The sequence below is a fragment of the Nocardioides ginsengisoli genome (genome assembly GCF_039537225.1).
Lineage (GTDB): Bacteria > Actinomycetota > Actinomycetes > Propionibacteriales > Nocardioidaceae > Nocardioides > Nocardioides ginsengisoli.
Genome location: NZ_BAABAC010000020.1, coordinates 1 through 53,704 on the forward strand (window position 1 = coordinate 1; position 53,704 = coordinate 53,704).

Here is a 53,704-nt window from a genome sequence, read left to right on the forward strand (position 1 = left end):
TGCCTGGACCAGCCCCAACGGCTTCCGATTCCGGGTCGACCACCGAGGCACCCACCCACTCCGAACATGAGCCGCTAAGCCGAGCATCAACTCACTCACCGCGGGACAGGGGTGTACCGGCAGCCACCGCAAAGCAACAGGCGACCGCAACCCACCACCTCAACCACCGCGGCGCGCCACCACGCCATCGATAAAAGGACCTGGCGCCCCGCCCACCGCGAGAAGCCTCAGAGCAGGACGATGGAGAGCGAGCCAGCCCCGTACCCACCGACCTCCACCCGCAGATCCTCCCGCCGCCCGAGCGTGAGCGTGCTGATCCGCAGCTGCGGGTCGAGCGGCGGTCCGGCGGGGTGCAGCGCGTGCAGGCGCAGGTGGTCCGCGCCGGCGACGTTGAACATCGAGGCGGCGATGTTGAGGACCTCGTAGAGGTTCTCCGAGAGCGTGTCGGTGAGCTTGCCGTCGTCGACGGCCGCCTGGGCGCCGCCCGGGGGCACGAGGCCGAGGGCCGCGCCGGCGTACGCCGAGAAGGCGAGGTCGCAGGCGATGAGGGCCGAGATCCGCAGGCTGTCGTCGACGTAGACGGCGACCGAGGCGGGCGTGTCCGGGCCGGGGGCGTACGGCGGGGCGGGCTCGAGCGAGACCTCGCGGCCGAGGAGGTCGGCGAGGAGGTCGCGCAGCTGCTTGGGCAGGGGAAGGTGGACGGGCATGGTTCCGGGCCCCTCAGAGGACGCCGCGGAGCGCGTCGTCGAACGCCTCCGGGGTGAACGGCTTGGCGATGAGGAAGGCGGCGCCGGCGGCGTCCGCGCGCTGGCGCATCTCGTCGGAGCCCTCGGAGGTGACGAAGCCGAAGGCGACGGTGGAGCCGGAGGCGCGCAGGGCGGTGAGGCAGTCGATGCCGTTCATCTCGGGCATGTTCCAGTCCGAGAGGACCAGGTCGGGCGCCTCGGTCTGGACCATCTCGAGCGCCTGGCGGCCGTTCTCGGCCTCGACGATGTCGTGGCCGCCGTGGCCGGCCTGGCGCAGGGTGCGGATCACGATCTGCCGCATGACCCGGCTGTCGTCGGCGATCAGGATCTTCATGGGGGCTCCTCAGGAAACAGGGACGTGAACGGAGACGCGGACGGGAGAGCCGCGCCAGGCGAGGTCGAGGCGGGAGGCTTCGCGGACGTCGCTCGCGAAGGCGGCGCGACCGGCGGCGACCGAGGGCAGCGACAGCACGCTGGGGCCGGGCATCAGGCTCTTGATGTTGCCGCCGACCATGTTGACCAGCTCGCCGACGGCGTCCGCGATGTCGCCGTCGACGGCGTCCAGGCCGGGCGGCAGGTCGAGCATCCGGGCGGTGAGCGAGCGGGCGGCGGTGTCGTCGAGCTCGACGGTGACGACGCCCTGCCAGCCGCCGCTGACGGTGGTGGCGGCCGACCAGGGGCCGGTGGCGTCGAAGGCGGCGCCGTCCGGGGCGACGCGGGGGAGTAGTGGATCGTCGTCGCCGAGCAGGGCGACCCAGACGTCCTCGGTGACGGCGAGGACGTCGTCCGGCGCGGGGGTCTCGACGGCGGCGGCGCTCATGCGTTCACCCCGTGTCCCTCGGGCAGGAGGCCGAGCAGGGCGAGCTTGTCGACGATGGCGTCGGGTGTGAACGGCTTGATGACGTACTCGTGGGCGCCGGCGGCGAGGGCACGCACGATCTGGCGCTGCTCGCTCTCGGTGGTGACCATCATCAGCGTGATGTCGCGCCACTCGGGGTTCGCGCGCACCTCGGTGATGAAGGTGTAGCCGTCCATGACGGGCATGTTCCAGTCGACCAGGCACACGTCCGGTACGACGCCGGCCCGCATCTGGTCCAGCGCGGCCTGGCCGTGCTCGGCCTCGGCCGTCTCGAAGTCCAGGTCCGTGACGATGCGGCGCAGGATGCTCCGCATGGCCCGGGAGTCGTCGATGATCATCGCGCGCACGGTCAGGCTCCTGTGCTGGTGAGGACGGACGGGGTGGTGGAGAGCGCCGAGGCGCGGCGGTACGCCGGCACGCGGCCGATCTGCTCGCGCTGCCAGGCGGCGGCGAGGTCGGTGGGCAGGTCGAGCGTGGTCTCGGACGAGCCGAGCAGCAGGTAGCCGTCGGGGGCGAGCATCGGCAGCATCCGCCGCAGGATGTCGGCCTTGGTGGCGGCGTCGAAGTAGATGAGCACGTTGCGGAGCCAGATCACGTCGAACGTCCCGAGCCCCAGGTACGGCGCCGCGAGGTTGAGGTGCTTGACGGTGACCCGCTCGCGCAGCCGCTCGGCGATCTCCCAGTCGCGGCCGGCGCGGGTGAAGTAGCGGACCAGGCTGGTGGCGGGCAGGCCGCGGTTGACCTCGACCTGGCTGTACCGCCCGGCACGCACCCGCTCGAGCATCTGGGTGGAGATGTCGGTGGCGACGATCTCGTAGTCCCAGCCGGCCGGCAGGTGCTGGTCGAGCAGCATCGCGATCGAGTAGGCCTCCTGGCCGCTGGAGCAGGCGGCGCTCCAGATCCGCAGCCGGCGCTGCGGGGCGCGGGCGTTGAGGAGCGGGGGCAGCATCGCGTCGGTGAAGGCCTGGTACGGCGTGTGGTCGCGGAACCAGCTGGTCTCGTTGATGGTCAGCGCGTCGATGACCTTGCGCCGCTCCTCGGCGTCGAAGGCCAGGCGCGCGACGTACTCCTCGAGCCCGAGGCCGCGCGCGGCGGCGAGCGGGTTGAGCCGGGCCTCGACCAGATACTCCTTGCCCTCGTCGTAGATCATCGACGTCTCGCGGCGGACCAATGCCGATACGGACGCGAAGGCGGTGGAGCCGGTCATGCCGCTTCCATCGGCGGCCCACGGGCGGTCCTGAGCCCTCAGGCCGCAGCGGGTCGGGCCGATGGGGGACCCGTGACGAAGATCAAGGTGCTCGTCGTCGACGACTCGGCATTGGTACGACGGCTGGTCACGGCGGCGCTCGTCCAGGCCCCTGACATCGAGGTGGCGGGCGTGGCCCGCGACGGTCTCGAGGCGGTCCGGATGGTCGGCGAGCTGCGGCCCGACGTGGTCACGCTCGACATCGAGATGCCCCACCTGGACGGGCTCGGCGCGCTGACCCAGATCCGGGAGATGCAGCCGCGGCTGCCGGTCATCATGTTCTCGACGCTGACCGAGCGGGGCGCGAGCGCGACGCTCGACGCGCTCTCGCGCGGCGCGTCCGACTACGTCACGAAGCCGTCGAACACCGGGCAGATCGCCGACGGGATCGCCGCGATCCGCGACCAGCTGGTGCCCCGGATCCGCGCCCTCGCGGGGATCCGCAAGCTCACGCCCGGCAGTACGGCGAGCGCGACCCCGCGCCCCGCGGCCGTCCCGCGCCGGGAGCGCCCGAAGACCGCGGTCTCGCGGGTCGACGCGCTGCTCATCGGCTGCTCGACCGGTGGCCCCGACGCGCTCGCCCGGCTGCTGCCGCGGCTGCCCAGCGACCTCGGCGTCCCGGTGCTGGTCGTCCAGCACATGCCGCCGGTGTTCACGGCGATGCTGGCGCAGCGGCTCGACAAGCTGTCGGGTCTCCACGTCCGCGAGGCCGCGGACGGCGACACCGTCGTGCCCGGTGAGGTGCTCATCGCCCCGGGCGACCACCACCTGCGGGTACGGCGCTCGGCCGGCGTGGTCCGGGTCGCGCTCGACCAGGGCCCGCAGGAGAACTTCTGTCGGCCGGCGGTCGACGTCCTCTTCCGCTCCGCCCGCGAGGTGTACGGCGGCGGCACGCTCGCCGCCGTCCTCACCGGCATGGGCCAGGACGGTCTCGCCGGCGCGCGTCTGCTCGCCGACGCGGGCGGCCGGATCCTGGTCCAGGACGAGGAGAGCTCGGTGGTGTGGGGGATGCCCGGCGCCGTCGCCGGAGCGGGTCTCGCCGACGACATCCTGCCGCTGGACCGACTGGCCGACCGGCTGGTGACCGCGGTGCGCGGGTCGCGCGCGGCCTGAGCGGCTACGCCGTGACGTCGAGATAGACCGGCGTCACCGCGGCCGCGGCGGCGTCGACGACGCGGTCGGCGACCCGCTGCTGACGGCGGTTCTCGGAGAGCGCTCCGGGGATCGCCGCCATCAACCGCTGCTGGCGGGCGAGGAGCATCCGGGCGCGGGGGACCAGCTCGTTCGGCAGCGGGCCGAGATCGGCCGGCGGCTGCCACGGCGGGGGAGCGGGGGCGGCGGAGGCGCCGCGCAGCATCTGCTCGGCGCGGTCGGCGTGCGCCTCGAGCCGGTCCAGGGCCTCGGTCCAGGAGGCCGGCCGCTCCGGGCTCTCCGGGCTGGTCATGAGACCGCCGCCGCCATCGCGGCCTGGCGCCAGGTGTCGCACAGCTGGCGCGCGATGGTGAGCGCCTCGTGGGTGACGTGGGCGTCGCGGCGGACGTTGCCGAGCACCAGGTGGCCGCGCAGGAACTCGTACAGCGACGCGAGCTGGCGTCCGGCCGGCATCTTGTCGACGTCCAGGCTGGACTCGAGCTCGACGACGACGTCCTGGGCGTGGAGCAGGTGCTGGTGGGCCTGGGGCCAGTCCTCGGCCTGCTGGGCGACGAGCCCGCGCTCGATGTCGAGGACGAGCCGCTCCACCAGCATCACGAGGAGGCGGGCGGGGGACGCCGTGGCGACCGCGTTGTCGCGGTAGGCGGACTGCGCGCTGCGTACGGAGTGACTGGCGTACATGAGGGTCCTCACGAGCTGGTCTGGTTGGAGAGGGCGGTGAGCTGGCTGGACAGCCACGAGGACTGGCCCTGCAGCTGGGAGAGGGCGGTCTCGAGCGCCGTGTACTGCCGTTCGAGCGCGGCACGCCGCAGCTCGAGCCGGTCGTCCCAGCGGGCGATGCCGTCGTTGAGTCGGTCCACGTTCGCGGTGCGGCTGGTGATCGCCTGCGAGACGACGCCCTCGTACTTGTCGCTCGCCGCCTCGGCGGCCTTCTGCATCCGGGAGGCGAAGCCGTGGGGCCCGGTGATCGCGGCCATCGTGGCGGCCGGGTCGGCGGCGTACGCCGTGGCGAACTTGGTGGCGTCGAAGGTGAGCTTGCCGTAGCGGTCGGTCTGGATGCCGTACGTCGCGAGCGTGGTGTTGTCGGTCGGGTAGACCGCGTTCTGCAGGCTGCTCGCGACCTGGCGCAGCGTCCCGTCGCCGGCGAGCACGCCCTTGCCGGTCGTGCTGGTCGAGGTGAGTCCGCCGATCGTGACGATGAGTGCGTTGACGTCGTCGACCATCGACTTCACCGAGGCGGAGCGGGTCGCGGCGTCGCGGCTGATCGAGATCTCCGCGGTGCCGGTGGCTGCCGCGCCGAGCGTGATCGTCACGCCGGGGACGACGCCCGTGAAGGTGTTGGACGTCGAGGTGGCGGTGATGCCGCCGATCTCGATGCTCGCGTCACGTCCGGCGCGGACGGCGGAGCCGCCGAGCAGGGAGGCACCGGCGGAGTCGGTGAGATCGAAGGTCTGGGCGTCGCCGGTGGCGGTCGACTCGACGAGGAGGCGGTACTGGTCGGTGCCGCCCGCGGCGCCGGTGCGCACGAGCGTCGCCCGGACGCCGGCGCCGGCCGCGTTGATCGCCGTGGCGAGCTCGTCGAGGGTGCCGTGGGCGGTGTCGATCTGGACGTCGGCCTGTCCGGCGCGCTTGAGCAGCACGTTGGTGGAGGCGCCGGTGACGACGTCGGTGCGGGCGTGCGCATCGGCGAAGGACAGCCGGTGGGTGAGCGCGGTCTGCCCGATCGTGATCGAGAGGTCAGCGGGCGTCGCGGCGCTGGTGGCGGTGACGGCGACGGCGGCGTTGCTGGAGGTGGCGGCGAGCGTGGCCCAGGCGCCGGACGTCGTGGACTGCAGGCCCTTCGTCGACGCGGCCAGGGTCTGCAGCGTGTTGTTCAGCTTCTGCAGGGCACTGAGCCGGCTCTGCTCGGTGCTGACCTGGGTCTTCAGCTTCGTCTGGGGCAGCGCCTCCAGCTGCATGAGCTGGTTGATGATGTCGGCCGTGTTCAGGCCGCTGGCCAGACCGCCGATGCTGCTGGTCGCTGCCATGGTCGTCCTCCTGAAAGTGCACGAGCGCCGACGGACCGACTGGTCCGCCGGCGCTCATGAGGTGCAGAGTGCTGGTACGAGCGATCAGCCGCGGAGCAGCTGGAGCACGCCGTTCGGGGCCGAGTTGGCCTGGGCGAGCATCGCGGTACCGGCCTGGGAGAGGATCTGCGAGCGGGTGAGGCTCATCATCTCCTGGGCCATGTCGGTGTCGCGGATCCGCGACTCGGAGGCCGACAGGTTCTCGATCGCGACGTTGACGTTGTTGATGGTGTGCTCGAAGCGGTTCTGCACGGCACCGAGCTCGGCACGCTGGGTCGAGACGGCGGTGATCGCGGTCTGGACGGCGTTGCTGCCGCCGGCGGCGGTCAGGGTGCCGACGGAGGTGGTGAAGTCCGCGAGAGCCGTGGCGGAGATCGTGATCTTGTCCGCGGTGTCGTAGCCGACCTGGAAGTCCAGCGCGGTGCCGCCGAAGAGGTCGACGCCGTTGAACTTGGTGTTGGTCTTGATCCGGGTGATCTCGTTGCCCAGCTCGGTGACCTCGGCCTCGATGGCGGCCTGCGAGTCGGTGTTCTGGGTGCCGTTGGCGTACTGGACGGCGAGGTCGTTGATGCGCTGCAGCATCGAGTGGACCTCGGTGAGCGCACCTTCAGCCGTCTGCGCGACCGAGATGCCGTCCTGAGCGTTGCGGACGGCGACCTTGAGGCCACCGACCTGGGAGCGCAGGCCCTCGGAGATGGCGAGGCCGGCGGCGTCGTCGGCGGCACGGTTGATCCGGAAGCCCGAGGACAGCTTCTCCATGGACTTCGAGAGCTGGTTCTGCGTGACCGACAGGTTGCGGTACGCGTTGGTCGCCTCGATGTTCTGGTTGATGCGAAGACCCATGATATTTCCCTCCTGGAACTAAAGGTCGCTGTTCGGGTGACCATCCGTGGTCGCCCGTCGGGGTGGTGATCGGTACGCGATCACCAAGCCTGAGAGGTTTTTCTCAACCCACCGCGAGCGGCACCGGCGCCGGCCGCTGCACGCCGTGCGCGTGCCGGGCGGCGACGGCCGCGAAGTACGACTCGCGGCGGCGCTGCGCGACACCGCCGCTCTTGCCGGTCTGCTTGACCAGGGCCGGCTCGAGCGCGTGGTTGAGCGCGTCCCGGAGCAGGGCGAGCGCCTCGGCGCGCATCTGCGAGATCCGGGAGTCGGTGACGCCGAGGTCGGCGGCGATGTCGGCCATCGGCCGCTCGCTGAAGAAATAGTCCTGGACGACGACCCGCAGTCGCTCGGGCAGTTCCTCGATCGCCTCGCGCAGGTAGGTGAGCCGCTCGGTGTGCTCGACCAGCTCCTCCGGGGACGGCGCCCGGGTCGCGATCAGCTCCTCGATCGGGGTCGCGCTGGTGCCCTGCAGGGACAGCACCTGGGCGCGGGAGACGTCGTCGTCGTTGGCGGCGACCTCGTCCTCGCTGATGCCGGCGGCGTTGGCCACCTCGGCCGCCGTGGGGGTGCGGCCGAGGAGGTTGGCGAGACGGCTGCGGGTCTCGGCGAGGTCGCGGGCCCGGCGGCGGACCGAGCGGGACGCCCAGTCGACCGAGCGGAGCTCGTCGAGCAGCGCGCCGCGGATCCGCTGGGCGGCGTACCGGTCGAACGGGACGCCGCGCTCCTCGTCGTACGCCCGAGCGGCGAGCACGAGGGCGGTGAGCCCGGCGGAGGTCAGGTCGTCGCGGCTGACATGCGAGGGAACCCGACCCATCGTCTCGCGCACGATGTGGCCGACCAGAGGCATGTGGGTCGTGATCAGCTCGTCCGTCTCGGTGTTCACGTGCACGAGACTCGTGGTCCGGCGACCGGAATAGCAGTGGTTTGGCTCCGAACGGGCCTAACGGTCCGCCAATACGGGACCCAGGTCCCGGTTTCCGGTGGTCCGTCCGTGCACACCTCGGTTGACCGAACGTCCGAACCCCTCAAGTTCTCTTGACTCCGGGCGATGGGCAGAGGTGAACGGACGAACGACGAGGAACGACGAGAGGTCGGGGGAGCACGTCGCCATGATCGGGATGGACAGGCTGTCGCAGATTCTGTGGCGCGAGCGCGAGATGCTGGAGGCGCTGGCGTACAAGCTCGAGGTGGAGCGGCTGGTTCTCGCCAGCGGCCGCACCCGCTGGCTCGTCAACGCGACGAACGAGCTCGAGGCGCTGTTGGAGGACCTCCGCGCCACCGAGGTGCTCCGGGCGACCGCCGCCGACGAGGCGGCCGAGGAGGTCGGCCTGACGCCGAACCCGTCCCTCACCGCGCTCGCCGAGGCCGCCGAGGACCCGTGGCGCGCGATCCTGCTCGACCACCGCGACAGCCTGATCGCGATCGCCCGCGAGATCGCGGAGACCTCCGAGGACGCCAAGGGCCTGATCACCGCCGGCTACCGCTCGGCGCGCGAGACCCTGCTCGCCATCGGCGGCACGACGACGGCGAGCTACACCCCGGCCGGCACCGCCGTCGTCGACGCCCCCCGCGCCCACCTGCTCGACCGGAGCCTGTGATGGCAGGGACCTTCGGCTCGATCAGCACCGCGCTCTCCGGCCTGCGCTACAACCAGGTCGCGCTCGACGTCGCGGGCAACAACATCTCCAACGCCAGCACCGACGGCTACGTGCGCCGCCGCGTCGTCGGCCAGTCCGTGAGCAGCGCGGCGCCCGCCCTGTGGTCGCGGTACGACGGCCACGGCGAGGGCGTCGCGGTCGGCGAGGTGCGCCGCATGGTCGACCCGCTGCTCGACGCCCGCGTCCGTCGCGAGCACGCCACGCTGACCAACCTGCAGACCACCCAGACCGTCCTGGGCCGCGTCGAGGAGGGCATCGGCGAGCCCGGCGAGAACGGCGTCTACGCCGCGATGCTGCAGTTCCGCAGCGCGTGGCAGGACCTGGCCAACAACCCGGGCAGCGAGGCCGCCCGCCAGCAGGTGCTCGGCCGCGCGGAGACGCTCGCCCAGGCGCTGCGGGTGCAGGTCTCGAACGTCTCGAACGAGGAGGCCGACCAGCAGGTCCACCTCGACAGCCTGGTCAGCGAGGTCAACACCGCTGCCGCCGATCTCGCCTCGCTCAACCACAGCATCCTGGTCACCGAGCAGAACGGCACCGACGCGGGCACCCTGCGCGACCGCCGCGACCAGCTCGCGCTGCGCCTGTCCGAGCTGACCGGCGCGACCACCACGGTCCGCGCCGACGGCCAGTTCGACGTCAGCGTCGCGGGCAGCAGCCTGGTCAACGGCAACAGCGCGACCACCTTCGCGATCGACCCCGCCGCGACGTACGGCGGCGCGGTGGGCGCGGTCACGACACTGCTCACGACCACGCTGCCGGCGTACCGGGCCGGGCTCGACACGGTCGCGACCGACCTGGTCAACGCCGTCAACGGCCAGCACGCACTCGGCTTCGACGCCGCGGGCGCCCCCGGCGGTCCGTTCTTCAGCTTCGACCCGGCCCTGGGCGCCAAGAGCCTGCAGGTCGCCATCACCGACCCCGCCCTGGTGGCGGCCTCGTCGGTCACCGGTGGCGCCCGCGACGGCGCCAACGCCGACGCGCTCAGCGTCGTCGGCACGTTCACCGAGTCCTACCAGCGCCTGGTCAACGGCTTCGGCACGCAGGTCGCCGCGGTGCAGCGGCAGACCGCCAACCAGGCCTCGCTCACCGGGTCGCTCGACGACGCGTGGGAGCAGCTGGCCGGCGTCAACCTCGACGAGGAGACGGTCAACATGGTCACCGCCCAGCGGTCCTACCAGGCCGCCGCGCGACTGATGACCACGCTCGACGAGGTCCTGGACACACTGATCAACCGCACCGGCGTCGTCGGGCGATAGGGGGAAACCAGAGCATGAGCATCGGCCGCGTCACCCAGCGGATGATGACCGAGGGGTCGCTGAGCAACCTCCAGCAGGGCCTGAGCCGGATGGCGCGCCTGCAGGAGCAGCTCTCGACCGGACGGGTCATCAACCGGCCCTCCGACAACCCGACCGGGACGACGTCCGCGATGCGCCTGCGCAGCTCGCTGTCGGACCAGGTGCAGTTCTCGCGCAACGCGCAGGACGGTCTCGGCTGGCTGACCCGGATCGACGCCTCGCTCGACTCGGTCACCTCGACCGTGCGGCGTGCCCGCGACCTCGCGCTCCAGGGCGCCAACGCGTCGTCGTCCGGCCAGGTGGCTCGTGACGCGATCGCGGTCGAGATCGACGGCCTGCGCAAGGAGCTCATCTCGCAGGCGAACACCAAGTACCTCGACAGCCCGGTCTTCGGCGGCGTCACCGCCGGCGCCGCGGCCTACGACGCCGGCGGCAACTACATCGGCATCGTCGGCGACGTGAACCGCCGGGTCGCCGACGGCGTCGTGGTCAAGGTCGACGTCGACGGCCCGACCGTCTTCGGCGACGGCGCGACGTCGGTGTTCGCCGAGCTCGACGCGCTCTCCACCGCGCTGCGGGCCGGCAACCAGGCGGGCATCAGCGCCGCCGTCGACGTCCTCAACAAGCGGATGGACACGGTCACCGCGGCCCGCACGGCCGCCGGCACCCGCTACCAACGCCTCGACCAGGCCGACCAGGCCGCCACCGACACCAAGATGTCGCTGCAGAACCAGCTGGGCAACGTCGAGAACGCCGACCTGGCCGAGACCACGGTGTCGCTGAAGATGCAGGAGGTCGCCTACCAGGCGGCGCTCGCGTCGACCTCGCGCGTCATCCAGCCGAGCCTGCTCGACTTCCTGCGATGATCGACACCATGGACATCCCCGTCATCGAGCTCGCACACCCGATGCCCGGATTCCCGGCCGACGCCCGGTTCGCGCTGGTCCGGCTCGACGACGACGGCGTGCTGCACGGCTTCCGCTCGCTCGACAGCGAGGACCTGCAGTTCGTGGTCGTCCCGCCCGCTCCGTTCTACCCGGACTACGCCCCGGAGATCGGCGACGAGGTCGCCGCCGAGCTGGGCATCTCCGGCGACAGCGACGTGCTCGTGCTGCTCGTCGTCCGCGCTGGCGCGTCCCTGGCCGACACCACCGTCAACCTCCGTGCGCCCCTCGTCGTCAACCCGACCACCCGCCGGGCGAGCCAGGTCATCCTCGAGGACGCCGACCTGCCACTCGCCGCGCCGCTGGTGGCGTGACGCGATAGATTCCGCACGTGCTGGTTCTCTCCCGCCGGGTCGGCGAAAGCGTCGTCATCGGCGACGGCTCTCCTGACGCCGTGACCGTGACGGTGCTCGAGGTCCGCGGCGACGTCGTCCGGATCGGCATCGACGCCCCGCGCTCGGTCGCCGTCCACCGTGCCGAGCTGCTGGCCGAGCTCGCCGACGCCAACGCCGACGCCGCGTCGCCGTCCCCGACCGCCCTCGCCTCGCTCAGCGAGGCGCTGCGCACCGCGCGCGACTAGACCCGATCCTGGGGCGTCGGGACCGGGTCCCGACTCCGTCCCCGCCTCTCATCCCCCTCCGCCCGCCGCCGATAGGACGGCGGAGCGGAAGGAGGGCGCGTGGACGACGACGCCGAGATCATCGCCGAGTTCCTCGTGGAGTCCCACGAGAACCTCGACCAGCTGGACCGCGACCTGGTCGAGCTGGAGCGGCAGCCGGACTCGCGGGAGCGGCTCTCGAGCATCTTCCGCACGATTCACACGATCAAGGGGACCAGCGGGTTCCTCGCGTTCGGGCGGCTCGAGCAGCTGACCCACGTGGGGGAGACCCTGCTGTCCCGGCTGCGCGACGGCGAGGCGGTCATGACGCCGCCGATCGCCGAGGGCCTGCTCACCATGGTCGACACCGTGCGCGCGCTGCTCGAGGCCATCGAGCGCAGCGGCTCCGACGCCGACCCGGCCGTCGACGTCGCACCCGTCGTCGCGGTCATCGAGGCACTGCTGGCGGGCGAGTCTCCGGTCGTACCGGACGAAACGGTCGCCGCAGCGCCGCAGAGCGACGCAGACGTCCGGTACGACGCCGAGCCCGCCGCCGTCGAGCCCGCCGCCGTCGAGCCCGCGGCCGTCGAGCCCGAGCCCGAGGCCCCCAAGGAGTGGGACGGCGTCGAGCGCCGGGCCGTCGTGGACGCCTCGGTGCGCGTCGACGTCGACCTCCTCGACGACCTCGTCGACCTGGTCGGCGAGCTGGTGCTCACCCGCAACCAGCTGCTGCAGCGCAGCTCGCTGTCGAGCGACATCGAGCTGCAGCGCGCCAGCCAGCGTCTCGACCTGGTGGCCAGCGAGCTGCAGGAGTCGGTCATGAAGACCCGCATGCAGCCGATCGGCCAGGTCTGGTCGAAGCTGCCGCGCGTCGTCCGCGACCTGTCCCACCAGCTCGGCCGCGAGGTCGACCTGGTGATGGACGGTCACGAGACCGAGCTCGACCGCAGCCTGCTGGAGGCGGTCAAGGACCCGCTCACCCACCTGGTGCGCAACTCCCTCGACCACGGCATCGAGCCGCCCGACGTACGACGTGCGGCCGGCAAGCCCGCGAAGGGCACGCTCAGCCTGCGCGCCTACCACGAGTCCGGCCAGGTGGTCGTCGAGATCGCCGACGACGGCAAGGGCATCGACCCGGACCGGATCGCCGCCGTGGCGATCGAGCGTGGTGTCGTCACCCGCGACCAGGTCGCGCGGATGGACACCCGCGACGTGCTCGGCCTGATCTTCCGGCCCGGCTTCTCGACCGCCGCGACGGTGTCGAACATCTCCGGCCGCGGCGTCGGCATGGACGTCGTCCGCACCAACATCGAGCGGATCGGCGGCAGCGTCGACGTCTCGTCCGAGCCCGGCGTCGGTACGACGACCCGGGTCCGGATCCCGCTGACCCTGGCCATCATCCCCGCGCTGGTCGTGGGCGAGGGCGGCGAGCGGTACGCGATCCCGCAGGCCAACCTGGTCGAGCTGGTCCGGATCGAGGGCGACGACCTGCGCCGCCAGGTCCAGAACCTCGCCGGCGCCCCGGTCCTGCGGCTGCGCGGCAAGCTGCTGCCGCTGGTCTCGCTCGCCGAGGCGCTCGGCGGCACGGCGGAGCAGACCGAGGCGCTCACCGTCGTGGTGCTGCAGTCGGACGACGTCCGGTTCGGGCTGTGCGTCTCCGACGTCCACGACACCCAGGAGATCGTGGTGAAGCCGATCGGCCGCCAGCTCAAGGGGCTCGAGACCTACGCCGGCGCCACGATCATGGGCGACGGCCGGGTCGCGCTGATCCTCGACGTGGCCGGCATCGCGACCACCGCGGGCGTGGGCGCCGTACCGGACGAGGCCGCCGACACCCGTGCCGGCGCCGACGACGACCGGACCGCGCTGCTCGTCTTCGAGGTCGCCGACGGACGGCGCGCGGCGCTGCCGCTGGCGTCCGTGGCCCGGCTCGAGGAGTTCGACCGGGCGCGCGTGGAGCGCAGCGGCGCGGCGGAGGTCGTGCAGTACCGCGACGGCCTGCTGCCGCTGGTCCGGCTCGCGACCGCGATCGGGCTGCCCGACACCAGCGACCAGGGCGACCAGATCAGCGTCGTCGTCCACGAGAGCGAGGGCGCCGCGTCCGGCGCCGTGGGCATCGTGATCGACCGGGTCCTCGACGTCGTCGAGGTCGCGATCACCGCCAGCCAGGTGGGCAGCCGGGTCGGCGTCACCGGCAGCGCCATCGTCCAGGACCGGGTCACCGACCTGGTCGACCTGGCGGCCGTCGTCGCCCGATCGGGGGTTCCCGCATGACCGCGACGACCGAGCAGCTGTGCACCTTCTGGGTCGACGACCTGTTCTTCGGGGTGGCCGTCGACGAGGTGCAGGAGGTGCTGCGGCACCAGCCGATGACGCCCGTCCCGTGTGCGGACGAGGCGGTCACCGGCCTGATCAACCTGCGTGGGCAGATCGTCACGGCGGTCGACCTGCGCGTCCGGCTCGGCCTTCCCGCGAGGGACGCCGAGCAGCTCCCGATGAACGTCATCGTCCGCAGCCGCGGCGAGGTGGTCAGCCTCCTCGTCGACGACATCGGCGACGTCATCGACACGGCAGGCGTGGAGCCGCAGCCCGCGCCCTCCACCATGCCCCGCGAGGTGCAGGACGTCGTCCGCGGCGTCCGGCCCCTCCCCGAATCGATCCTGCTCGTCCTCGACGCAGATCGCGCGGTCGATGTGGTGACCGCACCCGACAACCCCGGAGGAAACCCGTGACCGAGACCCTCGACGCGGCCGCCACGACCGCACGCAAGGCGCCGCGCCCCGCGGCGACCGTCGACTACTCGCTGTACGACTCGATGTCGGTCGGCGCCTTCGTCGTCGACCCGCAGTACCGCGTGGTCCACATCAACAGCACCGCGCGGCGCGAGCTGGCCGCGGGTGGGCCGGACATCCCGGAGATCGACCCGGACACGCTGCTGGGTGCCTCCTTCGAGGTGATCTACAGCCACGAGGAGCTCGGTGCGAGCGTCGTCGCGACGCCGACGAACCTGCCCCTGACCGACCGGGTGACGTCCGAGTTCACCGTCTACGACACCCACCTCACCGCGATCCACGACGCGTCCGGCGCCTACCTCGGCGCGCTGGTTGTGTTCGAGAACGTCACCGAGCGGGTGCGCCTCGAGCGCGAGATGGCGATCACCGCCTCGATGATGGAGAACAGCCCGACGAACATGATGTTCGCCGACCGCGACTTCGTCATCCAGTACATGAACCCGGCGTCGCTCGAGACGCTGCGCGGGCTGGAGAGCCACCTGCCGGTGAAGGCCGACGACGTCGTCGGCTCCAGCCTCGACGTCTTCCACAAGAACCCCGCCTACCAGCGCGGTCTGCTGGAGACCGCCTCGCACCTGCCGCGTCGCGCGGACATCCAGGTCGGCGACCAGACGCTCGACCTGCTGGTCAGCGCGATCACCGACACCAACGGCGAGTACGTCGGCGCGATGGCCACCTGGGAGGTCATCACCGACCGGATCCGCAGCGAGCGCGAGCGGGCCGAGGCCGCCGCCGACACCACCGCCGTCAACAAGATCCTGTCGTCGCTGGCCGCCGCCCAGAACGCCGACGCCGCCGTGCAGTCGACGCTCGACACGGTGCGCAACGAGTTCGGGTGGGCCTACGGCTCGTACTGGACCGTCGACCCGTCCGACCGGCTGCTCAAGTTCGACCGCGAGTCCGGCGACGCCGGCCCGGAGTTCCGCCGGGTCACCCTGGAGGCCTCCTTCGCCGAGGGCGTCGGCCTCTCCGGCCGCGCCTGGGCCCGTCGCGACCTCTTCTTCACCCCCGACATCGGGGAGATGACCGACTGCTCGCGGGCGCCCGTCGCCCAGCAGGTCGGCGTGAAGTCGGGCATCTGCTTCCCGGTCCTCGTCGACGGCGAGGTCGTCGGCACCATGGACTTCTTCGCGACCGAGACGCTCGACCCGAGCCCGCAGCGGCTCGAGGCGCTGCGCAACATCGGCCGGCTGCTGTCGCAGGCGCTGACCCGGATCCACCAGGAGACCGCGGAGCGCGAGGCGGCCGCCGTCCTGGCCGCCAAGGTGGAGCAGATCCTCGACCTGGTGTCCGCCGCCGCCGAGGGCGACCTGACCCGCACGCTCGACATCGACGGCGACGACGCCGTCGGGCGGGTGGCCACCGGGCTGCGCGCGCTGATGGGCACGCTGCGGGGGAGCATGGGCAATATCGGCGGTACGGCGGAGACGCTCGCCGCCGCGGCCGACCAGCTCACCTCGCTGGCCGAGGGCATGGGCGAGGGCGCCTCGATGACGTCCGACCGTGCGGCGTCCGCGTCGAGCGCGTCGGTCCAGGTCTCGGCCTCGATCCAGACGGTAGCGACGGCCGCCGAGGAGATGACCGCGTCGATCCGCGAGATCGCGAAGAACGCCACCGAGGCCGCGACCGTCGCCACCGACGCCGTCTCCGTCGCCTCCGAGGCGCAGGGCACCGTCGCCTCGCTCGGCGAGTCCTCCGCCGAGATCGGCCAGGTCATCAAGGTGATCACCTCGATCGCCCAGCAGACCAACCTGCTCGCCCTCAACGCGACCATCGAGGCCGCCCGCGCCGGCGACGCCGGCAAGGGCTTCGCGGTCGTCGCGAACGAGGTCAAGGAGCTGGCCAAGGAGACCGCCAAGGCGACCGAGGAGATCGGCCAGAAGATCGAGGCGATCCAGAGCGACACCCAGGGCGCGGTGTCCGCGATCAGCCGGATCGCCGAGGTGATCGCGAAGATCAACGACATCCAGTCGACGATCGCCTCCGCGGTGGAGGAGCAGACCGCCACCACCAACGAGATCGCCCGCTCGGTCACCGAGGCCGCGGCCGGCGCCAACGGCATCGCCGAGGACGTCACCCAGGTCGCGACCGCGGCGGCGGACACCCGCGAGGGCGCGCAGAACACGCTGACCTCGGCGACCGAGCTGACCGGCATCGCCGGTGAGCTGCGCGAGCTGGTCGGGCGCTTCACGCTCTGAGCCGCACGACGAGAACGCCCCACCGGCCGAGCCGGTGGGGCGTTCGTCGTACGCGGGGGAGGGAACTCAGCCCGCGGCGGTGTACTGCTGGCGCATCGAGCCCGGCACGGAGCCCTGCATCGGCGCGGGCATCGGGGCCGGCTCGGCGCCGCCGTCGGCGCCCCGCAGCCGTACGGCGAGCAGCGCCGCCTGCGTGCGGTGCTGGAGGCCGAGGCGGGAGAGCAGCCCGGTGACGTGGTTCTTGACGGTCTTCTCGGCGAGGTAGAGCTTCTCCGCGATCTGGCGGTTGGTCATGCCCTCGGCGATGAGGAAGAAGATCTTGCGCTGCTGCGGCGTGAGCTCGCAGACGACGTCGAGCGACTTGCGCTGCATCTCCATCTGCTCCACGACGCGGCTGGCGACGGCGGGGTCGATGAGCGAGTGGCCGCCGGCGACGAGCTTGATGCCGTTGAGGAGCGAGTTGCCCTCGATCTTCTTCAGCACGTAGCCGGACGCGCCGGCCAGGATGGCGGCGGAGATCGCGTCCGGGTCGTCGTAGGTGGTGAGGATCAGGCCCTTGATGTTGGGGTCGACCGACCGCATCTCGCGGCAGATGTCGACCCCGGTGCCGTCGGCGAGGTTCGCGTCGAGGACGGCGATGTCGGGGCGCAGCTCGAGGATCTCCCGCAGGGCCACCTGCGCGCTGCCGGACTGACCGACGACCTCGAGCTCGGGGTCGGTCTCGAGGAGGCTCGCTACGCCTCGGCGGACGACCTCGTGGTCGTCGACGATGTAGACGCGGATCGGGTTCTGGGCTGCCACCCGATGATTGTCACCCGGGACCTCACCCGGGACCAGCAGGGACGCCAACGTCGGTCCGGTGGTTTGTAACCCGTAGCCCGAAAGGACTAGTCCGTCGTGGTCGATCGGACGATTTCGAGGCCCTCGCGCGGCCCCGGATCAGTGGGCGCGGAGCTCGGCGAGAGCCGCCGAGACGTCGCGCTCGGAGCGCCGCAGCTGCTCCAGCAGGGCCACGATGTCCTGGGTGGTGAGGCGGCCGTCGTCGATCGGCGGCTCGAGCCACTCGTCGGCCTCGGTCTCGGTGATCCGGGTGCCGAGCTCGAGCCGGTACGTCGTGTCGGCGAGCTCGAAGTCGAGGTCGGCGACCACCGCGGTGAAGTGCTCGTCCGCCTCAGGATCGTGCACCACGACGTGCTCGCCGGGCTCGAGGCCGCGGAGCAGGCCCTGCTCGACGTGGCTCACGAGGAGCGATCGACAGCGCCGGGTGAAGGGGCTCAACGCCACCACGATCTGCTCCACCACGACCTCCACCGATCCCCCGGGCGCCGGTTGCGCCCTCCCCAAGTACAACCCACCTTGTCCGTTTGCGTTATGGCGAAACACGGTCCCCTCGTGGGTGACCCGTCGTGACCAGAGGGGCGTAGTTCATACGGGTGGCCTTGCTACCGCAAAAGAGGTAGGTTCGGGATCACGATCTCGTGGCCAAGCCCACCGCCACACACTTCCGATCATCGGGAGTTCTTCGTGTCAACTCAACAGGCAAGTCAGAATGTCCCCTCCGCCGAGCGCAAGGCGCGCACGGCGGCTCTTCTCGCCCAGGCACGTGAGTGCCCGCGATCCGAGCGCGACCGTCTGCTCGACGAGGTCATCGTGCTCAACATCCCCGTCGCCCGCTCCCTCGCCGCGCGCTACCGCAACCGCGGTCAGAGCCTCGAGGAGCTCGAGCAGGTGGCCTGCCTCGCCCTCACCAAGGCGGTGCAGGCGTTCGACCCCGAGCGCGGCGACGACCTGCTGGTGTTCGCCGTCCCGAGCATCCTGGGTGAGCTGAAGCGGCACTTCCGCTCGGCCGCCTGGGCGGTGCGCCCGCCGCGGCGGATCCAGGAGATCCGGCCCCGTCTGGTCGCCGCCGAGGAGGAGCTCACCCAGCTGCTCGGCCGCTCGCCGACCGCCCGTGAGCTCGCCGAGGAGCTCGACGCCCCGGTCGAGGAGGTCGAGGAGGCTCTCGCCTGCGGCGACCTGGCCCATACCGCCTCGCTCGACGAGCCGGTGGCGGCGACGGGGAGCCCGCTCGGCGACCTGCTCCCGAGCGCGGAGGAGGGCTTCGAGCACAGCGAGGCCGTCGCCATGCTGGGGCCGGCCTGCCGCCAGCTCAAGCCCCGTGACCGCTGGATCCTGCAGATGCGCTTCTACGAGCAGTACACGCAGCAGGAGATCGCCGACGCGCTCGGTGTCACCCAGGTCCAGGTCTCCCGCCTGCTCCAGCGGATCTTCACCGATCTGCGCCGCGCCGTCGGCGCGGAGCGGGCCAGGAAGGGGAGCAAGCCGCACGTCGCCGCCTGATCGGGCGGGCGGCGACCCAGACCGCGACGGCGGTCCGCCGATATCGGTGCCTCGATACGCTCAGGCACAGCGTCGGTGGACCGCTGTCGTGCGCTCCGCGGCCGGACGTTCAGGGCAGGAAGAGCGCCTTGACCATCCCGTCGCGCTTGTCGCGGAAGTCGCGGTAGGTGGCGGGCGCGTCGACCAGCGGCACGCGGTGCGTCGCGAACGACTCGACGCCGAGATGGTCGGTGTCCTCGAGCAGCAGCCGGAGGATCTCGTCGCTCCAGTGCCGCACGTTCGCCTGCCCCATCCGCAGCTGGATCTGCTTGTCGAACATCTCCATCAGCGGCATCGGGTCCATCGGGCCGCCGTAGACGCCGATGACCGAGACCGTCCCGCCCCGCCGTACGGCGTCGAGCGCGAGGTGCAGCGCGGCCAGCCGGTCGACGCCGGCGCTGCGCATCAGCGGGCGGGCCATCCGGTCCGGCAGCAGGCCGGACACCTTCGCCATCGACTCGGCCAGCGGCGAGCCGTGGGCCTCCATGCCGACCGCGTCGATCACGGCGTCGACCCCGCGGCCGTGGGTGAGCTCGCGGACCATCGCCACGGTGGTGTTGTCGTCGTCGGAGGCGATCACCTCGGCGCCGTACGACGCGGCCCGCTGCATCCGCTCGAGCACGGGGTCGACGACGAGCACCCGGTGGCCGCGCATCAGCGCGATCCGGATGCACATGTCGCCGATCGGCCCGGCGCCCAGCACCAGGACGGTGTCGCCCGGGAGCAGGTCGGCGTAGGCGATGGCCTGCCAGGCGGTGGGCAGCACGTCGGAGAGGAAGACGAAGCGCTCGTCGGGCGGGCCGTGCGGCACCTTGATCGGGAGCGTGTCGCCGAACGGGACCCGCAGGTACTCCGCCTGCGCGCCGGGCACCTGCCCGTAGAGCCGGCTGTAGCCGAACAGGCTGGCGCCGGTGCCCTGCTCGACGTTCTGGGTCGTCTCGCACTGGCTCTGCAGGCCGCGGTCGCACATCCAGCACCGGCCGCAGCTGATGTTGAACGGCACGACGACGCGGTCGCCGGCGCGCAGCGAGGTGACGTCGGAGCCGGTCTCCTTGACCACGCCGATCGCCTCGTGGCCGACCACGTCACCCGCGCTCATGAAGGGCGCCAGCGGGCCGTAGAGATGGAGGTCGGAGCCGCACAGGCCGGTCGAGGTGACCTCGATGACGATGTCGTCGGGCTGCTCGATCCGCGGGTCGGGCACCTCCTCCACGGAGACCTTGCCCTTGCCCTGCCAGGTCACGGCACGCATCAGTCCTGCTCCTCCTCGGCTGGCTCTTCCTTGGTCTTCGGCGGCGGACGGCGGCGGCGCCGGGCGCGATGGCTGTCGTCGCACCAGGGCAGCCGCTCGGAGCGGCCGCAGCGGCAGACCGCGACGACCGCGCGGTTGGTCTCGGCGGTGGTGCCGTCGAAGCCGACCACCTCGTCGGCGCCGCGCACCAGCAGCGGGCCGCGGGGACAGTCGATGACGGTCACGCGCTGCTTGCGGGTCATCCGGCCGCCCGGTCGTGCTGCCTGCGCTCGCGTGGCGCGCGGCTCGAGCGCCAGCGCTCCAGCAGCACGTCGCCGGCGAGGCCGTCGACGGCCAGGCAGGCGAGCGCGCCGAAGAGGACGTTGTCCGCCAGGTCCGGCTCGTCCTCGACCAGCGTCCCGCAGATCCCGCGGATCGCGAGCTGCTCGTGCACGGCGTCGGCCTCGACGTGCTCGTCGTAGTAGTCGGCGACGGCGTCCGGCAGCCGCAGCCGCCGCACGCCGCGCAGGATCCGGCCGCACGGCAGCGCGCTGGTCGCCTCGAAGGCGGCGAGATGGCCCATCGCGGCGCCGCGCAGCCGGCGGTTGAGCGCGAACAGCGACATCAGGTTCACCGAGGCGAGGGTGGCGCCCTCGGCCTCGGCGACGTAGGTCGACAGGTCGATCGGCATGCCGAGCGACGCGAGCGCGTCGGCGTAGAGCCGCTGGTGCAGCCGGTCGGGGGCGCCCGAGCCGTACTCGTCGTACTGGAGCTCGGCGAGCGCGGTCTTCGCGGCCCCGCCGATCCGCGGCAGCACGAAGCTCTGCGGGTCGGACTCGCGCAGGTGGTAGACGGCGCGCTCGGCCAGGTAGGAGCGCAGCTCGTCGCGGGTCGCGCGGCGCTGCAGGAAGGTCGCGAGCTCGGATCCGTCGGACGTCATGGTGACCTTGGTGAGCGCGCGGACGATGTCGCCGTCGGGCACCGACACCGGCCCGACCAGCTCGCGGACGGCGTGCTCGAAGGTCCGCTCCAGCGCGGCGCGGCTGACGATGAGCAGCGGGTCCCACTCGGCGTCCGGATCGGCCGCGTCCTCGAAGCCCCCGTAGTGCAGCTCGTAGAGCATCCACAGCGCGAGCTGGAAGTCGCGATCGGTGAGCGGGTAGGGCACGTCGCCCACGGCGCGTGGCTCGGGCACCGAGTGCGGGCCGTCCGGCTCCGCGCGCAGTGCGTTGACCACGCGCTCGCTGAGCGGGCCACAGGGCTCCGGGATCCGGATCATCCGGTCCGGCCCTCCCACTGCGTGCCCCAGATCAGGCGGAGCAGCAGCAGCCGCAGGTGGAGCACCAGGACCCCCGTTGTGCGGCCCGTGCGGGGTTCGGGATAGTTGTCGCTGACAGCCTTGCGGGACATGTGACCTCCTCCGGTGGTTGCGGGGTACCCGCGGGGTAGGCGCACATACGGCGGGAGGGGGCTCGATGGAACAGCGGGTGGAGACGCTTCGACAGACCGGTCGTTTCGTCTTCCATGTCGCGGCCGACAAGTGGGTCTGGGACGACGACGTCTACGCGATCCACGGCTACGCGCCGGGCGAGGTCGAGCCGACCACCGAGCTGATCATGCAGCACAAGCATGAGCACGACCGGCCGCTGTTCCGTGACACCCTGCGCCAGGCGATCGCCGACGGCGAGCCGTTCAACGTCTACTACCGGATCATGGTCCACGACCAGGTCCGCTATGTCGTGGTCGCCGGCGAGGGCCAGTACGACGGCCCGCACGGCGGGTCCGCCGATCGCCTGGTCGGCTACTACCTCGACCTGACGCCCGAGCTCGAGGCCGAGACCAGCGCCGCCGCCACTGCGGCGGTCCGTGCGTCCGCCGAGGCCCGCGACACCATCGAGCAGGCGAAGGGCATCCTGATGCTGGGCTACGGCCTCGACGCCGACGCCGCCTTCGCGATGCTCAAGTGGTGGTCGCGCAACCGCAACGTGAAGGTGCGGGAGGTCGCCGAGCGCCTGATCCAGGTGGCACGGGAGGGGCACGTGAGTCACCCGGGGCTGCGTCGGTTGCTGGACGCCCTGCTCGACGACCTCACCGCCAGCCGCCCGGACTGACGGGCCCGCACGGCTGCGCTCGCCGTACCCGGGTCGGACGAGAGCATTCGGGTAGTGCGCGGGGATGACCGATACCCCCTTCCCCGAACAGCAGCAGACCCCGCCGGGACTCACCGGCGAGATGGACCCCCGGCCCGACCACGGCGAGACGTCGTACGTCGGGCACGACCGGCTGCGCGGCCAGGTCGCGCTCGTCACCGGCGGCGACTCCGGCATCGGCCGCGCGGTCGCGCTCGCCTACGCCCGTGAGGGCGCCGACGTGGCGTTCACCTACCTGCCCGAGGAGCAGCCGGACGCCGACGCGACCACGGCCCTGGTCGAGGAAGCCGGGCGCCGGGCGCTGCCGATGGCGCTCGACCTGACCGAGCGGCCCGCCTGCGACGAGGCGGTGCGGCGCACGGTCGACGAGCTCGGCGCCCTCGACATCCTGGTCAACAACGCCGGCTACCAGATGGCGCGCGACCACGCGGTCGACGACATGAGCGACAGCCGGATCGACCGCACCTTCAAGACCAACCTCTACGCGCTGATGTGGCTGGTGCGCGCCGCCGCGCCGCACCTGCGCAAGCGCCCGGGGTGCATCGTCAACAACGCCTCGATCCAGGCGTTCGAACCGTCGGAGACGCTGCTCGACTATGCCGCGACCAAGGCCGCGATCAACAACCTCACCGTCAACCTCGCGGCGTCGCTCGGCAAGGACGGCGTACGGGTCAACGCGGTCGCCCCGGGACCGATCTGGACGCCGCTCCAGCCCGCGACCCAGGAGCCGGAGAAGGTCGCGCACTTCGGCTCCGACACGCCGCTGGGCCGGGCGGGGCAGCCGGCGGAGGTTGCGCCGGCGTTCGTCTTCCTCGCGGCACCGGCCGAGGCGTCGTACGTGTCCGGGACCGTGCTCGGCGTCACCGGAGGCAAGCCCGTCTTCTGAGCGCGCGACCGGGTATTGCTCGGCCATGAGCATCGCGGCCCCGCCTCGACGCCCGCCGCATCAGATCACCCGCAACCTCAACGAGCTGCTCCAAGAGCTGCGCGTGATGCAGACCGGCGTGCAGATCCTGACCGGATTCCTGCTCACCGTGCCCTTCACCGACCGCTTCGTGCGGCTCACCACCTTCCAGCAGCGGCTCTACCTCGGGATCCTGTGCGCCGCCGTGCTCACCACGTTGATCATCGTCGCTCCGGTCTGCTTCCACCGGGTCCTGTTCCGGAAGGGGCGGAGGGACTGGATCGTCGCCGCCGCGCAGCTGTGCGCCCTGGCCGGGCTGATCGGCCTCGCCCTGGTCTCCACAGCGGTCGTGCTCCTCGTCTTCGACGTGGTGCTCGGCGGTACGGCGGCCCTGGTCGCCGCGGCGGCGGTCGCGCTCGCCTTCATCGTGATGTGGGCCGTGGTTCCGCTCTCCGGGCGGGGCCGCGAACGGTGACAGGCTCGCAGCGTTCGGCCGCCGTCGCGGTCCTCCTCCTTCTCGTGGCCCTGGCCACGGGGACGCTCGGAGGCTGCTCGGTCGTGAGTCGGCCCGACGCCTCCGGGTGGGACCAGCAGGCGCAGCAGGCGCTGAAGGACGCCGCGAGCGACGTCGGCACGGTGCGGATCGCGCTGCGCACGGCCGCGCGTGACCGCGCGTGGTCGTCGTACACGATCGTGCTGGTGGCCAAGGCGGAGGAGACGACCGGCAAGACCGAGCAGGACCTCTCCAGTGTCCAGGTGCCGCCGGCGCGGCGGATCGCGGCGCGCGAGACCCTCGACCTCCTCAGCCAGGCGGTCGCCAGCGTCCAGGAGGCGCGGGCGCACGCCGCCGACGGCCGCTACGACGACCCGGGGCTCGTCGACGAGCTCACGCGTCTGGCCAAGGCGCTGCAGGCCGAGGCGACGAAGCGCGAGGCGGCCGCCCAGTGAAGCGCTACTTCGCCGTCCTGCTGGGCGTGCTGACCGCCATCGGCGGCTTCGTCGACATCGGGGACCTGGTGACCGACGCGCAGGTCGGCGCCCGCTTCGGGTGGTCGCTGACCTGGGTGATCCTCGTCGGTATCGGCGGCATCTGCGTGTTCGCGGAGATGGCCGGCCGGATCGCCGCGGTCAGTCACCGGGCGACCTTCGACCTGGTCCGCGAGCGGCTCGGGCCACGGGTCGGGATGCTCAACCTGGTCGGCTCGATCCTGGTCACCCTGCTCACCTTCATCGCCGAGATCGGCGGTGTGGCGCTGGCCCTGCAGCTGGTGGGCTCGGTGAGCCACGTGCTGATCGTGCCCTTCGTCGCGGTCGCCGTGTGGCTGGTGCTGTGGCGGGCGAAGTTCTCCTCGATCGAGAACGTGCTCGGCCTGATGGGCCTCGCGCTGCTCGTCTTCGCCGTGGCGCTCTGGCAGCTGGGGCCGGACTGGAACGAGGTCGTGCACCAGCTGAAGCCGACGTCCAACCCCGGCGGCGAGAGCTGGCAGACCTACGCCTACTTCGGGGTGGCGCTGTTCGGCGCGGCGATGACGCCGTACGAGGTGTTCTTCTTCTCCAGCGGCGGCGTCGAGGAGCGCTGGACCCGCAAGGACCTCGGCGTGATGCGCGCCAACGTCTTCATCGGCTTCCCGCTCGGCGGGCTGATCGCCCTCGCGATCGTGGGCTGCGCCGCGGCCGTCTACCTGCCGCAGGGGATCGCCGTCGAGACGCTCGGCCAGGTCGGGCTGCCGGTCGCGGTCGGCGTCGGCAAGATCGGCCTGGCGATCGTGGTGGTCGGCTTCTTCGCGGCGACCTTCGGCGCGGCCTGCGAGACCGGACTGTCGGTGGGCTACAGCCTGGCGCAGTACTACGGCTTCCAGTGGGGCAAGTTCGTGCGGCCGAAGGAGGCCGCGCGCTTCCACGCGATCGTGCTGCTCGCGACCGTCCTCGCCGCGGGCGTGCTGGTCACCGGCGTCGACCCGATCATGGTCACCGAGGTGTCGGTGGTCTTCTCCGCGATCGCGCTGCCGCTGACCTATCTGCCCATCCTGGTCATCGCCAACGACCCGGACTATCTCGGCGAGCATCGCAACGGCCCGGTCGCCAACGCCCTCGGGCTCGTCTACCTGGTCATCGTCGTGATCGCCTCGGTCGCCGCCATCCCGCTGATGATCGCCACGTCGACAGGACAGGGCTGATGCCGGACTACGACATGGGACTGCACCTCCTCGACCGCCAGATCGTCGGGGCGGACGACCGGCTGGTGGCCAAGGTCGACGACGTCGAGCTGACCCGGGGGGACGACGGCAGCCTGACGCCGACCGCGATCCTCGTGGGCGCGCCGGCCCTGCTGCCACGCATGGGCGACCGGATGGGCGGCTGGCTGATGAGGATGTTCCGCCTCACGCGGGAGGCCGCGGCCGACCGGGACCTCCCGCTGCTGATCGGGATGGACCTCGTCGACCGGGTCGAGAGCGAGGTGCGGCTGACCGTGCCCGGCCACGGCCGGCTGCAGCGGATGGACCGGGTGCGTGCCGACGACCGCACCCGCTGCCGGGTGGGTCAGATCCTGGGGACGCCGGTGGTCTGCGACCGGCTCCCGCGCCGCTCGAAGGTGCTCGACCTGCGGATGCTCGGCACCCCCGGCGGCGCCGGCCCGCACCGGGTGACGTCGCTGATCGTCGGGCCGGACCGGCCCGGCGCGCTGCTCGGCTACGACCGCCGCAGCGAGCCCGGTCCGGCGCCCGTCGCGGCGTTCGTCCAGTGGCTGCACCGGCATGCGCGGGTCGTCGAGCTCGGCCGCGGCGTCGAGATCGACCTCGACGCCGGCGAGGTCCGGATCGGTCCCGAGGCGTCTCTTCTGCCGCTGCGCGGGTAACGCGGGGGCGACCTCAGCTCCCCACCCAAGGAGGCGACATGCCCGGCGACAAGCACGGCCCCGGTATCAAGAACCCTGAGGCCTACGAGGCGATCCGCGACGACGGCGCCAGCAAGGAGAAGGCGGCCCGCATCTCCAACGCGATGGCCAGCGAGGGCGCCTCGAAAGTCGGCCGCCGCGGCGGCAAGGCCGAGAACTACGAGGACTGGACGGTCTCCCAGCTGCGCAAGCGCGCCTCGGAGCTGGGCATCGAGGGCCGCTCGTACATGAAGAAGGACCGGCTGATCAACGCACTGCGCCACCACTAGGACGTGCCGGCGCGGACGGCGTCGGTGAGCACGCGGTCCCAGTCGCGCAGGAAGCGGTCGAGGCCGAACCGCTCGAGCGCGTGGGCGCGGGCGGCCTTGCCCGCGTGGCGCGCGAGCTCGGGATCGCGCAGGTAGTGGCGCACCGCGGCGGCCAGGTCGGCGGGCCGGCAGGCGAGCGCACCCGTGCCCGCCGGTACGGCGTCCGGCGCCGCGGTGCTCGCCACCGCGACGACCGGCATGCCGAGCAGCATCGCCTCGATCAGCGACAGTCCGAGCGAGGTCCAGCGCGGCGGGTGCAGGTAGACCCGCCGGCGGGCCAGCTCGGTGTGCAGGGCGTCCTGCGGCAGGTCCTCGAAGCAGCGGATGCCCGGCGCCTCCATGGCGGCGACCTCCTTGCCGAAGAGGTCGACGGGCTGGGAGCATGCGACCTGGCGGACCAGGTCGGCGCCGACGAAGCGGCCCCGTCGTACCGGCTCGTTGATCGCGACCGCCGCCCGCTCGATCTCGCCGGAGTAGCGCTCGCCGGGGTCGATGACGCCGTGCTCGATGACGGTGGTGCGGGCGCGCCCGCAGTCCCACATCAGCTCGTTGTACGCCGTGACGTGGACGATCGGGATCACGTCCTGGTCGGTCAGCACGTGCCGGGTGCACGGCAGGTCGCCGACCGGCGGGTTGTGCTCGAGGAAGACGGCCGCCACGTCGAAGCCGGGCCGGCGCCCGAGCCACCGCGCGGCCAGGGAGAGCTCGTGCGGACGTTGCAGCAGCACCACGTCGACGTCCTCGTCGGCCAGATCCTCCGGCGCGACCTCGCGCACGCTCGTGGGCCAGTCCCGCCCCTCGGCGCGGCCACGCCCGTCGGCCCCTCGGTCGGGGGTCACGGGGACGAGGTACTCGTGCGGGCCCTGCACGAAGGCCGTCGTCCACGAGCCGTGGACGTGCCACAGGAGGATCCGCATGGGCCTGGCAGTGCCCGCTGGCGACCGCTTCATCCGGCGGCGGCTAGACCCAGCGCGAGAACCAGATCCGGTCGAGCCACTCGCTGTGCGTGATCATCTTGTTGGTCCAGATCGGCCAGAACCACGCGAAGTTCACGAGCGTCAGGATCAGGAAGGCCCCGCCCACGATCACGCCGAGCGTACGGCGGCGTGAGGGCGCGCGCGACGGCCCGATCAGGGTCCCGATGCTCAGCGTGAGCGCGATGACTGTGAACGGCAGGATCGCGATCGCGTAGAACAGGAAGATGGGTCGGTCGTCGTACTGCATCCAGGGCAGCCAGGTCGACAGCGCGCCGACCACCGCGAGCCCGTAGCGCCAGTCCCGGGCGCCGATCCACATCACGACCGAGAACAGCAGCGCGACCACGCCGCCCCACCACAGCACCGGCGTCGGCAGCAGGATCACCTGCTTGATGCAGTTGCTGCTGGCGGGCGCGTCGCAGCCCGGGGTGTCGGGGGAGATGTCGTTGGTGACGGCCACGCCGACCGGGCGGTTGATGAGCAGCCAGCTCGACGGCTTCGACTGGTAGAAGTGCGTGGAGCAGTTCAGGAAGTGCGTGTGGAAGGTGTAGACGTCCTGGTGGTAGTACCAGAGCGACCGCAGCGACTGCCAGATCTCCCCGACGCCGTGGGCGTCCTTCTCGGTCGCGGTCGGCCACGCCGCGTCCTTGTCGAGATCGGTCGCGACATAGGACTCCTTCTCGCAGTGGCCTTGGCCGGTGTACTGCCGGTACTGCGTCGCGCTCAGCTTGTCCTCGTACTGGTCGGCGTGCGCCAGCCAGCCGCCCCAGGTGGCGACGTAGACGAAGAGCCCGACCACGACGAGCGACAGGAACGCCGGCACGCCGTCCAGCAGGGCGCCCTTGAGGAGCGGCCACCGGATGCCGAGCGAGCGGCGCGCGCCGGAGCTCCAGAACCAGCACAGGACGCCGAGCGCGGCGAGCGGGTAGAGCGCCGTCCACTTGGTGCCGCACGCGAGGCCGAAGCAGACGCCGGCGGCCAGGAGCCACGGGCGGAACAGGATCCGCGGTCCCCAGCCGGTGAGCGCCACCCCGCACTCGGTACGACGCGCGAGCGACGCGAGCCGGGCACGGTGCCAGTCGCGGTCGGCGACCAGGCAGTGCACCGCGCACAGCAGGAAGAACGCCAGGAAGATGTCGAGCAGCGCCAGCCGGGACAGCACGAACTGCAGTCCGTCGAGCATGAGCAGCGCGCCCGCGACGCAGCCGAGCATCGTCGAGCCGGTCATCCGGCGTACCAGCCGGCACATGACGAGGACCATCAGCGCGCCGACGACCGCCGACGCGATCCGCCAGCCGAAGGGGTCCACGCCGAAGGCCTTCTCGCCGAGTGCGATCAGCCACTTGCCGACGTCCGGGTGGACGGCGAGCGACGGGTCGCCCGTCCACACGTTCTGGGTGTGCCCGTTGAGGATGTCGGCGTTGATGTCCGTCTTCGCGTTGCCGTCGGCGTCGGACAGGTAGGTCTCGATGAAGCCGTTGTTGAGGAGCGACCACGCGTCCTTGGCGTAGTAGGTCTCGTCGAACGCGAACCGGTGGGGGTTGCCGAGCCCGACCACCCGCATCCCGAACGCCAGCAGTGTCAGCGCGATCGGCGCCAGCCAGCCGACCAGCCGCTGCCGCCCGCTGAGCCGGCGCAGCGGGCTGATCGCGCGGTCGACGGCCAGCGGCACACGCTGCCCGAGCGCGGTGCGGGAGAGGCCGGCGACGGTCACGGTCGGTCAGCCTATGCGGTGGTCCATGGCGGTCCTGCAATGATCGGGGCGTGACTGGAGTGCTGGTGCTGGCGGGCACGCCGATCGGACAGGTGGGCGACGCGCCGCCCCGGCTGGCGCAGGAGCTCGCGGCGGCCGATGTCGTCGCCGCTGAGGACACCCGCCGCCTGCGCCGGCTGGTCACCGACCTCGGCATCGAGCTGAGCGGGCGGGTGGTGTCCTACTTCGAGGGCAACGAGGCCGCGCGGACGCCGTCCCTGGTCGAGGCGTTGGTCGGCGGCGAGCGGGTGGTGCTGGTGACGGACGCCGGGATGCCCAGCGTGTCCGACCCCGGCTACCGGCTGGTGGCCGCCGCGGTCGAGGCCGGCGTCAACGTGACCGCCGTCCCGGGGCCGTCGGCGGTGCTGACTGCGCTCGCCGTGTCGGGGCTGCCGGTCGACCGGTTCTGCTTCGAGGGCTTCCTGCCGCGCAAGGCGGGGGAGCGGGCGCGTCGGCTCGCCGACCTCGCGACCGAGCAGCGGACCATGGTGTTCTTCGAGGCCCCACACCGCACGGAGGCCGCGCTCACCGCGATGCGCGACGCCTTCGGCGACGAGCGCGCGGCCGTCGTGTGCCGTGAGCTGACCAAGACCCACGAGGAGGTACGGCGCGACGGGCTCGCCGCGCTGGTGGACTGGGCGGCCGAGGGGGTGCGCGGAGAGGTGACGATCGTCGTCTCCGGCGCGACCCCGGGCGCCGCCGTCCCCTCCGACCCGGAGAGCCTGCGCGCGGCGGTCGCCGCGCTCGAGGAGTCCGGGATGCGACGCAAGGAGGCGATCGCCGCGGTCGCCGTCCAGGCCGGACTTCCCAAGCGTGACGTCTACCAGGTGGTGCACATCGATGAGTGACCAGACGACCCCGACCCGGATCACGACGGTCGAGCGCGACGGACTCGTCCTCGACGTCCACGACGAGGGGCCGCTCGACGGCGAGATCGTCGTCCTGCTGCACGGCTTCCCCGAGCGCGCCGACTGCTGGCGCCTGGTCGCGCCGATCCTCAACGAGGCGGGCTGTCGGACGCTTGCGATGGACCAGCGCGGCTATGCGAAGGGCGCACGCCCGCCGCGGCGCCGCGACTACCGGATGTCCGAGCTGCTCGGCGACGTCCGCGCGCTGGCCGAGGCCACCGGCGGCCGGGTGCACGTCGTGGGACACGACTGGGGCGCGATCCCGGCCTGGCTGATCGCGATGCACCATCCCGAGCTGGTGGCCAGCCTGACCGCCGTCTCCGTCCCGCACCCGCAGGCGTTCCTGACCTCGATGGTGCGCTCCGCGCAGGGTCTGAAGTCCTGGTACATGCTGGCGTTCCAGGCACCCTTCGTGCCCGAGCTGATGGCGCGCACCCCCGGCGGCCTGCTCGACAAGCAGCTGCGTGCCTCGGGCATGACCGCGGACGACGTCGCCCGGTTCCGCAGGCAGATCGTCGACGACGGCGCCCTGACGACCGCGCTCAACTGGTACCGCGCGCTGCCCTTCGCCGACCCGCGCCTGACCCGGCACAAGGTCACCGTCCCGACCACGATGGTGTGGAGCGACGACGACATCGCGCTCGGCCGCTGGGGCGTCGAGCGGACCGCGCGCCTCGTCGACGCGCCGTACCGCTTCGTCGAGCTCAACGGGATCTCGCACTGGATCCCGACCCAGGCGCCCGAGCAGCTGGCCGCGGCGATCCTCGACCGGGTGGGCTCCGCGTGAGCGACGAGCGCCCGCCCGTCCCCGAGCCGTTGCCGCATCCGGTGGTCGACAACCACTGCCACCTCGACATCGGGCGCGGCGAGGCCGCGTGGGACACCGCCGAGGCGATCGCGGCGGCCGCGTCGGTCGGCGTACGGCGGATCGTGCAGATCGGCTGCGACCTGCCCGGCGCGCGATGGGCGGTGGAGGCGGCAGCCGAGCACGATGCGCTCGTCGCCGGCGTCGCCCTGCACCCCAACGAGGCGCCGCGGATCCTGGAGCGCGAGGGCCGTGCCGCGCTGGAGGCCGCCTGGGACGAGATCGAGCAGCTCGCCGGCGCGCACGCGAAGGTCCGTGCGGTGGGGGAGACCGGCCTCGACTCGTTCCGCACCGGCGACGAGGGGCGGGCGGTGCAGGTCGAGTCGTTCGCGCGGCACATCGACCTCGCCAACCGGCTCGACAAGACCCTCGTCATCCACGACCGCGAGACCCACGACGAGGTGCTCGAGGTGCTCGACGCCGAGGGCGTGCCCGAGCGCTGGGTGATGCACTGCTTCTCCGGGGACGCCGCGTTCGCGCGGGCCTGCCTCGACCGCGGCGCGCACCTGTCGTTCGCTGGGACGGTGACCTTCAAGAACGCCGCGCCCCTGCGGGAGGCGCTGCGGATCGTGCCGCGCGACCGGGTGCTCGTCGAGACCGACGCGCCGTACCTGACGCCCTCGCCCTACCGCGGGCGCACCAACGCGTCGTACCTGATCCCGGTGACGGTCCGGGCGATGGCGCAGGAGCGCGGCGACGACCTCGGCGAGCTGTGCGCGGCCATCGACGCGAACACCGAGGCGGCCTTCGGCGGCCCCTGGTAGGCATTTCCGCGCGGCGTGACCGATGTGACGGATGGGACGACGTCGGGGTGTTCCGCGTCACCCGCCCAGGCGGGAAGAGCCCTCGCCAAGTTGCGTTTCGGCGTCGGTTCGGGTTGTCGTGGATGACTGACGGCCGGGATCGGTAGCAGTTCTCGGGCCAGCTGACGCAGGTTTCGACCGCCTCGCACCGTGGCGCGGACAGGTCGAACCGGCTGGTCCCACCGAGGCCCGGGGAGTACGAACATCGGAGCATCGTGCGACTTGCGCGCCTCGACCCCACCACGTCCCTGAAGGGACGCATCCTCAAGCTGGCCCACAGCCGGGTAGCCCTGACCGCCACCGTCGTCGCGGTCCTGATCGCAGTCTCCGCCGTCACCTGGGGCTACTCCTCGATGAGCACCCAGGTCACGCTCTCGCTCGACGGCAAGGAGCGCACCGTCTCCACGACCGGCGACACCGTCGCCGACGTCCTGCGCGACGGGGGCGTCAAGATCACCTCCCGCGACCTCGTCCAGCCCAACCCGGACGAGAAGATCTCCGCGGGCGACAAGATCGCCGTGCGCTTCAGCCGCCCGATCGAGCTCACCGTCGACGGCACCACGTCCACGCACTGGGTCACCGCGACCGACGTGCAGGGCGCGCTGAGCCAGATCGGCACCGTCTACGCCGACAGCCGGCTCTCCACCAGCCGTGGTATGACCATCAGCCGCGGCGGCGCCGAGATCGACGTCGTCACGCCCAAGCGGATCACCTTCGAGCTGGCCGGCAAGAAGCCGGTGACCCGCGAGGTCCCCGCGCTCACCGTGTCCGAGGCGCTGGCCGAGGTCGGCGTCACCCTCGACGAGCACGATCGCACCACCCCGGCGCGCGACGCCGAGGTCACGGACGGCGACAAGATCGTCTTCACCGACATGGAGGTCCGCCGGCGCCAGGTCGACGGCGAGTCCATCGCCGCTCCGGTGAAGGAGATCAAGGACTCCGCCATGCTCGCCGGTGAGCGCAAGACCGTCACCGACGGCGTCGACGGCCTGCGCGACGTCACCTACAAGGTGATCGTCCGCAACGGCGACGTCGTCCGACGGATCGTGCTCACCTCGTCGGTCACCCGCCAGCCCCAGGCCACCGTGATCCGGGTCGGCACCAAGCAGGTCGCGACGACCAACTACGCGGGCGGCAGCACCGTCTGGGACCGGCTCGCGCAGTGCGAGTCCGGCGGCAACTGGGCCGCCAACACGGGCAACGGCTACTACGGCGGCCTGCAGTTCAACGTCGGCACCTGGCGTTCCTACGGCGGCAGCGGCTACCCCAACCAGGCCTCGCGCTCGACCCAGATCGCGATCGCGACCAAGGTGCGCGACGCGTCGGGCGGCTACGGCGCCTGGCCCGCCTGCGCGGCCAAGCTCGGTCTCCCGCGCTGAGCGATGTCAACGGGCAGCGCCCCAGTCACTAGGCTGGGGCGCATGCCTGACACCTCCGCGCCGCGGCTGCTGGGCCCGGCGGAGGTTCGGGAGCTCGCGGCCAAGCTCGACCTGCGCCCCACCAAGCAGCGCGGGCAGAACTTCGTCATCGACGCCAACACCGTGCGCCGGATCGTCCGCGAGTCGGGCATCGACGACAGCGACGTCGTCGTCGAGGTCGGGCCGGGGCTCGGCTCGCTGACCCTCGCGCTGCTCGAGGTCGCCGCGGAGGTGACCGCGATCGAGGTCGACCCGCTGCTCGCCGGCGAGCTTCCCGCGACCATCGCCAAGCACGCGCCCGCTCAGGCCGAGCGCTTCCGCGTCGTCCTGCACGACGCGCTGACGATCACCGACGTCCCCGGCCCGCCGCCGACCGCGCTGGTCGCCAACCTGCCCTACAACGTGTCGGTGCCGGTGCTGCTGCACCTGATGGCGCTGCTGCCGTCCCTGAAGCACGGACTGGTCATGGTGCAGGCCGAGGTGGCCGACCGGCTGGCGGCGCCGCCCGGGTCGAAGACCTACGGCGTGCCGTCGGCCAAGGCGGCCTGGTTCGCCGACGTACGCCGTGCGGGGGCGATCGGCCGCAACGTCTTCTGGCCCGCCCCCAATGTCGACTCCGGCCTGGTCGCCTGGACGCACCGGGAGCCGCCGACCACCGAGGTCACCCGCGAGCAGGTGTTCGCCGTCATCGACGCGGCCTTCTCGCAGCGGCGCAAGGCGCTGCGCGGCGTCCTGCGCGGCATCGCCGGCAGCGCCGAGGCCGCCGAGGCCGCCCTGAAGGCGGCCGGCATCGAGCCGCTGACCCGCGGCGAGGCGCTGGGCATCGACGAGTTCGTCGCGCTCACCGTGGCGCTGCACGCGAACGTGGAGGTGGAGGGATGACCCGCCCGGTGACCGTGCGCGCGCCCGCGAAGATCAACCTCCACCTCGGTGTCGGCGGGCTGCGGCCCGACGGCAAGCACGCGCTGGCGACGATCTACCAGGCCGTGGGCCTCTACGACGACGTCACCGTCCGCGACGCGCTCGTCTGGTCGGTCGCGCTGACCGAGCCGGTCGACGGCGTACCGCTCGACGACGACAACATCGCGATCCGCGCCGGCAAGGCGCTGGTCGAGCATCACGGACTGCACCCGGCCGACTACGCCGCCGAGATCACCATCGCCAAGGGGATCCCGGTCATGGGCGGGATGGCCGGCGGCTCGGCCGACGCGGCCGCGACGCTGCTCGCGCTCGACCGGCTGTGGGACCTGCAGACCCCCGACGACGATCTCCTCGAGATCGCCGGCACGCTCGGCAGCGACGTGCCGTTCGCGCTGCTCGGGGGCACCGCCCTGGGCGTCGGGCACGGCGAGATCGTCACGCCGCTCGACGACAACAGCTCGGTGTGGTGGGTCGTCGTCCTCTCCGACGAGGGACTGTCGACGCCCGCCGTCTATGGGCACTTCGACGAGCTGTCGCCGAACGCCCCTGCGACGCCGCCCCTCCCGGACGACCTGACCGAGGCGCTCGCCAACGGCGACCCGCAGGACATCGGCGACCTGCTCGCCAACGACCTCTGGCCCGCCGCTCGCGACCTGCGTCCCGACCTCGTCGACGTCGAGGTGCAGCTGCGCAGCATGAGCCCGGACGGCGTCCTGCTGTCCGGGTCCGGACCGACCCTGCTCATGCTCCTCGAGGACGTCGAGGAGGCACGCTCCATGGCCGCCGAGCTGACCGAGCGCGGCTACCGCTGCACGCTCGCTCCCGGCCCTGTCGCGGGAGCGCACGTGGTGACCTATGTCTGAAGCGACCAGCCTGATCAACCTGGAGCGGATCTCGAAGTCGTACGGCGTACGCCCGCTCCTCACCGAGGTCTCGCTCGGCGTGGGCGCCGGCGAGCGGATCGGCATCGTCGGCCGCAACGGCGACGGCAAGACCACGCTGCTGCAGATCATGACCGGCGCCGAGGAGCCCGACACGGGCCGCGTCTCGCGCCAGCGCGGACTCCTCGTCGGCGTCCTCTCGCAGCGCGACGACTTCGAGGACACCCACACGGTGCGTGAGGTCGTGCTGCAGGGCATGGCCGACCACGAGTGGGCGGCGGACTCGCGGCTGCGCGAGATCGTCGACGTCCTGCTCGCCGGGGTCGAGCTCGATCGTGCCGTCGCCGGGCTGTCCGGCGGCGAGCGGCGCCGCTGCGCGCTGGCCGGGCTGCTGCTCGGCGACCACGACCTGATCATCCTCGACGAGCCGACCAACCACCTCGACGTCGAAGCCGTCGCCTGGCTGGCCGACCACCTGGCCTCGCGCCCCTCCGCGCTGATCGTGGTCACCCACGACCGGTGGTTCCTGGACGCGGTGTGCGAGCAGACGTGGGAGGTCCACGACGGCGTCGTCGACATCTACGAGGGTGGCTACGCCGCCTTCGTGCTCGCGAAGGCCGAGCGTCAGCGCCAGGCCGCCGCGTCGGAGGTGCGCCGGCAGAACCTGGTCCGCAAGGAGCTCGCCTGGCTGCGCCGCGGCGCCCCCGCCCGGACCTCGAAGCCGAAGTTCCGGATCGACGCCGCCAATGCGCTCATCGAGGACGTCCCGCCCCCGCGCGACCGCCTGGAGCTGCAGCGCTTCGCCGCGCAGCGGCTCGGCAAGGACGTCATCGACGTCGAGGACGTCGACTTCTCCCGCGGCACCCGCCAGCTGCTCTCGCACGCGACCTGGCGGCTCGGCCCCGGCGACCGGGTCGGCCTGGTCGGCGTCAACGGCGCGGGCAAGACGTCCGTGCTGTCGCTGCTCGCCGGTGAGGCGGCGCCGTCCGTCGGGAAGGTGCGGCACGGCCGGACCGTCGCGCTGCAGCACCTCTCCCAGAACGTCGAGTTCGATGACCCCGAGGCCCGCGTCCTCGCCACCGTCGAGGGGATCCGCCGCGTCACCCGGACCGCCGACGGCGAGATCACCGCGACCTCGATGCTCGAGCGCTTCGGGTTCACCGGCGACAAGCTGACCGCCCGTATCGGCGACCTCTCCGGTGGCGAGCGCCGCCGCTTCCAGCTGCTGCGGCTGCTCCTCACCGAGCCGAACGTGCTGCTCCTCGACGAGCCCACCAACGACCTCGACATCGAGACCCTCAACGTCCTCGAGGACTTCCTCGACGGCTGGCCGGGGACCCTCGTCGTCGTCTCGCACGACCGCTACTTCCTCGAGCGGGTCACCGACTCCGTCTGGGCGCTCCTCGGCGACGGGAAGCTGTCGATGCTGCCGCGCGGCGTCGACGAGTACCTGGAGCGGCGCAAGGCGGCGCTCGCCGCGCCGTCGCCCTCCGCGTCCGCTCCGGCCGCCCCGGCGGGCTCGGGCGGCTCGGGCGGCTCGGGCGGCTCCGGCGGCTCGGGCAGCTCGGCGTCCGGCGCGGGCATTCCGGACCTGCGCGGCGATGCGACCAAGGCGCGGACCGGATCGGCGGAGGAGCGTGCCGCGCGCAAGACCGTCGCCCGCCTCGACAAGGTCCTCGAACGGCTCTCCGCCCGCGAGATCGAGCTCACCGCCGCCCTCGCCGAGCACGCCACCGACCCCGAGCGGCTCACCGCCATCGCGGCCGACCTCACCGCACTGCAGGAGGAGAAGGAGGCCGCCGAGCTGGAGTGGCTCGAGGCGGCCGAGCTGCTCGACTGAGAGCCGTCAGTCGTCGAAGGTGGCGAGGACGGCCCGGTGGTCGCTCCCGCCCGCCCGGATCACGTCGGTGTCGAGCGCGGTCATCCCGCGCTCGAAGATGTGGTCGATCCGCACCAGCGGGAACCGCGCCGGCCAGGTGAACCCGAACGACAGCCCGCGCGGTCGCGGCTCGGTCAGGTGGTCCCGGATCCCCGCGAGCGCCGGGTCGGTCGTCGGCGCGTTGAAGTCGCCCATCGCCACCAGCCGACGCGAGTCGTCGGACGCCACCAGCCGCGCCAGCCGGTCGAGCATCGCGTCGCGCCCGGCCTGCTGCCCCGGCCGGAAGGACGCCGCGTGGACGACGTACACCCGGACCGTGCCGCCCGGCGCCGCCACGTCCGCGCGCAGCGCCCGCTCCCACGCCAGGCCCAGCCGGAGCCCCTCGGGGTTGCTGAGCGGATAGACGCTCCACAGGCCGACCGTGCCGACCGTGTAGGAGTAGGGGTGCGACGCCGACAGCGCCTGGGCCGCCTTCGTCCGCGCGTCGCCGTCGAGCTCGGTCAGCGCGATCACGGCGCTGCCCCGGTCGGCGAGCGTCCGGGCGGACGCCGCCGACGTACCGGAGTGGGCCTCCACGTTCTGGCTCGCGAAGGTCACCGCCGTCCCCTTGGCCGGGGGCCACGAGGACGTCACCGACGTCACCGACGGCAGCGCCGGCCCGACTGCCACGGCCCAGACGACCGCCACCACCGGGAGGGCGAGCGCCGCCCACGACCGTCGTATCGCCGCGCGCACCCCGATCACCGCCAGCGGGACCAGCAGCAGCCCGGCCCACGGCAGCAGCGCCGCCCCGATCGTCCCGGCCATTCCGGGGACCACGCCGAGGCCGACGACCGCCCCCACGATCAGGGACAGGACGACGACCGGCAGGGCGCTGCGGAGCCGGGACACGGTTTCAGTGTGCGAGGTGGGTGGCTGGACGCGCCTCGACGTCGACGCGGCGTTCAGTGGTCGAAGGGCACCAGCAGGCGTCGCAGCAGCGCCGCGAGCTCCTCCTGGTCGCCGTCGGCGAGGCCGGTCAGCAGCTCGCGCTCGGCGTCGAGCAGCGCGGCGAAGGCGCTGTCGACGGCGTCCTTGCCCTCGGGGGTGAGCCGGACCAGGACCCCGCGCCGGTCGCTCGGGTCGGGGTGTCGCTCGACCAGGCCGCGCGTGGTGAGGCGGTCGACGCGGTTGGTCATGGTGCCGCTGGTCACCAGGGTCTCGCGCAGCAGCCGCCCCGGCGAGAGCTCGTACGGCGAGCCGGTGCGCCGCAGCGCTGCCAGCACGTCGAACTCCCACGGCTCGATGTCGTGGGCCGTGAACGCCTGCCGCCGCGCCTTGTCGACGTGGTGGGCGAGCCGGGAGATCCGGCTGAACACCGACATGGGCGCCAGGTCGAGGTCGCTGCGCTCGCGCGCCCACGCCTCGACCAGGTGGTCGACCTCGTCCCGCTGGGGATGCCCCGGCTGCTCCGGCATGGGGGCAGCATAGCGGGTCGGTCGAGAATCTTGATGTCAAGATAAATTGGGCGTAGGGTCGCCCCATGACCAAGGCAACTCCGGCCGGGCGTTCGACGGCCCTCGACGCGGTCACGCTGGTCAGCCTGACCTGGGGTGATCCCGATGACGTACGGCGTCCGCTGGCCCTGCTGCTGCACGGCTTCCCGGACACGGCCCACACCTGGCGCCACCTCGGCCCCGCGCTGGCTGCGGCGGGCTACCGGGTGGTGGCGCCCTTCACGCGCGGCTACGCGCCCAGCGGCCTCCCCGCCGACGGCAGCTTCCACGTCCCTGCGCTGATGGACGACGCGCTCGGGCTGCACGCCGCCCTTGCCGGCGACGACCGCGCGGTCCTGGTCGGCCACGACTGGGGCGCGATCACCGGCAACGGGATCGCCGCATCGGAGGCGAACCCGTTCGGCGCGATCGTGTCGCTGGCGGTCCCGCCGTTCGCGGCGATGAACCCGCGCCGCGACGACCTGACCCGCTGGCTGCGGATCATGCCGCGGCAGGCCGGCATGAGCTGGTACACGCTGTACAACCAGCTCCCGCGCCTGCCCGAGCGCGGATTCGACCGTCTCGTCGCCCACCTGTGGCGCCGCTGGTCGCCCGGCTACGACGCGACCGAGGACCTGGCGCACCTCGCGGCGGCCCTGCCTGACGACGCCCACTGCGCGGCGGCCCTCGGCTACTACCGGGCACAGGCCCGCGTCCGGCAGCTCCCGGCGCGCTACCGTCCGCTGGCCCGCGACTGGGTGGCCCCGCCGCGCGTGCCGCTGCTGTACCTCCAGGGCGAGGACGACGGCTGCCTCGACGCCCGCTGGGCGACGCGGATCGGCGAGCGCCTGCCGACCGGCAGCCGAGTCGGCGTGGTCGAGCGGGCCGGGCACTTCCTCCAGCTCGAGCGGCCCGACGTGGTCAACTCCCTGGTTCTGGAGTACCTCGACGAGCGAGTGGAGGCTTCCCGGTGAGCCCGGCCACCGGGCCCGCGTGGGACCCGCAGCGCTACCTCGCCTACGCCGACGAGCGGGGCCGCCCGTTCCTCGACCTGGTCGGCCGTGTGGACGCACCCGACCCTCGGGTCGTGGTCGATCTCGGATGTGGTCCTGGCAATCTCACCTCCCTTCTCTCCGACCGGTGGCCGGGTGCTGTGGTCACTGGTGTCGACTCCAGTGCTGACATGATCACCGCTGCGTCCGACAGAAGCCGAACGGGACGGTTGGCTTTCCACAGGTCCGACCTCCGCGACTGGTTGTCCACAGCGAATCCGGGCGAAGTGGACGTTCTTGTGACCAATGCGACGTTGCAGTGGGTCCCGGGGCACCTCGAGCTGATGCCGGCGCTGGTGCGCGCGATCGCGCCCGGGGGCTGGCTGGCCTTCCAGGTCCCCGGCAACTTCGACGAGCCGAGCCACACGCTGCGCGCGGAGCTGGCGGACGAGCCGCCCTATGCCGAGCACACGCACGGGATCGCCGATCCGCGCTCGCACGACGCGGCGACCTACCTGCGCGCGTTGCAGGGTCTCGGCTGCACGGTCGATGCATGGGAGACGACGTACCTGCACGTCCTGCACGGGCCCGACCCGGTCTTCACCTGGGTCTCCGGCACCGGGGCGCGCCCGACGCTGCAGGCGCTGCCCGCCGACCTGCGCGAGCGCTTCGAGGACGAGTTCAAGCGGCGACTGCGCGTCGCCTATGCCGACGAGGGGCGCGGGGTGGTGCTGCCGTTCCGGCGCATCTTCGTCGTCGCCCGCACCGGCTCCTGAGGAGGGCGCGATGAGGATCCACCACGTCCAGGTCGCCTGCCCGCGCGGGGGAGAGGACGCCGCGCGCCGGTTCTACGGCACCGGCCTCGGGATGACCGAGGTCCCGAAGCCGCCGGCGCTCGCGGCCCGGGGTGGCTGCTGGTTCCGCGCGTACGACGAGGACGGCGAGGGCGGCGGCGTGGCCGCTGCCGAGATCCATGTCGGCGTCGAGGAGCCGTTCACGCCGGCCCGCAAGGCCCACCCGGCGCTCGTCCTCGGCTCGGTCGCCGCGCTCGACGAGGCGGGCGCGCGGCTGGCCGAGCTCGGCTTCGACGTCGACTGGACCGAGCGGCAGACGTTCGCCGGCTACCAGCGCTGCCACGCGTTCGACGGCGCGGGCAACCGGGTCGAGCTGCTCGCGGAGGAGTCGGCGCAGTCGGAGTAGCCGGGGTCACCTTGTGGCACCTTGTTACTCGCGAGTAATCTCGGGGGCATGAGCCAGGTCCACAGCCTCTGGAAGACGACCACCAGCCTGCCGGTGGTCGGCGGCACGCTCGGCAAGCGCGTGTTCTCCCTCGCCTTCAGCCAGAAGGCGCCCTACTTCGCCTCGATCCACCCGCGGGTGAGCGAGCTGCGGCCCAACTACGCCGAGGTCCGCATCCCCAAGCGGCGCAGCGTCCAGAACCACATCGGCACCGTCCACGCGATCGCGCTGTGCAACGGCCTCGAGATGGCGATGGGCGCGCTCGCCGAGGCGACGATCCCCAGCGGCAAGCGCTGGATCCCCAAGGGGATGGAGGTCGCCTACACCGCGAAGGCGACCAGCGACATCGTCTGCACCGCCGAGACCGACCAGGAGCAGTGGGACACCGCCGAGGGCGACCTGCCGGTCCGGGTCAAGGGCGTCCGCGACGACGGCACGGTCGTCATCGAGGGCACCATCAACCTCTGGGTCACCAGCAAGAAGAAGTAGTCACCCGCAGGCCGGAAGCGGGGCCGGAGCGTCGCGGCGGGCGGGTCAGAGGATGTCGGGCAGCACGCTCAGTGCGAGCCCGGCGACCACCGCCGCGACGGCGATCAGGACGACGCGCGGGCGCGGGGACGCCGTACTGGCGTCGGTGAGGGCAGGCAGCCCCATCTCGCGGCGCCAGTCGTTCTCCTCGCGCAGCCACTGCTCCGCCGGCGTGATCGCGCGCAGCGAGGCCCCGATGCCGACCAGCAGCAGCGTGAACGAGCCGCCTGCGACGGTGAGCACGGTCAGGATCGCGGAGATGCCGCGGGTGTCGGTGCCGAGCATCAGACCGGCGCCGGCGCCCGCCGAGACGAGCAGCGCGACGATGCTCAGGACGCTGCCGATCACCTGGTTGTTGCGGGCGACGAATCCGGGAGCGGGGTCAGCCATGGGGCGACCCTACTGGCCCGCCGCCGACAGGATTCGGGCGGTGGCCCGCGACCGCCGTACGCTGGACCGGTCATGAGCACCACGCAGGAGCAGCCCAGGACCTACGAGGTCCGCACCTACGGCTGCCAGATGAACGTCCACGACTCCGAGCGCCTCGCGGGCCTTCTCGAGGACGCCGGCTACACCCCGTTCGTCATGGCGCCCGAGGGTGAGCAAGCTGACTATCCAGATGTCGTCGTGTTCAACACCTGCGCCGTCCGGGAGAACGCCGACAACCGCCTCTACGGCAACCTCGGCCACCTCGCCCCGGTCAAGGCCAAGCGCCCCGGCATGCAGATCGCGGTCGGCGGCTGCATGGCGCAGAAGGACCGCGACACGGTGGTCAAGAAGGCGCCGTGGGTCGACGTCGTGTTCGGCACCCACAACATCGGGTCGCTGCCGGCCCTGCTCGACCGGGCGCGCAGCCAGCAGGAGGCGCAGGTCGAGATCCTCGAGTCTCTCGACGTCTTCCCGTCGACGCTGCCCACCAAGCGCGAGTCGGCGTACGCCGCGTGGGTGTCGGTCAGCGTCGGCTGCAACAACACCTGCACGTTCTGCATCGTGCCGAGCCTGCGCGGCAAGGAGAAGGACCGGCGCCCCGGCGAGATCCTCGCCGAGATCGAGGCGCTGGTCGCCGAGGGCGTCTCGGAGATCACGCTGCTGGGCCAGAACGTCAACGCCTACGGCGTCGAGTTCGGCGACCGGCAGGCGTTCTCCAAGCTGCTGCGCGCGTGTGGCGAGATCGAGGGTCTCGAGCGGGTCCGCTTCACCAGCCCCCACCCGGCGGAGTTCACCGACGACGTCATCGAGGCGATGGCCGAGACGCCCAACGTGATGCCCAGCCTGCACATGCCGCTGCAGTCCGGCTCGTCGAAGGTCCTCAAGGACATGCGCCGGTCCTACCGGCAGGAGAAGTTCCTCGGGATCATCGAGCGGGTCCGTGCCGCGCTGCCCGACGCCGCGATCACCACCGACATCATCGTCGGCTTCCCCGGCGAGACCGAGGAGGACTTCCAGGAGACGCTGAAGGTCGTCCGCGAGGCCCGCTTCTCCGGCGCCTTCACCTTCCAGTACTCCAAGCGGCCCGGCACGCCCGCCGCCGTCCTCGACGACCAGGTCGAGCCGGCCGTCGTCAGCGACCGCTACAACCGCCTCGTCGAGCTGGTCAACGAGATCACCTGGGACGAGAACAAGCGGCTGGTCGGCCGCGAGCTCGAGCTGATGGTCGCCGAGGGCGAGGGGCGCAAGGACGCCGAGACCCACCGGCTCTCCGGCCGCGCGCCCGACAACCGCCTGGTCCACTTCGAGGCCGACTTCTCGCAGGTCGAGGGCGCGCCGCGGCCCGGCGACATGGTCACCGTCCAGGTCACGTACGCCGCGCCGCACCACCTGGTCGCCGACGGGCCGGTCCGCGCGCTGCGCCGTACCCGCTCGGGCGACGCCTGGGAGCGCCGCACGGCCGAGCCGGCCACCGCGGCGAGCGCGAGCGTCGGGCTGGGCATGCCCTCCCTCGGCGTCCCCGCGCCGCTGCCGGACGCGCCGGTCTGCGGCTGATCGCTCGTGGCTGCTGACGCGCCGACCATCCTGGCGACCTCGGGTGGGATGGTCGCGAGCCCGCGCAACAAGTGGTCCGTCGGCCCCCTGACCGAGTACGCCGTCGACCTGGCCGGCGTCAGTGGCCGGGCGCCGCGCGTGTGCTTCCTGGCGACTGCGTGCGGCGACCAGCCGGCGGTGATCCGCGACTTCTACGACATGGCGCAGGAGTCCGGCTTCCACGGCAACCACCTGTCGCTGTTCGCGATGCCGAATGTCGACGACATCCGCGCGCACCTGCTGTCCCAGGACGTGATCTGGGTGTGGGGCGGCAGCGTGGCCGGACTGCTCGCGATGTGGGAGCTGCACGGCGTCGGCGACGTGACGCGCGAGGCGTGGGAGGCGGGCGTCGTCCTGACCGGCGTCTCCGCGGGCTCGATCTGCTGGCACGCCGGCGGCACCACCGACTCGTTCGGGCCCGACCTGCGGCCGATCACCAACGGGCTCGGGCTGCTGCCGTACTCCAACGGCGTCCACTACGACTCCGAGGAGCAGCGCCGTCCGCTCTTCCAGCGGCTGATCGCCGACGGGACGCTGCCCGCCGGCTACGCCACCGACGACGGCGTCGGCCTGCACTACCGCGGCACCGAGCTGGTCGAGGCGCTCACCGAGCAGGACGGCAAGGCGGCGTACTTCGTCGAGCGCGGCGCCGACGGCGCGGCCGTCGAGACCCGGCTCGACACCCGCCGGCTCTGACGCCTGTCGACCTAGAAGCCGTGGTGGGTGAGCCCCGGCAGGTCACCGTCGCGCAGCCCCGCGAGGACGACGGCCTCGTGCGGCACCACCGGCGTCGGCAGCGCCGACAGCGGGAACCAGCGCAGGTCGGCGCACTTGGCCGGCTCCACGATGCGCGGCTCGCCGGACCAGGCGTGGGCGGTGAAGAAGAAGTCGATCCGCTCGTCGATCGGCAGATCGTGCGCGGTGCGCTGCATCGCGGTCGCGAACCGCAGGTCGAGGTCGGCGACGCCGATCTCCTCGAGCGCCTCACGCCGGGCGGCGTCCTCCGCCGTCTCGGCGCGCTCGACGTGCCCGGCCGCTGCGGCCGCCCAGTGGGCGTCCATGTAGCCGGTGTTCTGGCGCAGCTGGAGGAGCACCTCGGTGCCCGCGCCGTCCGACGACTCCCGGAGCAGGAAGACGTAGGACGCGGGGACGACCACGAATCGGGTCTTGCCGGTCGCGGGGTCCTGGACGGTCACCGAGGCGCTCTCTCGATCTGCTGGATGTGCTGGGACTGCTGGAACTGCCGGTCGGTCAGCCGATGTCGTCGTTGCGGCCGTCGAGACCGTCGAGCAGGTCCTTGGCCTTGTCGGCGCCCAGCTCGATCTTGTCGTCGAACTTGCCGCCGGTCTTGTCGGATGCGAAGTCGGCGGCCTTGTCGACCGCGTCGCCGATCTTGTCGCCCTGGCTGTCGACCGCGTCGGTCAGCTTGTCCTTGGCGTCATCGAGAAAGCCCACGAGAAACCCCCAAGTGTGAGTCCGGCGGCCCGACCTGAGCCGCCGCCCACACCCTAGAGGATGGGGCTCACGCGGAGGTGTCGTCGCCGTCGGGCTCGTCGTGCTCCAGCTTCTCGATCGCTTCCTTGGCCTTGCCGCTCGCCGACTCGATCTTGTCGTGGTACTTGCCGCCGGTCTTGTCGTCGACGAAGCCCGCGGCCTTGTCGATGCCCGACTCGATCTTGTCTCCGTGCTTGTCGACGGCGTCGCCGACCTTGTCGACGACGGTGTCCTTGGCGCCCTTCAGCCGGTCCATGATTCCCATGGTCATCTCTCCTTGCGTTCGGCCCGAGTCAGCCGCTGGGTGGGTCATTGCCAGACTAGTCCCGTGTCCCGCACTCCCATCGTCGCGATCGTCGGCCCCACCGCCAGTGGGAAGACCGCGCTGTCGCTCGACCTCGCGCAGGCGCTCGGGGGAGAGGTCGTCAACACCGACGCGATGCAGGTCTACCGCGGCATGGACATCGGTACGGCGAAGCTGCCGCTCGCCGAGCGACGCGGGATCCCGCACCACCTGCTCGACACGCTCGAGGTCCGCGATCCCGCCACGGTGGCGGAGTTCCAGGGCTGGGCGCGCGGGGTGATCGCCGAGCTCCGCGCCCGGGACACGACGCCGGTGCTGGTCGGCGGATCCGCGCTCTACACGCGGGCGATCCTCGACCGCTTCGAGTTCCCCGGCACCGACCCGGCGGTCCGCGCCCGCCTCGAGGCCGAGCTCGAGCAGGTCGGCAGCCCGGCCCTGCACGCCCGACTGCGCGAGCTCGACCCGCCCGCGGCCGAGCGGATCGAGCTCGAGAACGGGCGGCGCGTCGTCCGGGCGCTCGAGGTCATCGAGATCACCGGGGCGCCGTTCAGCGCCCACCTCCCCGTCGAGGAGTACGTCGACCCGCACACCGTCCAGCTCGGCGTCGCGATCGACCGCGACGTGCTGGAGCCGCGGATCGCGCTGCGGGTGCGGCAGATGTTCGACGAGGGACTGCTCGACGAGGTCGAGCGGCTGCTCGGGGAGGGCCTCGCGGAGAGCCGGACGGCGTCGCTCGCGATCGGCTACCGCCAGGCGATGGCCGTGCTGGCGGGGGAGATGACGGTCGACGAGGCGATCGAGAAGACGGTCGTCGCGACGCGGAGGTTCGCGCGTCGGCAGATGGCGTGGTGGCGCAACGACCCGCGCATCACCTGGCTCGCCTACGACGACCCGGACCGGGTGGCGAGGGCGCTCGACGTCGTGCGAAACGTCTGACGGCGGCGCGGCGGGGCGACATGATGCCCCGATGACCCGGAGTCGGATCGCCTATCTCAGCGTCTCGGTCGTGCTCGTCCTGCTCGTGGCCACCGGGGTGCTGTGGAGCGTCGGGTTCCGCAGGGCGGCCGACGTGGTCACCTCCACCGGCGACACGGTGTGCGAGGGGACCCGCCCGACGAGGGTCGCCGACGACGGCTTCGGCGCCGAGTACTTCCGACGGGTCGGGATCCCGATGCGGCGGGGATTCGCCTGCATTCTGCACATCGAGGTGCGCAACAACGGCGATCGCGGCGTCCGGATCGGGCAGGTCCGCTTCCCCGCTGGGCCGAGTGCCGGCTCGGCCTACGAGGTGACGTCCATCGACAGCCGTCGGGTCCCGGTCGACGACGAGAGCGACGGGGGTGACGCGGTGGTCGACCTCGACCGGCAGCTCGACGGCGGAGAGAGCTATGTCGTCGAGGTGCGCGTGCGGTTCCGCGAGTCCGGGTGCGACGGAGAGGGCGGCGCGGAGCAGCCCTGGCCGTCGATCGCCGTGAACAGCCTGCTGGCCTCCCACGAGGTCGTCGTCAGCGACGTGCCGTCCTTCCTCGGCACCGCCGACTCGACCTGCGACGAGTGAGGCCGCGGCCTCACAGCCGCGCGAGCGCGGCTTCCGCCGCGTGGAAGCCGCTCATGCCGTGCACCCCGCCGCCGGGTGGCGTCGCCGACGAGCAGAGGTAGACGCCCGGGACGCCCAAGGAGTAGGGGGCGAGGGCGGGGCGGGGGCGGAAGACGATCTGGCGGGCGGTGTTGGCGCCGGCGCTGATGTCGCCGCCCACGTAGTTGGCGTTGTCGGCCTCGAGCTCGGCGGGGCCGCGCGAGGCGACGGCGAGGACGCGGTCGCGGAAGCCCGGCGCGAAGCGCTCGATCTGGCCGAGGACCGCCTCGGTCGCGTCGCCGTCGTAGCCGTGCGGGACGTGGGCGTAGGCGTAGACCGGGTTGGCGGTGCCGTGTGACCGCGAGGGGTCGGCGAGGAACTGCTGGCCGAGCAGCACGAACGGCCGCTCCGGCATCTCGCCCCGCACCGAGGCCTTCTCGATCGCGGCGATCTCGGGCGCGCTGCCGCCGAGGTGGAGGGTGCCGGCGCGGCGGCAGGCCTCGTTCCGCCACGGGATGTCGCCCTCGATCGCGATGTCGACCTTGAAGGCCGAGGGTCCGTAGGAGTAGCGGGTCAGCGCGCGCCGGACGCGTGGGGGCAGCGCGGGGCCCATGATCGAGAGCACGCCGGCCGGCGCGGTGTCGAGCAGGACGACGTCGGGCGCGCGGCCGTCGACGTCCCGCAGCTGGTCGAGCGACGTCACCCGCACCCCGGACCGGACGGTTCCGCCCAAGCCGGTCAGCACCGACACCAGCGCCCGGGTGATCGCCTCGGTGCCGCCCTCGGCGACCGGCCAGCCGACCGCGTGCGCCGTACTGGTCAGCATCAGGCCGACCGAGCCCGACAGGGGAGTGTCGAGCCGGCCGAACGCATGCGCCGCGACGCCCATGAACAGCGCCCGGGCAGGGGCGTCCTCGAAGCGGGCGGCCGACCACGTGGCCGGCAGCAGCGCCTGCATCCCGAACCGGCCGAGGGCGAGCGGGTGCCGTGGCAGGTGGACGACCGGCTGCAGGACGTCCTCCATCAGGGCGTCGAAGTGGCGCACCATCGGGCCGAAGATCCGCTGCCACCGGGCGGCGTCGACGCCGAGGGATGCCGTCGACGACTCCGCGAGCGCGCGGGTCGCATAGCCTGCGCGGCCGTCGTCGAGCGGGTGGGCCAGGTCGATCTCCGGCCACCGCCAGCGCAGGCCGTGCTGCTCCAGCCCCAGCGAGCGGAAGTACGGCGAGGCCACGCCGGTGGGGTGGAAGGCGGCGCAGTCGTCGTGCAGCAGGCCGGGGAGCGTGCGCTCGCTGGTGCGGGTGCCGCCCCCGGGGCGCTCGTGGGCCTCGAGGACGGTGACCCGGACGCCCGCCTGGGCGAGCCGGATCGCGCCCGCGAGCCCGTTCGGCCCGCTGCCGACCACCACCGCACTCGTCACGCCACGGGATCCTTCCCTTCGACGACGCTTCCCGGACGACGGTAGCCGTCGGCGGTCCACGAGACGGTGAGCGGGACCGGTCCGTTGGGCAGCCAGGGCTGCTCGCGCACGCAGTCGCGGACGTCCCAGCTGCCGCGCTCGACCACACCCAGGGCGGCGTCGATGACGCGGTACTCCTGCGGGCGCGAGGTCCGCCACGGCGTCGCCTGCGACTCGCAGTAGGCGACGACGAGGTCGCCGGGGGCGAGGTTCAGCCGCTTCTGGATGGCCGCGACCAGGCGCTCGTCGTGGAGGTGTCCGTCGCCGAAGTTCCAGCCCAGGACGGCGTTGCAGACGAACTCGCCCTCGCGGACGGTCCGCGTCTCGATGTCGTCGAGGCGCGCATAGAGCACCGAGAAGAGGCCGCGGCCCTGGCTGTGCATCGAGCGCCAGGCGAGCGCCTTCTGGATGGTCATCTCGGCGGTGTCGGCGTCGTAGGGCATCGGCTGCATGCGCTGCAGCTGGTCGACCTGGTTCTCGACGAGGGGCAGCTCGTTGAGGCGGGCCTCGATGCCGGGCTTCATCGCCCAGACGGCCGAGGCCCAGTTGCCGGCGTACTGGCGCATCGACGGCAGGAAGGACACCAGGTCCGGCCGCAGGTTGCCGAGGACCGGGCCGAACAGGAGCAGCGCGAAGATCGGAACGAGCAGCAGCGGCCGCGAGAAGCTGCCGATGTTGTACGTCGACGCAGCGAAGCCGTCGCCGAACCCGCCCCACAGCACGATCGCGATGTATCCGAAGTAGACGTTCCACTCCAGCGGCACGGCCAGCGGGAAGGTCGACGTGATGAAGACGTGGAAGATCAGCATCGCGATCGCGCCCAGCATCGCGATCGTGTCGTCGGCCGTCAGCAGCAGCACGACCGGGATGATGATCTCGACGGTGGTGCCGCCGACGTGCGCCATGAACCAGGCCAGCCGGCTCGGACGCAGGTCGTCGGGGGCGCCGCGGTAGTGCAGCCGCTTGATCACGTCGAGCTGGCCGGGGCTGTTGGACACCATCGGCGGGACGACGTTCATGAAGTGATCGCCGATCTTGGAGACGCCGGCGCCGATCCAGACGACGCAGATGATGATCTTGAAGGCGACCACGAGGTCGACGAAGTCACCGGCGCTCGCGCCGTCGCGCAGCGCTATCGCGCCGAGGGTGGCGGAGAACAGCATGATCGGCAGGTACTGCTCGGAGCGCGCGGCCAGGAAGACCACCTTGTCGCGCAGACCCATCAGCGGCATCGTCACCAGGATCGGGACGAACGCGAGCGGCGGGATCAGCTCCTGCGGACCCGTGCCCGACGGCACCAGCGCCACCGGGTCGGCGTGGACGAGCAGCGGGTAGACCAGGCTGGCCAGGACGGCGACGTACAGCAGGACGTCGGCGACGGTGCGCTCGTCGCCGCCGGTGAGCGGGACCCGCCGTCCCCACGGAGCCATCCGGATGGTGCCGGGCCGCAGCCAGTAGCGGATGTTGCCGAGCATCGGCGTGAAGTGGCCGCACAGGGGGCCGAACGCGCCGCCGAGGCCGATCACCTCGAGGAGCATCAGCCAGACCGCGAGCTTCTGGTAGACGACGACATTGTCGAACCACGTGCTCGGGTCGCCGAAGGCGACGTGGCCGGTGGTCCACGCGGTGATGGCCAGGCCGACCGCGAAGTAGAGGCCCAGCATCTTGAGGATGTAGACGACGTGCAGCATCCGCGGGGTGTTGAAGCCCTGCGTCACCCAGGCGGTGGTGAGCACCCTGATCCGTTGCTGCAGCGGCAGCGCGAGCAGCTCCGCCGGGGGCATCACCTCGGGAGCCGGCTTGACGAACCCCATGTCACTCTCCTGCCAGTCGCGCCCGCAGCGCGGGCTTGTCGATCTTGCCGACCGGGTTCTTCGGCAGTACGTCGAGCACGTGCACCGCGACCGGGACCTTGATCTTGGTCAGCTGCTCCCGGGTGTGCGCGAGGACCGCGTCCACGTCGATGGTGGCGTCCGGCCGGGGCGAGAGGAAGGCCACCGGCACCTCGCCGTACGTCGGGTCGGGGCCGCCCACGACCGCCGCCTCGAGCACCTCGGGGAAGGCGTGCAGGACGTTCTCGATCTCCTTGGGATAGATGTTCTCGCCGCCGCGGATGATCATGTCCTTGATCCGGTCGACGATCCGCAGATAGCCGTCCTCGTCGAGGATCCCGACGTCGCCGGTGTGCAGCCAGCCGTCGCCGAGCGTCTCCGCCGTCGCCTCCGGGCGGTTGAGGTAGCCGCGCATCACGTTCGCGCCCTTGATGACCACCTCGCCGCGCTCGCCGGCCGGCAGCAGCATGCCGTCCGGGGCCATGATCGCGACCAGCTGGCCGGGCAGCGCGGGGCCGACCGTGCCCGGCTTGCGGACGCCGTCGACCGGGTTGCACGTCGACGCGCAGGTGCCTTCGGAGAGTCCGTAGCCCTCGACGAGCGGGAAGCCGAAGCGGCGCTCGACGGCGGCGAACAGCTCCGGCGGCGCGGGTGCCGCGCCGCAGATCGCGAAGCGCACCGAGCTCACGTCGGCGCGCACCTCCTCCGGCAGCGCGACCAGGTGGGAGTAGATGGTCGGCACCGCCGAGAAGTACGTCGGGCGCAGCCGCTCGATCGCGCCGAGGAACTCCACGGGGTGGAAGCGCTGCAGCACCGACAGCTGCGCGCCCACCGACATCGGCGTCAGGAAGCTGACGCAGATGGCGTTGACGTGGAACAGCGGCAGCACCAGCAGGCAGTGGTCGTCGGCCTGCGCGTGGATGCCCTCGCGCATGCTCGCGATCATCGCGCCGAGGTTGCCGTGGTCGAGCATGACGCCCTTGGGGCGGCCGGTGGAGCCGCTGGTGTAGACGAGCAGCGCCAGGTCGCCGGCGTCGGTCGAGGGTGCGGGCAGGCCGCCCGACGCGACGGTCGGCAGCTCGCCGACGGACGCGCCGTCGACCACGAGCACCGCGCCCGAGTCGGAGATCTGATGTCCCGCCTCGGCCGCGGTGAACGTCGGGTTGATCGGCGTCGCCGCCGCGCCGAGGCGCCAGGCCGCCATGATGGCCACCAGCAGCTCGACCTGGTTGGGCAGCATCACCGCGACCACGTCGCCCCGGCCGACGCCCCGGCCGGCGAAGTGCTCGGCGGCGGCCTCGACCCGCTCGGCGAAGGCACGGTAGGTGAGCTCGGTCCGGTCGTCGCGGACGCACGGCCGCTCGTCGTACGACGAGGGGCGCATCCAGGGGAGGTAGGTCAGCGTCATGCTCGGAAGGTAGATCCCGAGGAAGCCCTGGTTCTTGGTCGTCGGAACCAAAGCCGGGCGGGGGATTCGGCGTCCGGGGGCCAAGGCGTTGTGACATCGCCCTCTGGCACGATGTCGTGACCGTCGTCACCCGTTGGTGCCGGGCGCCAAAGAGGAGGTCGATGTGTTGGATGCCGAGACTGAGCTGCACGGCGTCGCCGAGGTGCTCGCCGAGCGACGGGTCGAGCTGACCGGCTTCCTCGTCGAGCAGTTCGGGGTGCGGATCCCGGAGCTGCCCCGCGACCCCGCGCTCGTCGCGCTGCTCGACGGCAGCGCCGGCTCCAACCTGGAGACGCTGGCGCATCTCCTGCGCGGACACGTGCCGAGCACCGACATCCAGGCGCCGGCCGCGGCCGTCGAGTACGCCCGGCGGCTCGCCCAGCGGGGCACCTCGCCGAGCGCACTGCTGCGCGCCTACCGGCTGGGCCAGCAGCTGATCCTGAGCTGGGCCAGCGAGCAGATCTCCGCACGGGTGCCCGACCCGGTGCTCGCGCTGGAGACCACCCGGCTGCTCACCGACACCTCCTTCGTGTACGTCGACGCGGTGTCCGAGGAGGTCATGGGCGCCTACCAGGCCGAGCGGGAGCGTTGGCTGACCAACCGCAGCGCGGTCCAGCGCGAGACCGTCGACGCGCTGCTGCGCGGCGACCGGGTCGACCTCGCCGCCACCGAGGCGGCGCTGGGCTACCGGCTGCGCCAGCACCACCTGGGGCTGGTGCTGTGGACCGACCCCGGCGCCGGCGACCTCGCCGCGGCCGAGCGGACCGTCGTACGGATCGCGGAGCGGCTGGGCGCCGGCGGACACCCGCTCTTCGTCCCGCGCGACCGCGAGACCGCCTGGGCGTGGCTGCCGATCGGCCGGACCGCCGACGTCGACCTCGGGGTGATCGACGCGCTGCTCGCCGAGGGCGACGGCCAGGTCCACGTCGCGATCGGCTCGGCCGGGGCGGGGGAGCCCGGCTTCCGGTTCACCCACCAGGGCGCGGCCGCCGCGCAGGAGGTCGCCCAGCTCGGCCAGCATCCCGCCCGCCCCGCCCTGGCGTACGACGACCCGACCGTGCGCGCCGCGGCCCTCCTGGCCCGTGACCTCGCCGGCACCCGCCGGATGGTCCGCAGCACCCTCGGTGACCTCGCCGAGGACTCCGAGGGCGCCGCCCGGCTGCGCGAGACGCTGCTCGCCTTCGTCGAGGAGCGGGAGAGCTATGTCGCCACGGCGGCGCGGGTGCACCTGCACAAGAACACCGTGAAGTACCGGGTCGACCGGGCCGTCGAGGCCCGCGGCAAGCCGCTCGGCGAGGAGCGGCTCGACCTCGAGCTGGCTCTGATCGCGTGCAAGTGGCTGGGGCCCGAGGTGCTCGCCGCGCGCTGATCCCCCGTCGTACCGGACGTCCGGGTCGCAGCAGGGCCCGATTCGCGACGCAGACGTCCGGTACGACAGCAAGAACGGTCAAGCGTCGGCGGAGACGAGGCGACAGACTGGGCGCATGACCGGCCGTGACCGCCTGCGCGAGCTCCTCGACGCCGTTCTCGCCGACGAGCACCGGACGCTGGAGCAGATGGCGGGCGGGGCCTACGCGTCGCCGTACCACTTCAGCCGGACGCTCTCGCGCGACGCCGGAGAGTCGCCGGTCGCGATGCGGCGGCGGGTGATGCTCGAGCGTGCCGCGTGGCGGCTGCGCGGGGGAGCGAGCGTCACGGATGTCGCGTGGGAGGCGGGGTACGAGTCGCTGGAGGGCTTCAGCCGGGCGTTCGCCCGTGCCTACGGCCATCCGCCCAGTGACGTCTCCGGTACGGCGGGCAGCACCTGGCTCCCGGCCGCCAACGGCATCCACTTCCACCCGCCCACGAGCCTGTGGGTCCACAGCACGGAGCAGACGATGAGCCCGCTGACCGACCAGCTGGTCCGGCACGACCTCGACGACACGCGGGCGCTGCTCGACGTCGCGAAGGGGCTGTCGGACGAGGAGTTCCGGCGGATCCGGCTGCCCGGTCACGAGGTGACCTCGTGGGAGGGGCCCGAGGAGTCGGTCGCCGCCGTCCTCGAGTACCACGTCGGCACCAAGGAGGTCTGGCTGGCCGCGATCGAGGGACTCGACCTGCCCGAGCGTCCGGACGGCGCCACGGCCGCCGACCTGATCGCGCGGCACGACGCGGTCGCCGCGCGGTGGCTGGCGTTCGTGCGCGAGGTCGAGGACCGCGGCGGCTGGGACGACCGCCTCGTCGACGCACTGTGCGAGCCGCCGGAGAGCTTCCAGCTCGGCAGCGTCGTCACCCACGTCCTGACCTACGCCGCCCACCGGCGGCAACTCGCCCGCCACCTGCTGCGCAGCGCAGGCGTCGACCTCGACGACGGCGACCCCATCAACTGGCTGCGCGCCGAGCGAGGAGAGGCCTGATGACCCGGACCACCTACTACACCGCGACCACGCTCGACGGCTTCCTGGCCGACCCCGACGACTCGCTCGCCTGGCTGATGCGGCAGGACCTGGACGAGCACGGCCCGCAGAACTACGCCGAGTTCATCGCCCGGATCGGCGCGCTGGTGATGGGCTCGACGACCTACGAGTGGGTGCTGGCGCATCTCGCCGAGACCGGCGAGCCGTGGTACTACCCGCAGCCGACCT

General features: G+C 72.2%; 62 protein-coding genes (1 of these 62 cut by a window edge). 35 read left to right on the forward strand and 27 right to left on the reverse strand.

The window, feature by feature from the left end; genetic code table 11:
* Positions 1 to 227: 227 nt before the first annotated feature.
* From AB4880_RS10360 to AB4880_RS10380, 5 genes are read right to left on the reverse strand one after another with little or no spacing between them, the layout of a single operon-like run.
* Complete coding sequence (locus AB4880_RS10360) at positions 228 to 707, reverse strand: hypothetical protein (RefSeq protein WP_367919150.1); 480 nt, start codon at positions 705 to 707, stop codon at positions 228 to 230.
* Positions 708 to 720: 13 nt separating this feature from the next.
* Positions 721 to 1,080, reverse strand: coding sequence for a response regulator (locus tag AB4880_RS10365; protein ID WP_367919151.1), 360 nt, complete (start codon positions 1,078 to 1,080; stop codon positions 721 to 723).
* Positions 1,081 to 1,089: 9 nt separating this feature from the next.
* Positions 1,090 to 1,566 carry a chemotaxis protein CheX gene (locus AB4880_RS10370; RefSeq protein ID WP_367919152.1) on the reverse strand — a complete coding sequence of 159 codons (477 nt, stop codon included), beginning with the start codon at positions 1,564 to 1,566 and terminating at the stop codon, positions 1,090 to 1,092.
* Positions 1,563 to 1,943: a response regulator gene (locus AB4880_RS10375; RefSeq protein WP_367919267.1), complete on the reverse strand. Its 381-nt coding sequence runs from the start codon at positions 1,941 to 1,943 to the stop codon at positions 1,563 to 1,565. Before AB4880_RS10375 ends, AB4880_RS10370 begins: the two co-directional genes overlap by 4 nt.
* A gap of 11 nt (positions 1,944 to 1,954) precedes the next feature.
* Positions 1,955 to 2,812 carry a CheR family methyltransferase gene (locus tag AB4880_RS10380; protein WP_367919153.1) on the reverse strand — a complete coding sequence of 286 codons (858 nt, stop codon included), beginning with the start codon at positions 2,810 to 2,812 and terminating at the stop codon, positions 1,955 to 1,957.
* A gap of 72 nt (positions 2,813 to 2,884) precedes the next feature.
* On the opposite strand from AB4880_RS10380, the gene AB4880_RS10385 reads away from it, so the two are divergent.
* The gene (locus AB4880_RS10385; RefSeq protein WP_367919154.1) at positions 2,885 to 3,964 is read left to right on the forward strand and encodes a protein-glutamate methylesterase/protein-glutamine glutaminase; all 1,080 of its coding nucleotides are present in this window, start codon (positions 2,885 to 2,887) and stop codon (positions 3,962 to 3,964) included.
* A gap of 4 nt (positions 3,965 to 3,968) precedes the next feature.
* Here the strand turns inward: AB4880_RS10385 and AB4880_RS10390 are convergent, their stop codons facing one another.
* The 5 genes from AB4880_RS10390 to AB4880_RS10410 form a co-directional block, all read right to left on the reverse strand.
* Positions 3,969 to 4,295, reverse strand: a complete 327-nt coding sequence (locus tag AB4880_RS10390) for a hypothetical protein (RefSeq protein ID WP_367919155.1) — start codon at positions 4,293 to 4,295, stop codon at positions 3,969 to 3,971.
* The gene (gene fliS, locus AB4880_RS10395) at positions 4,292 to 4,684 is read right to left on the reverse strand and encodes a flagellar export chaperone FliS (RefSeq protein ID WP_367919156.1); all 393 of its coding nucleotides are present in this window, start codon (positions 4,682 to 4,684) and stop codon (positions 4,292 to 4,294) included. Before fliS ends, AB4880_RS10390 begins: the two co-directional genes overlap by 4 nt.
* An 8-nt stretch (positions 4,685 to 4,692) precedes the next feature.
* Positions 4,693 to 6,030, reverse strand: a complete 1,338-nt coding sequence (fliD, locus tag AB4880_RS10400) for a flagellar filament capping protein FliD (RefSeq protein WP_367919157.1) — start codon at positions 6,028 to 6,030, stop codon at positions 4,693 to 4,695.
* Positions 6,031 to 6,114: 84 nt separating this feature from the next.
* Complete coding sequence (locus AB4880_RS10405) at positions 6,115 to 6,912, reverse strand: flagellin N-terminal helical domain-containing protein (RefSeq protein WP_367919158.1); 798 nt, start codon at positions 6,910 to 6,912, stop codon at positions 6,115 to 6,117.
* 103 nt (positions 6,913 to 7,015) lie between these two features.
* Complete coding sequence (locus AB4880_RS10410; RefSeq protein WP_367919159.1) at positions 7,016 to 7,837, reverse strand: sigma-70 family RNA polymerase sigma factor; 822 nt, start codon at positions 7,835 to 7,837, stop codon at positions 7,016 to 7,018.
* A 226-nt stretch (positions 7,838 to 8,063) separates the two neighbouring features.
* Between AB4880_RS10410 and AB4880_RS10415 the strand changes: the two genes are divergently transcribed.
* The 8 genes from AB4880_RS10415 to AB4880_RS10450 all read left to right on the forward strand — a co-directional run bounded on the left by AB4880_RS10415 (position 8,064) and on the right by AB4880_RS10450 (position 16,439).
* Positions 8,064 to 8,552: a flagellar protein FlgN gene (locus AB4880_RS10415; RefSeq protein ID WP_367919160.1), complete on the forward strand. Its 489-nt coding sequence runs from the start codon at positions 8,064 to 8,066 to the stop codon at positions 8,550 to 8,552.
* Positions 8,552 to 9,868 (forward strand): flagellar hook-associated protein FlgK, encoded by a 1,317-nt coding sequence (flgK, locus tag AB4880_RS10420; RefSeq protein ID WP_367919161.1) that lies wholly within the window; start codon positions 8,552 to 8,554, stop codon positions 9,866 to 9,868. The genes AB4880_RS10415 and flgK overlap by 1 nt, the downstream gene beginning before the upstream one ends.
* Positions 9,869 to 9,882: 14 nt before the next feature.
* Positions 9,883 to 10,773 (forward strand): flagellar hook-associated protein FlgL, encoded by an 891-nt coding sequence (gene flgL, locus AB4880_RS10425; RefSeq protein ID WP_367919162.1) that lies wholly within the window; start codon positions 9,883 to 9,885, stop codon positions 10,771 to 10,773.
* Complete coding sequence (gene fliW / locus AB4880_RS10430; protein ID WP_367919163.1) at positions 10,770 to 11,165, forward strand: flagellar assembly protein FliW; 396 nt, start codon at positions 10,770 to 10,772, stop codon at positions 11,163 to 11,165. The genes flgL and fliW overlap by 4 nt, the downstream gene beginning before the upstream one ends.
* 17 nt (positions 11,166 to 11,182) lie before the next feature.
* A complete protein-coding gene (gene csrA, locus AB4880_RS10435) occupies positions 11,183 to 11,431 on the forward strand; it encodes a carbon storage regulator CsrA (RefSeq protein ID WP_367919164.1) in 249 nt (82 codons plus the stop codon).
* Between the two features lie 99 nt (positions 11,432 to 11,530).
* Complete coding sequence (locus AB4880_RS10440) at positions 11,531 to 13,723, forward strand: chemotaxis protein CheW (RefSeq protein ID WP_367919165.1); 2,193 nt, start codon at positions 11,531 to 11,533, stop codon at positions 13,721 to 13,723.
* Positions 13,720 to 14,181, forward strand: coding sequence for a chemotaxis protein CheW (locus AB4880_RS10445; RefSeq protein ID WP_367919166.1), 462 nt, complete (start codon positions 13,720 to 13,722; stop codon positions 14,179 to 14,181). Before AB4880_RS10440 ends, AB4880_RS10445 begins: the two co-directional genes overlap by 4 nt.
* Positions 14,178 to 16,439, forward strand: coding sequence for a methyl-accepting chemotaxis protein (locus tag AB4880_RS10450; protein ID WP_367919167.1), 2,262 nt, complete (start codon positions 14,178 to 14,180; stop codon positions 16,437 to 16,439). Before AB4880_RS10445 ends, AB4880_RS10450 begins: the two co-directional genes overlap by 4 nt.
* A 66-nt stretch (positions 16,440 to 16,505) precedes the next feature.
* Here the strand turns inward: AB4880_RS10450 and AB4880_RS10455 are convergent, their stop codons facing one another.
* Both AB4880_RS10455 and AB4880_RS10460 read right to left on the reverse strand, forming a co-directional pair.
* Positions 16,506 to 17,240: a response regulator gene (locus tag AB4880_RS10455; RefSeq protein WP_367919168.1), complete on the reverse strand. Its 735-nt coding sequence runs from the start codon at positions 17,238 to 17,240 to the stop codon at positions 16,506 to 16,508.
* A 138-nt stretch (positions 17,241 to 17,378) separates the two neighbouring features.
* On the reverse strand, positions 17,379 to 17,738 hold the full coding sequence (locus tag AB4880_RS10460; protein ID WP_367919169.1) for a hypothetical protein: 360 nt from the start codon (positions 17,736 to 17,738) through the stop codon (positions 17,379 to 17,381).
* Positions 17,739 to 17,963: 225 nt separating this feature from the next.
* Between AB4880_RS10460 and AB4880_RS10465 the strand changes: the two genes are divergently transcribed.
* Positions 17,964 to 18,779, forward strand: coding sequence for a sigma-70 family RNA polymerase sigma factor (locus AB4880_RS10465; RefSeq protein WP_367919170.1), 816 nt, complete (start codon positions 17,964 to 17,966; stop codon positions 18,777 to 18,779).
* 109 nt (positions 18,780 to 18,888) lie between these two features.
* Here AB4880_RS10465 and AB4880_RS10470 read toward each other — a convergent pair whose 3' ends face one another.
* Genes AB4880_RS10470 through AB4880_RS10485 form a run of 4 tightly spaced genes read right to left on the reverse strand, consistent with a single transcriptional unit; the run spans position 18,889 to position 21,459 of the window.
* The gene (locus tag AB4880_RS10470; protein WP_367919171.1) at positions 18,889 to 20,070 is read right to left on the reverse strand and encodes an alcohol dehydrogenase catalytic domain-containing protein; all 1,182 of its coding nucleotides are present in this window, start codon (positions 20,068 to 20,070) and stop codon (positions 18,889 to 18,891) included.
* The gene (locus tag AB4880_RS10475; protein WP_367919172.1) at positions 20,070 to 20,312 is read right to left on the reverse strand and encodes a CDGSH iron-sulfur domain-containing protein; all 243 of its coding nucleotides are present in this window, start codon (positions 20,310 to 20,312) and stop codon (positions 20,070 to 20,072) included. The genes AB4880_RS10470 and AB4880_RS10475 overlap by 1 nt, the downstream gene beginning before the upstream one ends.
* Complete coding sequence (locus AB4880_RS10480) at positions 20,309 to 21,328, reverse strand: iron-containing redox enzyme family protein (protein WP_367919173.1); 1,020 nt, start codon at positions 21,326 to 21,328, stop codon at positions 20,309 to 20,311. Before AB4880_RS10480 ends, AB4880_RS10475 begins: the two co-directional genes overlap by 4 nt.
* On the reverse strand, positions 21,325 to 21,459 hold the full coding sequence (locus AB4880_RS10485; RefSeq protein WP_367919174.1) for a hypothetical protein: 135 nt from the start codon (positions 21,457 to 21,459) through the stop codon (positions 21,325 to 21,327). Before AB4880_RS10485 ends, AB4880_RS10480 begins: the two co-directional genes overlap by 4 nt.
* A 65-nt stretch (positions 21,460 to 21,524) precedes the next feature.
* On the opposite strand from AB4880_RS10485, the gene AB4880_RS10490 reads away from it, so the two are divergent.
* From AB4880_RS10490 to AB4880_RS10520, 7 genes are all read left to right on the forward strand, one after another.
* Positions 21,525 to 22,160 (forward strand): PAS and ANTAR domain-containing protein, encoded by a 636-nt coding sequence (locus AB4880_RS10490; RefSeq protein ID WP_367919175.1) that lies wholly within the window; start codon positions 21,525 to 21,527, stop codon positions 22,158 to 22,160.
* 64 nt (positions 22,161 to 22,224) lie between these two features.
* Positions 22,225 to 23,085: an SDR family oxidoreductase gene (locus AB4880_RS10495; RefSeq protein WP_367919176.1), complete on the forward strand. Its 861-nt coding sequence runs from the start codon at positions 22,225 to 22,227 to the stop codon at positions 23,083 to 23,085.
* 25 nt (positions 23,086 to 23,110) lie between these two features.
* The gene (locus AB4880_RS10500) at positions 23,111 to 23,578 is read left to right on the forward strand and encodes a DUF6328 family protein (protein WP_367919177.1); all 468 of its coding nucleotides are present in this window, start codon (positions 23,111 to 23,113) and stop codon (positions 23,576 to 23,578) included.
* A gap of 83 nt (positions 23,579 to 23,661) precedes the next feature.
* Positions 23,662 to 24,051, forward strand: a complete 390-nt coding sequence (locus tag AB4880_RS10505) for a hypothetical protein (protein ID WP_367919178.1) — start codon at positions 23,662 to 23,664, stop codon at positions 24,049 to 24,051.
* The gene (locus tag AB4880_RS10510; protein ID WP_367919179.1) at positions 24,048 to 25,280 is read left to right on the forward strand and encodes an NRAMP family divalent metal transporter; all 1,233 of its coding nucleotides are present in this window, start codon (positions 24,048 to 24,050) and stop codon (positions 25,278 to 25,280) included. Before AB4880_RS10505 ends, AB4880_RS10510 begins: the two co-directional genes overlap by 4 nt.
* Positions 25,280 to 25,960, forward strand: a complete 681-nt coding sequence (locus AB4880_RS10515) for a hypothetical protein (RefSeq protein WP_367919180.1) — start codon at positions 25,280 to 25,282, stop codon at positions 25,958 to 25,960. Before AB4880_RS10510 ends, AB4880_RS10515 begins: the two co-directional genes overlap by 1 nt.
* 38 nt (positions 25,961 to 25,998) lie before the next feature.
* Positions 25,999 to 26,268, forward strand: coding sequence for a DUF7218 family protein (locus AB4880_RS10520; protein ID WP_367919181.1), 270 nt, complete (start codon positions 25,999 to 26,001; stop codon positions 26,266 to 26,268).
* Here the strand turns inward: AB4880_RS10520 and AB4880_RS10525 are convergent.
* Together AB4880_RS10525 and AB4880_RS10530 are read right to left on the reverse strand one after the other, a co-directional pair.
* Positions 26,265 to 27,224 (reverse strand): glycosyltransferase, encoded by a 960-nt coding sequence (locus tag AB4880_RS10525; protein ID WP_367919182.1) that lies wholly within the window; start codon positions 27,222 to 27,224, stop codon positions 26,265 to 26,267. The genes AB4880_RS10520 and AB4880_RS10525 overlap by 4 nt on opposite strands.
* A 43-nt stretch (positions 27,225 to 27,267) precedes the next feature.
* Positions 27,268 to 28,998, reverse strand: a complete 1,731-nt coding sequence (locus AB4880_RS10530) for a dolichyl-phosphate-mannose--protein mannosyltransferase (RefSeq protein ID WP_367919183.1) — start codon at positions 28,996 to 28,998, stop codon at positions 27,268 to 27,270.
* Between the two features lie 59 nt (positions 28,999 to 29,057).
* Between AB4880_RS10530 and rsmI the strand changes: the two genes are divergently transcribed.
* From rsmI to AB4880_RS10565, 7 genes are all read left to right on the forward strand, one after another.
* Positions 29,058 to 29,885 (forward strand): 16S rRNA (cytidine(1402)-2'-O)-methyltransferase, encoded by an 828-nt coding sequence (rsmI, locus tag AB4880_RS10535; RefSeq protein WP_367919268.1) that lies wholly within the window; start codon positions 29,058 to 29,060, stop codon positions 29,883 to 29,885.
* Positions 29,878 to 30,732 (forward strand): alpha/beta fold hydrolase, encoded by an 855-nt coding sequence (locus AB4880_RS10540; protein WP_367919184.1) that lies wholly within the window; start codon positions 29,878 to 29,880, stop codon positions 30,730 to 30,732. Before rsmI ends, AB4880_RS10540 begins: the two co-directional genes overlap by 8 nt.
* Entirely contained in the window at positions 30,729 to 31,574 is an 846-nt protein-coding gene (locus tag AB4880_RS10545; RefSeq protein WP_367919185.1) for a TatD family hydrolase, read from the forward strand. Before AB4880_RS10540 ends, AB4880_RS10545 begins: the two co-directional genes overlap by 4 nt.
* 254 nt (positions 31,575 to 31,828) lie before the next feature.
* On the forward strand, positions 31,829 to 32,992 hold the full coding sequence (locus tag AB4880_RS10550; RefSeq protein ID WP_367919186.1) for a resuscitation-promoting factor: 1,164 nt from the start codon (positions 31,829 to 31,831) through the stop codon (positions 32,990 to 32,992).
* A 42-nt stretch (positions 32,993 to 33,034) separates the two neighbouring features.
* Entirely contained in the window at positions 33,035 to 33,913 is an 879-nt protein-coding gene (gene rsmA, locus AB4880_RS10555) for a 16S rRNA (adenine(1518)-N(6)/adenine(1519)-N(6))-dimethyltransferase RsmA (protein ID WP_367919187.1), read from the forward strand.
* The gene (locus tag AB4880_RS10560; protein ID WP_367919188.1) at positions 33,910 to 34,815 is read left to right on the forward strand and encodes a 4-(cytidine 5'-diphospho)-2-C-methyl-D-erythritol kinase; all 906 of its coding nucleotides are present in this window, start codon (positions 33,910 to 33,912) and stop codon (positions 34,813 to 34,815) included. Before rsmA ends, AB4880_RS10560 begins: the two co-directional genes overlap by 4 nt.
* Positions 34,808 to 36,673, forward strand: a complete 1,866-nt coding sequence (locus AB4880_RS10565) for an ABC-F family ATP-binding cassette domain-containing protein (RefSeq protein ID WP_367919189.1) — start codon at positions 34,808 to 34,810, stop codon at positions 36,671 to 36,673. Before AB4880_RS10560 ends, AB4880_RS10565 begins: the two co-directional genes overlap by 8 nt.
* A gap of 6 nt (positions 36,674 to 36,679) precedes the next feature.
* Here AB4880_RS10565 and AB4880_RS10570 read toward each other — a convergent pair whose 3' ends face one another.
* Positions 36,680 to 37,603: an endonuclease/exonuclease/phosphatase family protein gene (locus AB4880_RS10570; protein WP_367919190.1), complete on the reverse strand. Its 924-nt coding sequence runs from the start codon at positions 37,601 to 37,603 to the stop codon at positions 36,680 to 36,682.
* A 53-nt stretch (positions 37,604 to 37,656) separates the two neighbouring features.
* Complete coding sequence (locus AB4880_RS10575) at positions 37,657 to 38,169, reverse strand: MarR family winged helix-turn-helix transcriptional regulator (protein ID WP_367919191.1); 513 nt, start codon at positions 38,167 to 38,169, stop codon at positions 37,657 to 37,659.
* A 65-nt stretch (positions 38,170 to 38,234) separates the two neighbouring features.
* Here AB4880_RS10575 and AB4880_RS10580 point away from each other — a divergent pair, with 65 nt between their 5' ends.
* From AB4880_RS10580 to AB4880_RS10595, 4 genes are all read left to right on the forward strand, one after another.
* Positions 38,235 to 39,161 (forward strand): alpha/beta fold hydrolase, encoded by a 927-nt coding sequence (locus AB4880_RS10580; RefSeq protein WP_367919192.1) that lies wholly within the window; start codon positions 38,235 to 38,237, stop codon positions 39,159 to 39,161.
* 89 nt (positions 39,162 to 39,250) lie between these two features.
* A complete protein-coding gene (locus AB4880_RS10585) occupies positions 39,251 to 39,955 on the forward strand; it encodes a methyltransferase domain-containing protein (protein ID WP_367919269.1) in 705 nt (234 codons plus the stop codon).
* Positions 39,956 to 39,965: 10 nt separating this feature from the next.
* A complete protein-coding gene (locus AB4880_RS10590) occupies positions 39,966 to 40,379 on the forward strand; it encodes a VOC family protein (protein WP_367919193.1) in 414 nt (137 codons plus the stop codon).
* A gap of 48 nt (positions 40,380 to 40,427) precedes the next feature.
* Positions 40,428 to 40,907 (forward strand): hotdog fold domain-containing protein, encoded by a 480-nt coding sequence (locus tag AB4880_RS10595; RefSeq protein ID WP_367919194.1) that lies wholly within the window; start codon positions 40,428 to 40,430, stop codon positions 40,905 to 40,907.
* 45 nt (positions 40,908 to 40,952) lie between these two features.
* On the opposite strand, the gene AB4880_RS10600 is transcribed toward AB4880_RS10595, so the two are convergent.
* A complete protein-coding gene (locus AB4880_RS10600) occupies positions 40,953 to 41,336 on the reverse strand; it encodes a hypothetical protein (RefSeq protein ID WP_367919195.1) in 384 nt (127 codons plus the stop codon).
* Between the two features lie 72 nt (positions 41,337 to 41,408).
* Between AB4880_RS10600 and miaB the strand changes: the two genes are divergently transcribed.
* Together miaB and AB4880_RS10610 are read left to right on the forward strand one after the other, a co-directional pair.
* Complete coding sequence (miaB, locus tag AB4880_RS10605) at positions 41,409 to 42,929, forward strand: tRNA (N6-isopentenyl adenosine(37)-C2)-methylthiotransferase MiaB (protein WP_367919196.1); 1,521 nt, start codon at positions 41,409 to 41,411, stop codon at positions 42,927 to 42,929.
* Between the two features lie 6 nt (positions 42,930 to 42,935).
* Positions 42,936 to 43,664 carry a Type 1 glutamine amidotransferase-like domain-containing protein gene (locus AB4880_RS10610; protein ID WP_367919197.1) on the forward strand — a complete coding sequence of 243 codons (729 nt, stop codon included), beginning with the start codon at positions 42,936 to 42,938 and terminating at the stop codon, positions 43,662 to 43,664.
* An 11-nt stretch (positions 43,665 to 43,675) separates the two neighbouring features.
* On the opposite strand, the gene AB4880_RS10615 is transcribed toward AB4880_RS10610, so the two are convergent.
* The 3 genes from AB4880_RS10615 to AB4880_RS10625 all read right to left on the reverse strand — a co-directional run bounded on the left by AB4880_RS10615 (position 43,676) and on the right by AB4880_RS10625 (position 44,733).
* Positions 43,676 to 44,164 carry an NUDIX hydrolase gene (locus tag AB4880_RS10615; RefSeq protein ID WP_367919198.1) on the reverse strand — a complete coding sequence of 163 codons (489 nt, stop codon included), beginning with the start codon at positions 44,162 to 44,164 and terminating at the stop codon, positions 43,676 to 43,678.
* A 55-nt stretch (positions 44,165 to 44,219) separates the two neighbouring features.
* Positions 44,220 to 44,423, reverse strand: coding sequence for an antitoxin (locus AB4880_RS10620; RefSeq protein ID WP_367919199.1), 204 nt, complete (start codon positions 44,421 to 44,423; stop codon positions 44,220 to 44,222).
* Positions 44,424 to 44,490: 67 nt separating this feature from the next.
* A complete protein-coding gene (locus tag AB4880_RS10625) occupies positions 44,491 to 44,733 on the reverse strand; it encodes an antitoxin (RefSeq protein ID WP_367919200.1) in 243 nt (80 codons plus the stop codon).
* 57 nt (positions 44,734 to 44,790) lie between these two features.
* On the opposite strand from AB4880_RS10625, the gene miaA reads away from it, so the two are divergent.
* Both miaA and AB4880_RS10635 read left to right on the forward strand, forming a co-directional pair.
* Complete coding sequence (gene miaA / locus AB4880_RS10630) at positions 44,791 to 45,702, forward strand: tRNA (adenosine(37)-N6)-dimethylallyltransferase MiaA (protein WP_367919201.1); 912 nt, start codon at positions 44,791 to 44,793, stop codon at positions 45,700 to 45,702.
* A gap of 31 nt (positions 45,703 to 45,733) precedes the next feature.
* On the forward strand, positions 45,734 to 46,324 hold the full coding sequence (locus AB4880_RS10635; protein ID WP_367919202.1) for a hypothetical protein: 591 nt from the start codon (positions 45,734 to 45,736) through the stop codon (positions 46,322 to 46,324).
* 10 nt (positions 46,325 to 46,334) lie between these two features.
* On the opposite strand, the gene AB4880_RS10640 is transcribed toward AB4880_RS10635, so the two are convergent.
* Genes AB4880_RS10640 through AB4880_RS10650 form a run of 3 tightly spaced genes read right to left on the reverse strand, consistent with a single transcriptional unit; the run spans position 46,335 to position 51,041 of the window.
* Complete coding sequence (locus AB4880_RS10640) at positions 46,335 to 47,762, reverse strand: phytoene desaturase family protein (protein ID WP_367919203.1); 1,428 nt, start codon at positions 47,760 to 47,762, stop codon at positions 46,335 to 46,337.
* Positions 47,759 to 49,615, reverse strand: a complete 1,857-nt coding sequence (locus tag AB4880_RS10645; RefSeq protein WP_367919204.1) for a DUF3556 domain-containing protein — start codon at positions 49,613 to 49,615, stop codon at positions 47,759 to 47,761. Before AB4880_RS10645 ends, AB4880_RS10640 begins: the two co-directional genes overlap by 4 nt.
* A 1-nt stretch (position 49,616) precedes the next feature.
* Positions 49,617 to 51,041, reverse strand: a complete 1,425-nt coding sequence (locus AB4880_RS10650) for a class I adenylate-forming enzyme family protein (protein WP_367919205.1) — start codon at positions 51,039 to 51,041, stop codon at positions 49,617 to 49,619.
* Between the two features lie 163 nt (positions 51,042 to 51,204).
* On the opposite strand from AB4880_RS10650, the gene AB4880_RS10655 reads away from it, so the two are divergent.
* From AB4880_RS10655 to AB4880_RS10665, 3 genes are all read left to right on the forward strand, one after another.
* On the forward strand, positions 51,205 to 52,449 hold the full coding sequence (locus AB4880_RS10655; RefSeq protein WP_367919206.1) for a PucR family transcriptional regulator: 1,245 nt from the start codon (positions 51,205 to 51,207) through the stop codon (positions 52,447 to 52,449).
* 115 nt (positions 52,450 to 52,564) lie between these two features.
* Positions 52,565 to 53,476: a helix-turn-helix domain-containing protein gene (locus AB4880_RS10660; RefSeq protein WP_367919207.1), complete on the forward strand. Its 912-nt coding sequence runs from the start codon at positions 52,565 to 52,567 to the stop codon at positions 53,474 to 53,476.
* On the forward strand, positions 53,476 to 53,704 hold the start of the coding sequence (locus AB4880_RS10665) for a dihydrofolate reductase family protein (protein ID WP_367919208.1). Its footprint extends 341 nt past the window's final position; the window shows 229 of its 570 coding nt (coding positions 1-229); its start codon is at positions 53,476 to 53,478; the stop codon falls past the right edge of the window. Before AB4880_RS10660 ends, AB4880_RS10665 begins: the two co-directional genes overlap by 1 nt.

Coding starts and splice junctions, on each gene's coding strand:
- AB4880_RS10360 (WP_367919150.1), bottom strand. CDS start 707: ATGCCCGTCCACCTTCCCCTGCCCAAGCAGCTGCGCGACCTCCTCGCC.
- AB4880_RS10365 (WP_367919151.1), bottom strand. CDS start 1,080: ATGAAGATCCTGATCGCCGACGACAGCCGGGTCATGCGGCAGATCGTG.
- AB4880_RS10370 (WP_367919152.1), bottom strand. CDS start 1,566: ATGAGCGCCGCCGCCGTCGAGACCCCCGCGCCGGACGACGTCCTCGCC.
- AB4880_RS10375 (WP_367919267.1), bottom strand. CDS start 1,943: ATGATCATCGACGACTCCCGGGCCATGCGGAGCATCCTGCGCCGCATC.
- AB4880_RS10380 (WP_367919153.1), bottom strand. CDS start 2,812: ATGACCGGCTCCACCGCCTTCGCGTCCGTATCGGCATTGGTCCGCCGC.
- AB4880_RS10390 (WP_367919155.1), bottom strand. CDS start 4,295: ATGACCAGCCCGGAGAGCCCGGAGCGGCCGGCCTCCTGGACCGAGGCC.
- fliS (WP_367919156.1), bottom strand. CDS start 4,684: ATGTACGCCAGTCACTCCGTACGCAGCGCGCAGTCCGCCTACCGCGAC.
- fliD (WP_367919157.1), bottom strand. CDS start 6,030: ATGGCAGCGACCAGCAGCATCGGCGGTCTGGCCAGCGGCCTGAACACG.
- AB4880_RS10405 (WP_367919158.1), bottom strand. CDS start 6,912: ATGGGTCTTCGCATCAACCAGAACATCGAGGCGACCAACGCGTACCGC.
- AB4880_RS10415 (WP_367919160.1), top strand. CDS start 8,064: ATGATCGGGATGGACAGGCTGTCGCAGATTCTGTGGCGCGAGCGCGAG.
- flgK (WP_367919161.1), top strand. CDS start 8,552: ATGGCAGGGACCTTCGGCTCGATCAGCACCGCGCTCTCCGGCCTGCGC.
- flgL (WP_367919162.1), top strand. CDS start 9,883: ATGAGCATCGGCCGCGTCACCCAGCGGATGATGACCGAGGGGTCGCTG.
- fliW (WP_367919163.1), top strand. CDS start 10,770: ATGATCGACACCATGGACATCCCCGTCATCGAGCTCGCACACCCGATG.
- AB4880_RS10445 (WP_367919166.1), top strand. CDS start 13,720: ATGACCGCGACGACCGAGCAGCTGTGCACCTTCTGGGTCGACGACCTG.
- AB4880_RS10470 (WP_367919171.1), bottom strand. CDS start 20,070: ATGCGTGCCGTGACCTGGCAGGGCAAGGGCAAGGTCTCCGTGGAGGAG.
- AB4880_RS10475 (WP_367919172.1), bottom strand. CDS start 20,312: ATGACCCGCAAGCAGCGCGTGACCGTCATCGACTGTCCCCGCGGCCCG.
- AB4880_RS10480 (WP_367919173.1), bottom strand. CDS start 21,328: ATGATCCGGATCCCGGAGCCCTGTGGCCCGCTCAGCGAGCGCGTGGTC.
- AB4880_RS10485 (WP_367919174.1), bottom strand. CDS start 21,459: ATGTCCCGCAAGGCTGTCAGCGACAACTATCCCGAACCCCGCACGGGC.
- AB4880_RS10490 (WP_367919175.1), top strand. CDS start 21,525: ATGGAACAGCGGGTGGAGACGCTTCGACAGACCGGTCGTTTCGTCTTC.
- AB4880_RS10495 (WP_367919176.1), top strand. CDS start 22,225: ATGACCGATACCCCCTTCCCCGAACAGCAGCAGACCCCGCCGGGACTC.
- AB4880_RS10500 (WP_367919177.1), top strand. CDS start 23,111: ATGAGCATCGCGGCCCCGCCTCGACGCCCGCCGCATCAGATCACCCGC.
- AB4880_RS10515 (WP_367919180.1), top strand. CDS start 25,280: ATGCCGGACTACGACATGGGACTGCACCTCCTCGACCGCCAGATCGTC.
- AB4880_RS10520 (WP_367919181.1), top strand. CDS start 25,999: ATGCCCGGCGACAAGCACGGCCCCGGTATCAAGAACCCTGAGGCCTAC.
- AB4880_RS10525 (WP_367919182.1), bottom strand. CDS start 27,224: ATGCGGATCCTCCTGTGGCACGTCCACGGCTCGTGGACGACGGCCTTC.
- AB4880_RS10540 (WP_367919184.1), top strand. CDS start 29,878: ATGAGTGACCAGACGACCCCGACCCGGATCACGACGGTCGAGCGCGAC.
- rsmA (WP_367919187.1), top strand. CDS start 33,035: ATGCCTGACACCTCCGCGCCGCGGCTGCTGGGCCCGGCGGAGGTTCGG.
- AB4880_RS10560 (WP_367919188.1), top strand. CDS start 33,910: ATGACCCGCCCGGTGACCGTGCGCGCGCCCGCGAAGATCAACCTCCAC.
- AB4880_RS10565 (WP_367919189.1), top strand. CDS start 34,808: ATGTCTGAAGCGACCAGCCTGATCAACCTGGAGCGGATCTCGAAGTCG.
- AB4880_RS10575 (WP_367919191.1), bottom strand. CDS start 38,169: ATGCCGGAGCAGCCGGGGCATCCCCAGCGGGACGAGGTCGACCACCTG.
- AB4880_RS10580 (WP_367919192.1), top strand. CDS start 38,235: ATGACCAAGGCAACTCCGGCCGGGCGTTCGACGGCCCTCGACGCGGTC.
- AB4880_RS10590 (WP_367919193.1), top strand. CDS start 39,966: ATGAGGATCCACCACGTCCAGGTCGCCTGCCCGCGCGGGGGAGAGGAC.
- AB4880_RS10595 (WP_367919194.1), top strand. CDS start 40,428: ATGAGCCAGGTCCACAGCCTCTGGAAGACGACCACCAGCCTGCCGGTG.
- AB4880_RS10600 (WP_367919195.1), bottom strand. CDS start 41,336: ATGGCTGACCCCGCTCCCGGATTCGTCGCCCGCAACAACCAGGTGATC.
- miaB (WP_367919196.1), top strand. CDS start 41,409: ATGAGCACCACGCAGGAGCAGCCCAGGACCTACGAGGTCCGCACCTAC.
- AB4880_RS10625 (WP_367919200.1), bottom strand. CDS start 44,733: ATGACCATGGGAATCATGGACCGGCTGAAGGGCGCCAAGGACACCGTC.
- AB4880_RS10635 (WP_367919202.1), top strand. CDS start 45,734: ATGACCCGGAGTCGGATCGCCTATCTCAGCGTCTCGGTCGTGCTCGTC.
- AB4880_RS10645 (WP_367919204.1), bottom strand. CDS start 49,615: ATGGGGTTCGTCAAGCCGGCTCCCGAGGTGATGCCCCCGGCGGAGCTG.
- AB4880_RS10650 (WP_367919205.1), bottom strand. CDS start 51,041: ATGACGCTGACCTACCTCCCCTGGATGCGCCCCTCGTCGTACGACGAG.
- AB4880_RS10660 (WP_367919207.1), top strand. CDS start 52,565: ATGACCGGCCGTGACCGCCTGCGCGAGCTCCTCGACGCCGTTCTCGCC.